A 46,986-nucleotide genomic window follows, 5' to 3' on the forward strand; every position below is an offset into this window, starting at 1 on the left:
GCCGTGATTGACACAGCTGTGACGCGACTCGAGGTGTCGCAGAGGCAAGCTGCGGAGGCCTACCGCCTGGCGGAAGCGCACGAGACCAATCCCCGTTCCGTCTGGGGCTACGTGCAAGGACTGACGCGACTCAGTCAGGGCACGCCCTGGCAGGACGGACGATACACGCTCGATCGCGCCGCCAGCCGCCTCCTGACCACGGTTCAGTAACCCTGGTCCTCGCCGCGCGGGTACATCCCCGCCGGCTCCCAACATACACCGCCGTTCACGCGGACCGCCCAGGCCCTCCGCACAGGTCGCCGCGCGCCTCAACGCGCGTCGTCAGCCGTGAGAGGAGGAGCCATGCGCGGAATTCGAACCGGCATCACCGACATCGATGAGTACCTCGAGGCAGGTGTCAGAGCCAAGCAGGACCTCGATGCGGACCGGTGGCGGCGTGAGATCCGTCCGCGCGAGTTGCGGTTGTTTGCCGCACGCGCCCGACACCTCACGTGGTCACGCGCACTCCTGAAAGCGGTCGTCGAGGAACTCTATCCCGACGATCTCTTTGCGGATCTCGTCGGCACGCTCGATTGCATCCCGCGGCGCCAGTGGCCGTGGGTGCTCGCGAGCGCCGTCGCGCTGCGCCAGAGTTGGCGGCGCGACGGCCTGACACGCCTGGCGCAGTCGCTGCGTGTCTCGCTGCCGCCGAGCGGCTCGGATCCACACGGCAGTTCCGTCCACCCGTCCCGACCATCACCGCCCCGAGTCTATGGCTCGCCTCGGCGCCGTCAAGGCGCGCCGCGTTGCGGCGCCCCCGCGAAGCGGGGCTTACGGCCTTGACGGCGTCCTCGGCGAAGCCATGTCTTGGCCGCTACGTGATGGTCGGGAATCTATCAGCACGTTTTCCGAAAGGAGCACCCACGATGCGTCAACTGTCGATCACGCCCAGCGTCACGGTCACGATCGGCCGCCACACGCGCCAGTACTTCGCCTTCGTCACCACCGCTCCGGCCGAACTCGACACGCCGGCGACGGTCACGCTGCACACAGGTCCATTCGCGGATCTTGCGGGATTCGTTGCGGATCCGTTCATTCACGACGTCACGCAGACGAGCGGTCCAGCCCGACTGGTGCTCGTCGACGCGATGGAGCTCGCCTGGCAACGAGCGAAGTATCGCGGCCAGCAGCACCACCTGCTGCGAGCCGACCCAGGCCTCGTTGCCTTGAACACCCTGCAGCACTGGCTGTGGCAGCGCCTGAAAGGGGCGGCCCTCAGCGCGGTGACCGCATGACTCGCTCAACCCCCACGTCAGCGTTAACCGCTCGCCCGAGTGGCGGGCTTTTCAGGAGGTCACATCATGGTGGTCAAGATCATCGCGAACGACAAGGGTCAGCCGGCCGGCAAACTCGCCGATGCCGAGCTGCACTTCTCCGACGGCGTCTTCGACGGTTTGAAGCTGATCGGCTTCTCCGTGTGGGAACGCCGCGGCGGCGGTGGCCGGAACGTCACGTTCCCGGCGCGCCAGTACTCCGTCAACGGTGAGCGGCGCAGCTTCGCGCTGTTGCGACCCATCTCCGAAGCGAACGCACAGGAGCGTATTCGCGACCTGGTGCTGCAGGCGTACGCCGAGTACGAGGACCAGACCAGAGACGAAGTCGCCTGACGCTTGACGACTGCTCCCGGGTGCCGCCTTGTGCGGCGCCCGGGAAATCAAGCATCGCTTTTCGCACGGGGTGGCACATGAATCCGAACGATCTCCCGACGCTCCTGACGGTGGATGAGACGGCCTCGCTGCTTCGCACCAGTCGCAAGGCCGTTTACGCCATGGCCGAACGCGCGCAGTTGCCGGGCGTGACGCGAATCGGCCGACGCTGCCTCATTCGCTCGGCCGATTTGCTAGACTGGTTAGACCAGAAGTCCACGTCATCGCGAGGAGGGGGAACGCGATGAGTGTGACTGTTCGACCGTACAAAAGGGGCGGCTGGGAGGTGGACATTGTCTTCCGGCTGCCAAACGGCACGCGGCACCGTGAGCGGAGCAAGGCTCCAGTAGGCTCGAAATCGGCCGCGCAACGCTGGGGTGACGACCGCGAACGGTACCTGCTGATTCACGGCCTCGCCAAGAAAGAGCAGGAGGTGCCCACACTGAGAGAATTCGCGCCGCGGTTTCTTGATGAACATGCGCGTGCGAATCAGCAGAAGCTCGGAGGCATTGCGCACAAGGACAGTATCCTGCGCAATCACCTCCTGCCCACGTTAGGGGCGAAGTCGCTGGACGCGATCACCGCGGAGGACGTGCAGCGGTTGAAGCGTCGTCTTGAGGACCGGGCGCCAAAGACGGTCAATAACGTGCTGACCGTGCTGAGTACGCTGTTGAAGAAGGCGGTCGAGTGGGGCGTCATCCCTTACGTGCCCTGCACGATCCGGCTGCTGAAGACGAGTCAGGGCTCTGTCGAATTCTACGACTTCGATGACTACGAGCGCCTGATCGCGGCGGCGCGCGCGCTCGACTCCACGACCTTGGCGTGCGTGCTGCTCGGCGGAGATGCCGGCTTGCGATCCGGCGAGATGCGGGCGTTAAGGTGGCGTGACGTCAATCAGGAGGCGAAACAGCTTTGTGTGGAGCGCAACGATTGGCGAGGCCACGTGTCCACCACGAAAGGAGGACGGCTCCGACACGTGCCGATGACGGCCAGACTGGCGGCCGCGTTGCGCGAACACCGCCATTTGCGCGCGCCGCTGGTGCTGACGGGACGGGACGACGGCCGTCTATCGGAAAGCGCGGTTGTCGTGCGGGTGCAGCGCGCAGCGCACCGAGCGGCATTGCAGAACACCGGTCCGCACATTCTGCGGCACACGTTCTGTTCACATCTCGCCATGCGAGGCGCCCCGGCGCGAGCGATCCAAGAGTTGGCGGGGCATAGAGATCTGGCGACGACCCAGCGCTACATGCACCTGAGCGCGACAACGCTCGATAGTGCCATTCGGCTCCTAGAATCCCGTCCACCCGCCGTCGCGGGTGGAGACATCGTGGAGACGGGTTCCATCGTCGGCGAGAAGTCGTTCTCGTAGAACAAGTTAATTGGTGCGGAAGAAAGGACTCGAACCTTCACGGCCTTGCGGCCGCCAGCCCCTCAAGCTGGTGCGTCTGCCAGTTCCGCCACTTCCGCGAGGGTGGGCGCGTCGTGCGCGTGCCCGAACGCTCAGTATATCACTCAGGACACGCGACCGAGATACGTGTCGAACCATCCCAGGACCTCGCGGATCAAGTCCGGCCGACGCTGGCGCACGTCGTGCGGCGTGTCGAAATAGACATGTCGCTTGTCGGCTGCGGGAGTGCCGATCATCCGGAACAGCGGATCCTGCGAGCTCTCGACCGGAAACGCCGCGTCGTAGCGGCCGTTGATCATCAGCACCGGCTTGGTGATCCGCGGCGCGAAGTCCACCTGGTCGAGGCCACTCGGCGGGTTCGGCCATTGGAAGAATCCGCCGTCGAGCAGCACGACCGCCTTCAGCCGATCTTCGAGCGCCGTGAAGAGCACGCCCCACGCCGCCCCCTGGCTGGCCCCCAGATAGCCGATGCGGTTGGCGTCGATGTCGGGCCGCGATTCGAGGTAGTCGATCGTCCGCGACACGTCTCTCGCCCAGCTCGTGGTGACGTCGCGCTGCAGCGTCGGCCCCGGGTTGACCGGCGCCTTCCTGCCGCGCTCGTAGAAACCCAGATAGATCGGATACGCCACCGCACGGCCGCTCTTGATCACGTAGTCCACGAACGTGAGGTCGCCGAGCTGATCGCTCGACGTCAGCGAGCCGACGCGCGCACTCGGGAAGAACACCACCGCCTGCAGCGGTCGCGGCGCCTGCTTCGGGACGAAGAGGTAGACGATCAACGGCTGCCCGGCGTAGGCCGCGTCGACCGTGATCTTTTCGCGCGTCCAGTCCGGCGAGGGGTCGGCGACTGTCTGGACGGTCGCGTGCACCGGGGTCTTGTCGTAGGCGTACATCGCGCGATACGCGCGGAACACCTCGTCGGAGGCGGGGGTCGCCTTGGCGAGGTCGCGGTGGAACATCGGCCGGGGCGCCGCTGCCTCGGGCGGCACCACACCCTCGTTCCGGACACAGCGGAAGCCGTTCAGCGGCGTACGATCCAGCGGCGACAGCACTTCGGGCCCGTACGAGCTGGCCTGGCGGCCAAGGATGTAGCGCTCGCTGCCGCCGTTGCTGTTTAGATACCACTCGCGCACATTGCCGACCATGTCGAACGTGCCGTACGGGCCGACGCCGGCGTTGGCAGCCGTCGGCGCAAGATGCTCCGAAAGGTTGCTGAACCGGACGAAGTAGCGATCGAGCGCGAACGGCGCGACCTTGTTGCGCTGGATGATCACCGGCAGGCTTTTCTGCGCGAACACGGCGTAGGCGGACGCCTCGTACCAGCTCACGCCTGACACCGGATAGTCGGCCTGGCCGTCGGGATAGCGGCCCGCTTCCCACGTCGACGGCCCGGGCCGTCCGGTGGCGTCGCGGAAGAGCGCCATCGCCTCGCTCCACGGAAGCGTCCGGCCATCGCGGACGATGGGTTCCTTCCAGAAGCGCTCGCTCGCGTAGCCGCCGGCGTCCACGAACGCCTGATAGTCGCGATTGGTGACTTCCACCCGATCGACGTAGAACGGCGGCAGGTCATAGGGCCCGAGCCAGCCGAGAAACGCCGCGAAGTCACCGATCCGTCCGCCGTCGACGGGCAGCATGCCGCGCGGCGCTTTCGCGATCGCGTCGAGCGGAAAGTGCATCTCGTTCGACACGAACGGCGCCGCGGTGTAGTCGGCGACGCCGGGCTTCGACACGTGCCAGCGCAGATAGCCGCTCGGAATCCGGATCTGCCTGAGCGGCGTCGTCCCCAGCCGCAGCCACGGCTCGTCTGGCGCCAGATAGTCCTTGACCTCGACGACGGCCCCCTGCGGATCCGAATCGATCGAGACGATGCGGGTGGCGGCGGCGACGGCGTGGGCCAGGTCGGGATCGCCGGGCAGATCGCGCTCGGCGCGCTGGATGATCGGAAACGCGGCGGTCGATCGTTCATCGGCGGCGAGTTGCGCGATCTGGGGCACGTCCCGCTCGCGGACGGCCGCGCGGCGAACCGATCCTCGATACGCGGTCCAGCCGGCTGCCGATGCGGCGACGAGCGCCGTCAGCGTCACCACGACAGCCGCCGACACCCAGGCAGGCCGCCGCGCCCGAGCACCGGGCTCCCGCTGCAGGTCCTGCAGCGCCGTCGCGAACGCCGCGGCCGACGGGTAGCGATCCGCGGGGGATTTCTGCAGCGCTCTCAGGACCACCTGGAGAAGTGGACCCGGAAGCCGGCTGCCGCCGCTCGCGGCCGGCGCCGGCGTCTGCGCGATCGCGTTGACCACTTCGAGCAGAGTCGGGCGCGCGAAGGGATTCACGCCGGCAATCGCCTCGAAGAGGACGATGCCGAGCGCGAAGATGTCGCTGCTCGCGTCGGCCGGGCGGCCCTCGAGCTGTTCGGGCGACATGTAGGCCGGCGTGCCGGCGGTGACGCTGGCGACGGTATCGAACGCGCCGGCCGTCAGGCGCGACACTGTGGCGTCGCCCGCCGGCCGCAGCGCCGCCAGGCCGAAGTCCAGCACCTTGACGTAGCCGTCGCGCCTGAGCATCACGTTCTCGGGCTTGACGTCCCCATGCACGATTCCTCTCGCGTGCGCGGCGTCGAGACCGCGCGCAATCTGGATCGCGATCTCGACGGCTGCCCGAGGATCGACCGGCCCGTTCGCTTCCCGCGCGCGCAGCGTCATGCCGTCCACGCACTCCATCGCGATGAAGGGAACGTCGCCGGCGGCGGCGACCTCGTAGATGGTGACGATGTGCGGGTGGTTCAGCGCCGAGAGGGCGCGCGCCTCGTTCTGGAAACGCGCCAACCGGTCGGGATCATCGGCGACGTTCGCGGGGAGCAGTTTGACGGCGACCGGGCGCTGCAGCCGTTCGTCGACGGCGCGGTAGACGACACCCATCCCGCCCTCGCCGAGGCGTTCGGCGATGCGGTATCGGTTGCCGATCAGCTGCCCGACTGGCTCGAGCACACAGGTGATGGAGGGCGCTTACTTCTTGACGGGCGTCGACGTGGGAGCCGCGGGATGCTGGGCCGGCGCGGGCGCCGGTACCGAAACCTGGGCAGGGCCCTTCACGCCGCTCAACACCGAACCCGGTCCGCGCTGTCCGTACACGCCCAGCATGATGGCGCCGAGCATGAACAGCGCGCCGAGAATCGTCGTCGCACGCGTCAGGACGGTCGCTCCTGCCCGTGCTCCGAAGGCCGTCTGCGTACTGCCGCCGCCGCCGAATGCGCTCGCCATGTCGCCGCCTTTGCCCTGCTGCATGAGCACCACGAGCAGGAGGAGCAGGCACGCGACGAGATAAAAGGTCACGAGCAGGTAGTAGAGCATAAGCACATAATTATACCGTATGAGGCAGCAGCTTTCGGACGCACTCGCGTGGGGAGACGCGCACGCCAGGTTCGAGCAGGCAGTGAGGGATTTTCCTCCCAGGCTCAGGGGACGCCGCGTCCGCGGCCTCCCGTACTCGGGCTGGGAGATTCTCGAGCACATGCGCCGCACCCAGCACGATATCCTCGACTTCTCGCGGAACGCGAAATACAAGGCGCTGACGTGGCCCGCGGACTACTGGCCCGGTTCGCCCGAGCCGCCGGACGCGAAGGCCTGGGACCGCTCGGTTGCGGCGTTCCGTCGCGACCGCAGAGCACTGCAGCGGATGGCCAGCGACGCCACGCTGAACCTCGCGCGAAAGATCCCGCACGGCGACGGCCAGACCTACGCGCGTGAAATGCTCCTGGTGATCGACCACAACGCCTACCACCTCGGTGAGCTCATCATGCTGCGCCGGCTGCTCGGCGTCTGGAGATAGCGCGAGCGGATTCGGCCGCGCCGCTATCCGGCCGCGGGGCGTGAGCGCTTGACGATTTCGTAGAAGCTGCGTACGTCGAGGCTGGCGCCGCCGACCAGCGCGCCGTCGACATCCTCGAGCGAGGCGAGCTCGCCGATGTTATCGGGCTTGACGCTGCCGCCGTACAGGATGTGGCACTGATCGGCGGCGGCGCCGCCGAACCACTGCCGGAGCCGGGCACGGATATGCGAGTGCGCCTCTCCCGCCTGCGCGGGGGTGGCGTTGCGGCCGGTGCCGATGGCCCACACGGGCTCGTAGGCGACGACGAGGGATGCGATCTGCTCGCCGCCAACGCCGTCGAGTCCCTGCTTGATTTGACGGTCCAGCACGTCGAGCGTCTGACTGGCGTCGCGCTCGTCGAGCGTCTCCCCGATGCAGACGATCGGCGTCAGCTGCGCCGCGAGCGCGGCCGTCAGCTTGCGATTCACCGACACGTCGGTGTCGCCGAAGAGCCGGCGCCGCTCCGAGTGTCCGATGATGACGTACTCGGCGCCGGCCTCTTTCAGCATGGCGGCGCTGATCTCGCCGGTGAACGCCCCCTCGCGTTCCCAGTGCAGGTTCTGTCCGGCGACGCCGAGGCTCGACCCGTGGGCCGCTTCGACGGCGGCGTGCAGGGCGGTGAACGGCGGTGCGATGACGATCTCGACGTCGTGCACCTCCTTCACCATCGGGCGGAATTCCTTGATGAAGGCGACCGCCTCGGCGACGGTCTTGTACATCTTCCAGTTGGCCGCGATGAACGGGGTGCGCATGTGTTGTCGTCCGAGTCTATCGGTCCGGGAGCACGGCGACGCCGGGCAGCGTCCGGCCGCCGAGGAACTCGAGCGAGGCGCCGCCGCCCGTCGAAATGTGGGTGATGCGGTCGCTGACGCCGGCCTTGGCGACGGCCGCGATCGAGTCGCCGCCGCCGATGACGGTCGTGCCGTGCACCGAGGCCATCGCCTTCGCCACCTCGATCGTGCCCGCCGCGAAGGCGTCGATTTCGAACACGCCCATCGGCCCGTTCCAGACGACCGTCTTCGCCGTGGCAATCACCGCACGGTAGACCTCGATCGTCTTCGGGCCGATGTCGAGCCCCATCCGCTCGCCGATTGCCGGGTCGCCGACGGCCAGTGTCTCGGCCGGCACTCCCGCTTCGAGGCGGGCCGCCACGACGTGGTCGACCGGCAGCTCGAAGCGCAGGCCTCTCGCGCGGGCGCGCGTCTCGATGTCCCTGGCCGCGTCGAGCAGATCCGGTTCGACCAGCGATTTGCCGACCGGCAGGCCGCGCGCCTGAAAGAACGTATAGGCCATCGCGCCGCCGACCAGCAGCGCGTCGACGCGCGGAATCAGGTTCTCGATCACCTCGAGCTTGTCCGACACCTTGGCGCCGCCGAGGATCGCCACGAATGGGCGCTCAGGCCGCTCCAGCACCCTCCCGAGGTGTTCGATCTCGGCTGCCATCAGCAGGCCGGCTGCCGACTCCTTCATGTACTTGACGACGCCTTCGGTCGACGCGTGCGCCCGGTGCGCGGATCCGAACGCGTCGTTCACGTAGACATCGGCGAGCTGCGCGAGTTGCTGCGCGAAGGCCGGGTCGTTTTTCTCTTCTTCCGCGTGGAACCGCAGATTTTCGAGCAGCACGACCCCGCCGGCGCTGCCCGCTTCGGCGATCGCGGTGGTCGCCGCCGCGCCGACGCAGTCGGTGGCGAACACGACCGGCCGCTGCAGCAGTTCCGCGACCCGCCGCGCCACCGGCTCGAGCGTGTATTCGGGATTCGCCTTGCCCTTCGGGCGCCCGAGGTGGGAGCAGAGGATCACGGTCGCCGCCCCCTGCTCGAGCGCGTAGCGCACAGTCGGCAGCGACGCGCGGATGCGCGTGTCATCGCCGATCTTCCCGCCCTTGATCGGGACGTTGAAGTCGACGCGGACGAGGACCTTGCGCCCCCGCAGATTCAGATCCTTGACGGAACGTTTTGCCACGATACCTGCCGTTGGTGCGGATGACGAGCGACCGCCGCTGCCGACGCTAGACGCCCTTCTCGATCATCAGGCGGAGGAGATCGACGCAGCGGTTCGAGTAGCCCCATTCGTTGTCGTACCACGACAGGACCTTGACGAAATCGCCGTCCATCACTTTCGTGTAGGGCGAGTCGATCATCGACGAGTGAGGATTGCCGCGGAAGTCGATCGAGACCAGCGGTTCGGTGACGTATTCGAGGATGCCCTTCAGCGGGCCGTCCGCCGCCTTCTTGAACGCGGCGTTGACCTCTTCCGCCGTCGTCTTCTTCTCGAGGATGGCGGCGAGATCGACGACCGAGACGTTGGGGGTCGGGACGCGCATCGCGAAGCCGTCGAGTTTGCCCTTCAGCTCCGGCAGCACTTCCCCGACCGCCAGCGCGGCGCCGGTGGTCGTCGGGATCATCGACAGCGCCGCCGCGCGGGCGCGCCGCAGGTCCTTGTGGGGCAGATCGAGCAGCTGCTGGTCGTTGGTATAGGAATGGATGGTCGTCATCCAGCCCTTCTTGATGCCGAACGTCTCGTGCAGCACCTTCGCCATCGGCGCCAGGCAGTTCGTGGTGCACGAGGCGTTGGAGATGATGTGGTGCGTCTTCGGGTCGTACTTGTCGGCGTTGACGCCCAGCACCAGCGTGATGTCCGGCTGCTTCGCGGGCGCGGTGATGATGACTTTCTTGGCGCCGGCGGCGAGGTGCTTGGCGGCGGCATCACGGTCGGTGAACAGGCCGGTCGACTCGAAGACGATGTCGACGCCGAGATCTTTCCAGGGGAGCTGCGCCGGATCCTTCACCGACAGCACCTGGAAATCGTCGCCGTCGACCGTGATCCGATCGCCGCTCGCTTTGATCGAAGATTTCAGGTTGCCGAGGATCGAATCGTACTTGAGCAGATGCGCGAGTGTGCCCGCGTTCGTCAGATCGTTGACCGCGACGAAATCGATGTCCGCGGCACCGAGCGCGGCGCGCATGATGTTGCGGCCGATGCGGCCGAATCCGTTAATCCCGACCTTCGTTGCCATCGTTGCGAAGCCTCCGAATCCTCGATTCTAGTGCATAATCAGCGTTTCAGACGGTGTATCTCCTATACAGCGTACTCATCGTCACATTCTTTCTGATCATGTCGCCGTACCTGGCGTGGCAGGCGGTGCGCTACCGGAAGTACATCGGTTCGCTCGGCGAGCGGCTGGGATACCTGCCGATCACCTTCAATCTCGACGGCGAGGAATCGATCTGGATCCATGCCGTGTCGGTCGGCGAAGTGCTGACCGCGCGCGCGCTGCTGCCCGAGCTGCGCGAACGCTATCCGCGTCTGCGGCTGTTCCTGTCGACGACCACCATGACCGGCCAGCAGATCGCGCGCAACAGCCTACAGTTCGTCGACGGCGTGTTCTATTTTCCCTTCGATCTCGGGTTCGTCGTCAACCGCACGCTGCGGCTCGTCAAGCCGCGTCTCTTCGTGATGATGGAGACGGAGATCTGGCCGAACCTGCTGCGCGCCTGCGAGCAGCAGGGCGTGCGCACCGTGCTGGTCAACGGCCGCATCTCGTCGCGCTCCTACCCGCGCTACCGGCTGGCGCGGCCGTTTCTGCGGCGTGTCCTCGCCACGGTCAATCGCTTCTGCATGCAGAGCGACGAATCGGCGCGGCGGATCATCGACATGGGCGCCGATCCGGCGCGGGTGGTCGTCACCGGCAGCCTCAAGTTCGACTCGCTGGAAGTGCCGGGCACCTCGACCGCTGCGGATCGCGGCCGCAACCGCGTCCTCCGCTACTTCCGCATCGCTCCCTCGCGTCCGGTCCTCATCGCGGCGAGCACGATGAAGGGAGAAGAGGAGCCGATCTTCGAGTCGTTCCAGCGCATCCGCGCGCGTTTGCCGGAGACGCTGCTCATCATCGCGCCGCGCAAGCCCGAGCGATTCGGCGACGTGGAGCAGTTGGCGCGGCAGGGCGGCTGGAAGGTCGCGCGCCGGACCGAGCTCGCGGTCGACGCCGAACCGCGTCAGGACGTCATCGTGCTCGACTCGATCGGCGAGCTGGCGCAGCTCTACCAGGTCGCGACGGCGGTGTTCGTCGGAGGCTCGCTCGTCGATCAGGGCGGGCACAACATCCTCGAGCCGGCGGTGTTCGGCAAGGCCATCGTGTTCGGACCGTACATGCAGAATTTTGCCGAGATCGCGCGCACGTTCATCGAGCACGACGCGGCGATCCAGATCCGTTCCGGCCGCGAGCTGGAGCAGGCGCTGCACGCCCTGCTCACCGACCCGGTGCGCCGCGCCCGGCTCGGCGCGGCGGCGCGGGCGCTGGTCGAAGCCAACCGCGGCGCGCGGGTCAAGACGATGGCGGCGATCGGCCGCGTTCTGCCGCCGCAGGATTCCGGCAACGTGCGGCCGTTCCGGGTGGTCCACTGATCGCACGCGCCTACGCCGCCGCCGCGCGACTGCGTCGCGGCTTCTACGCCCGGCGCCCCGACCTGCAGCACATGCTCGAACACCCGGTGATCAGTATCGGCAATCTGGCCGCGGGCGGGCGGGCCAAGACGCCGATGGCCGCCTTGGCCGCCGCGGCCCTGCGCGACGCCGGCGAGCGCCCTTCGATCCTCAGCCGCGGCTACGCACGCCGCGTCCACGAAGACGGCGTCGTGGTGGCGCGCGACCCGTCCGGCATCCGCGCCGATCTCGATCGCACAGGCGACGAGCCATCGATGCTGGCGCGGACGCTCGACGGGGTCGCCGTACTGGTGTCGCCCAGCCGCTTCCTGGCCGGCCGGCTGGCCGAGACACAGTTCGGCTGCACGGTGCACCTGCTCGACGACGGCTTTCAGCACTTCGATCTGTATCGCGACGCCGATCTCGTCGTGCTGGCGCCCGACGATCTCGCCCGGCCGGTGACGCTGCCGTCGGGTCACTTGCGCGAGCCGCTCGATGTGCTGGCCGCGGCCGACGCGGTCGTCTGGCTCGAGGCCGGGCCTCGAGACCCGGTCCACCCATCAGGTCTGGAGCAGGTGTCGAAACCCGGCAGACCGGTCTGGCGCGCGCGCCGCCGCCAGGGCGCGCCGACGACCGCCGCGCCGGTGCTGGCCGTCGCCGCGATTGCGTCGCCGGCGGCCTTCTTTCGCGGGCTCCGTGACGGCGGCTGGAACGTGGCCGGCGAGTTGTCGTTCCGCGATCACTATCGGTACACGGCTGGCGACCTCGAACGGATCTGCCGCCAGGCATCCGACGCCGGCGCGGCGCGTATCGTCACCACGGACAAGGATCTGGTACGGCTACTGCCGTTCCGCCCGTGGCCCGTGCCCATCGAGGCGGTACCGCTCTCGATCGCGCTCGACGATCCGGCGTCGTTCACCGACTGGCTGCTGTCGGTGGCGAGACGGACCGGCCGCAGTCCGCGACGGGACGCCAACTGCCGAGGGGACATCGGCGCGGCGGCGCCCACCGGCCACGCATGATCGCGCTCCATCACCGGCTCGAGTATCGCGCGGTCATGACGGCGCGCGGACTGGCGCGGGTGTCGCCGATGCCGCTGGTGCTGGCCGCCGGCACCGCACTCGGCTGGCTGTTCGGCACGTTCGATCGTCCACACCGCCGCCTGGCGCTCAAGAACCTCGCCGCCGCGTTTCCCGGACGCCCGCCCGCCGAACGCGCCGCCATCGCGCGCGACATGTTCGCGCACTTCGGCCGGCTGCTGATGGTGCTGCTGAAGTTCAGCACCATGACCCCGCGCCAGATGCTTGCGCGGGTCGAGTTCGAAGGGGCCGAACGGGTGACCGCGGCGCATGCGCTCAATCGCGGCGTGCTGCTCTTTACCGGCCACTTCGGATTCTGGGAAATCAACGCGCTGGTGCACGCGCTGCGGCTGCATCCGATGGCCGTGATGGCGCGGCCGCTGGACAATCCGCTGCTGCACGACCTGCTCGAGCACGTCCGCGGCCGGACCGGCAACAGCGTGATCTATCGCAAGGGGGCGCTGCGCCGGGTGATGCGGGCGCTCGCCGCGAACCAGGCGGTGGCGCTCCTGATCGATCAGCACATCCACACCGACGCCGTGCCGGTCGATTTCTTCAACCGTCCGGCCGCGACCACGACCGCGCTGGCGGCGCTGGCGCTGCGCACTGGCGCGCCGGTGATTCCGGTCTTCGCGCTGCCGCTGCCCGGCGGACGGCTGCGGATGGTCTACGAGCACGCGGTCGAGCCGCCGCCCGCCGACGATCCCGATGCCATCCGGCAGTTCACGCAACGCTGCACCGACGTGCTCGAGATGTACGTGCGGCGGTACCCGGGGTTGTGGCTCTGGATGCACCGCCGCTGGCGCGACGCCGATCCGGCCATGCGCGGCATGTTTCCGGCGGCGAGCACGGAAGACTGACATGTGTGTGACGACGGCCGCCCGCGGCGGGCCTTTCGTGCCGCCGAATCCCAGCGCGCGATGAAGCCGATCGCGCGTCTGATCGTCCGCGCACCGAACTGGCTCGGCGACGCCGTGATGGCGCTGCCCGCGCTCGACGCGGTGCGGCGCGCCTACGCGGATTGCCGCATCGTGCTGGCGGCGCGCCCGCAGATCGCACCGCTCTTCGAAGAGGACACGCCGGCGGCGCCCGACGAGATCCTGATCGTCAATCGCGCCAGCGAGACGGCCGAGCTGCGCGGCGCCCGCGCCGATGCGATCTTGTTGCTGCCGAACTCCTTCGGCAGCGCCTGGGTGGCGCAGCGCGCCGGGATTGCCGAGCGCTGGGGTTTCAGCGGCGGCTGGCGCGGCTGGATGCTGACGCGGCCGATCCGGCGCCCGCGGGGGCGCCTGCACCACGTCGACTACTACCTGTCGCTGGCGCGAGGCCTCGGCATCGAGGTGCCGCCGGTGCCGCCGCGGCTCACGGCGCGGCCGCCGACGCTCGCCGCGGCCGACCTCCTGCTCCAGCGCGCCGGCCTCGCGCCGGGCACGCGACCGGTCGGATTTGCCCCCGGTGCGGCCTACGGGCACGCCAAGCGCTGGCCGCCGGATCGTGTCGCCGGAGTGATAGCGGCGCTCGCCCGGCAGAACGTCCCCGCGGTGCTGGTCGGTGCGGCCGCCGATCGCGACACCGCGCGTGCGATAGAATCATCGCTGCCCGCGGGCGCGCGGGTGGTGGATCTGGTCGGCCGCACGACGCTTCGTCAGCTCGTCGGGGTCATCGCCCGCTGCAGCGCGTTTGTCTCGAACGATTCGGGCGCGATGCACCTGGCGGCGGCGCTCGGCGTACCGTTGACGGCCATCTTCGGACCGACCGACGAGCGGGTGACGTCGCCGGGCGGACGTGCCGACCTGATCGTGCGCGACGTGTTCTGCCGGCCGTGCCTGCTCCGCGAGTGTCCCATCGATCATCGCTGCATGAAACGGATTGACGTCGACACCGTGTTCCGCTCGGTCACCGGGCACCTCGCATGAGGCGCGCCGTCTTCCTCGACCGCGACGGCACCCTCATCGAAGAGTCGGGCTATCTCGATCGTCTCGAGCGTCTCGTCTTCTATCCCTATTCGGTCGACGCGGTCCGGCTGCTGAACCGCGCCGGCTTCGCCGTGGTCGTCGTCACCAACCAGGCCGGCATCGCGCGCGGCATCGTCGAGGAAGCGTTCGTGGCCGAGGCGCACCGGGCGATCTCCGGGCGGCTCGCGGCCGGTCTCGCGCACGTCGACGCCTACTACCATTGTCCGCACTACCGGACCGGCGTCCGCGCCGAGTACGTGCAGGACTGCGACTGCCGCAAGCCGCGTCCGGGCATGCTGCGCCGCGCCGCCGCCGATCTCGATCTCGACCTGGCGCGCTCGTTCGTGGTCGGCGATCGATGGCACGACGTCGGGGCGGCGAAGGCGGTCGGCGCCCGCGGCGTCCTCGTCCGCACCGGGCTCGGCAGCCGCGAGGAGACGGCCCCGCAAGCGGATCTGCAGGCCGACGCCATCCTTGACACGCTGGCCGACGCGGCCGCGTGGATTCTCGATCAGCCATGACAGCGACAGTCAACGCCTCGCGTCTCCTCGCCCTCGTCGACGCTATTGCCGGGCGCAAGGTCGTCGTCGCCGGCGATCTGCTGGCCGACGAGTTCATCTACGGCGAGATCGCCCGCGTGTCGCGCGAGGCGCCAGTGCTGATTCTCAACTACGACTCGACCGAGGTCGTGCCCGGGGGGGCCGGTAACGCCGCCGCCAACGCCGCCGCGCTCGGCGGGTCGGTGCGCGCGGCCGGTATCGCCGGGCGCGACGAGACCGGGCGGCGGCTGCTCAGCGTGCTCAAACAGCGGAGAGTCGACGTCGGCGCCGTGCTGCGTCCGGCGGCCTATCGCACGCCGACCAAGACGCGCATTCTTGCCGGCGGCATCCACTCCGCCAAGCAGCAGGTCGTGCGTATCGACCGCGCGTCTTCGGCGACGATCGACGCGCGGGCGCGCGCCGCGTTCGAGAGCGCCGTGCTGCGCGCGGTGCGCGACGCCGACGCGCTGATTGTCTCCGACTACGGCAGCGGCCTCGTATCGCCGGCGCTCGTCGCACAGGCCAAGCGGCACACCCCGATCACCGTCGTCGATTCGCGCTATGCGCTGCCGAAGTTCCGCGGCATGACGGCGTGTACCCCGAACGAGTCGGAGGTGGAGCAGGCGCTCGGGCTGAGGATCGGCGACCAGCCGAAGGCGCTCGAGCGGGCCGGACGCACCCTGCTGCACCTGACCCGGGCGAAAGCGGTGCTCGTCACCCGCGGCAGCCGCGGCATGGCGCTGTTCGAGCGGGCGCACCCGACCGTCCACATTCCCATCGTCGGATCCGATCAGATCGCCGACGTCACCGGCGCCGGCGACACGGTGATCGCGACCTTGACCCTGGCGCTGAGCGCCGGCGCCACGTTCGTCGAGGCGGCGCAGCTGGCCAACTGCGCCGGCGGCATCGTGGTCATGAAGCGAGGCACCGCGACGGTGAGCGCGAGCGAGCTCCGGTACCTGATCAGCGGCGGCTCCATCGGCCGTCCCGGCGCCTGACGCGCATGGGACGCGTGGTGTCGCGCGACGAGCTGGTGGCCGCGGCGGCGGCGGAACGGCGTGCCGGCCGCACCATCGCCTTCGCCAACGGCTGCTTCGACCTCCTGCACGTCGGCCACGTTCGCTATCTGCAGGCCGCCGCCGCCGAAGGGGACGTGCTGGTGGTGGCGGTCAACGACGACCAGTCCGTCGGCCGGCTGAAGGGAGCCGGTCGGCCGATCCTGGCCGCGGCCGACCGCGCCGAGCTGGTGGCGGCGCTGCGCGGCGTCGACTACGTCGTGGTCTTCGCCGAACCGACGGTGACGCCGCTCCTGCTCGCGGTCAAGCCCGACGTGCACTGCAAGGGGACCGACTACGCTGCCGACACGGTCCCCGAGCGCGACACCGTCCGCGGCTATGGCGGACGCATCGCCATCGTCGGCGATCCCAAGGATCACTCGACGCGCGATCTGCTGGGCCGCATCCGGGCCTCCGCTCCATGAACATCCTGATCGTCCGCCTCGGATCGCTGGGCGACGTCATCCACGCGATTCCGGCGGCGGCGGCTCTGCGAAGGGCGTTCGCGACCGCCCGCATCGACTGGCTCGTCGACGCTCCTCACCGCGACATCGTCGAACTGGTGACAACGCTCGATCGCGTCGTGGTGCTGCGCGGCGGTACGCTGCCCGCCTGGGCGTCGGCGCGGCGCGAGCTTCGCGCGGCGCGCTACGACGTCGCCCTCGATTTTCAAGGCCTGCTGAAATCGGCGGTCCTGGCGCGCGCCTCGGGCGCGGCGCGGGTCGTCGGCTTCACTCGGCGCGACCTCCGCGAGAAGACCGCGCGCTTCTTCTATACCGCGTCGGCGAATGGCGAGGGGGCGCACGCCATCCTGAAGAACCTGCGTCTGCTGCAGACGCTTGGCATCGAGGACGACGGGATCGAGTTCCCGTTGCGGCCTGTCGAGTCCGCCGCGCTCAGTGCGCTCCGCTCCACGCTGGGAGGCTCGCGCGTTGCTCTGATCAATCCCGGAGCCGCGTGGCCGAACAAGCGGTGGCCGGCCGGGCGTTTCGGGCAGCTCGCCGCGTCGATCCGTGAACGGCATGCGCTCGTGCCCGTGGTCCTCTGGGGTCCGGGAGAAGAAGAACTGGCGGCCGCCGTGGTGGCGGCGTCGGGCGGGGCGGCCGTGCTCGCGCCGCCGACGTCGGTCCGCGATCTCGTCGCCTTCTGCCGCGCCGCCGATCTCTTCGTCGCCGGCGACACCGGACCGTTGCACGTCGCGACGGCCGTTGGCACGCCGACCGTCAGCCTCTACGGCCCGACCGACCCGGCGCGCAACGGTCCGTGGTCTTCGAGTGACGTCTTCGTGTCGCGCGCCGATCGGTGCGGCTGTCCGATCGAACGCAGCTGCCGGCAGGCGCGCTGGTGCCTGGAAGAGATCACCGTGGCGGACGTGGACGCTGCCGTGCAGAGGCGCCTGGCGGTGGGAGAGACGCGTGGCTGACGGGAGGGCCTGGCGCCGTATCGTGGCGGCGATTTCGCGGCGGCGCGTCACCGCCGGGTTCCTGATCGGGGTGCTCGCGGTGTGGCTCGCCGACCCGAGCCGCGGATCGCTGACGCTTGGCGCCGGGGTCGCGACGGCGGGAGAAATGCTCCGCGTGTGGGCCGCCGGGCACCTCGAGAAGGGACGCGAAATCACCGCGTCGGGGCCCTACGCGATCACGCGGCATCCGCTGTACCTCGGCTCGGCGTTCATCGCGGCCGGCATGGCGATCGCGTCGAACCGCCTCCTGGTCGTGCTGATCATCGCCGCCTACCTGACGATCACGATCGGCGCGGCGATCTGGACGGAAGAGGCGCACCTGACGGAGAAGTTCGGCCACCAGTATCCGGCGTATCGCGAAGGGGATCTGCCGCGGGTGGCCCGGCGTTTCAGCCTGACGCGCGTGATCCGCAATCGGGAATACCGCGCGATCGGCGGGCTGGCGCTCGTGCTGGCTGTCCTGGCGTGGAAGGCGGCGCATTGATGGCTGCGAGGGTTTCGCGCGGCATCTGGATCTGGCTCGCGGCGCTCGTGCCTTTTATCGTGCTGTGCACGGCGAACTCCGCGATGTACCGATACGCGGCGTCGGACGAGGCGTTCTACATCCCGGCCGTCCTGCTCGACCTGCAGCCCGCCGCGTTTCCGCGTGACGCTGCGCTGATCGTGTCGCAGGCGCGCCTGACCCTCGTCGACGAAACGATCGCCGGTCTGGCGCGATGGACCGGTGCGGGACTGCCGGCGCTGTTCGCCGTCCTCTACGTGACGACGCTGGTGCTGCTCGCGGCCGCGGTCTGGTTGATCGCTCGGCGGGTGTACCGCACTGTCTGGGGTGCGGTGGCCCTGCTCACGGTGCTGACGCTGCGCCATGCGATCTGGCGCACCGGCACCAACACGCTCGAAGGCTATTTCCACCCGCGTCAGCTCGCCTTCGCGTTCGGCGCGCTCGGGCTGGCGGCGCTCCTCCGCAGGCGTGTGCCGGCTGCCGCCGGCGCGCTGGTGCTCGCCGCGATCGTGCATCCCACCACCGCTCTGTGGTTCGGGATCTGGTTCGGCGCGGCCGCCGCCGTCATGCAGCCGCGGTGGCGTCGACCGCTGGCTGGCGTCTGTGCGGCCGGGCTCATCGCCGGCATGTGGGCCTTGACCGTGGGGCCGCTGGCCGGCCGGGTGGCGCGGATGGATCCCGAGTGGGTCGCCACGCTGGCGTCGAAGGACTACCTCTTTCCACTCGAGTGGCCGCTGACCGCCTGGATGCTGAACCTGCTGTACGTGCCGGTGATCGTCCTGCTGTACCGACGTCGGCGCGCGCTTGGCCTGGTCGATGATCCGGAAACGGGCATGGTCGCCGGTGTGCTCTCGCTGGCACTCGTCTTCGCGGCGATCCTGCCCGCCAATGCCGCCCGCGTGGCGCTGGCCGTGCAGCTGCAGCCGGCGCGTATGTTCTGGATGCTCGACTTCGTCGCGGTGATCTACGTGACGTGGGCGCTCGCCGAGGGGGCAGCCCCGCGCGAGGCGCGGGCGGGGCTGGCCGCCGCGTGTCTGATCGTGCTGTCGATGGCCCGCAGCGTCTACCTGAAGGGGGTGCTCTTTCCCGATCGTCCGCTGGCGTTGATCGACATCCGAGACGACGACTGGGGGCGGGCGATGGCGTGGGCGCGGCAGACGGACCTCGGGTCCGGCTGGCTGGCCGACCCGATGCACGCAGTTCACCATGGCGCGAGCCTCCGCGCGGCGGCGGGCCGCGACGTGCTGGTCGAGGCCGTCAAGGATGCCGCGGTCGGTCTCTACGATCGACGGACGGCGATCCGCACGAGAGACCGCCTGCAGGCGGTGGGGGACTTCGGCAGTCTCAGCGCTGAACGGGCCCGGGCGATTGGCGCTACGTACGATCTCGACTATCTAATCGCCGAGCGCGAGTTCCCGCTACCGGTCGCGTTCGAGAGCGGGGCGGTTCGCGTCTACCGTCTCCGCTGAGAGGCCGCGCGGTTCGGCCGGTGTGCTCAGTCGCGATCGCCGGCCGCGTCTATGGGATGGTTCGACCCGCGCACGAACACGTAGTTGAAGAGCTCCGGGAACTTGGCCGTGTTGAACAGCGGCGAGCGCTTCTTGTGCAGGAGCCGGAATCCGGCCGCCTCGACCTCGGCGATCGCGCCGCGATCGTCGGCCGACGCGCCGTCGAACTCGACGAGCAGCGACTTCAGCCGCGGATCTCTGAGCGTATGGGCCGCGCCGCGGATGATCCTCGCCTCGATCCCGTCGACGTCGATCTTGATATGGGTGGGAAACGGCGCGGGCTGGAACTCGAGGAAGCGGTCGAGCGAGAAGGCGACGCTGCCCTGGCGGAACGAGGGTGTGAACGGCCGCCGCTGCCAGTCCAGCGCGTCACCGAAGTTGTGCAGCGACTCGCCGGCGCGGAAACGGGACAGATAGATGTAGTCGACGCCGTTGGCGTCCGACAACGCCAGCGCCAGGCACTTGATCCGCTCGGACAGCCCGTTGAGGAAGATGTTCTGATTGATGAGCGCGTAGTTCTGCGATTCCGGCTCGAAGGCGACGACGTCGATGCGGCGGCTGGCGGCATAGATCGAGTACAGGCCAATGTTCGCGCCGATGTCGAAGAGCACGTCACCGGCCGCGAACGTGTCGATCCACTCGATGGTTTCCGGTTCCTTCGTCAGGAACGTGCGGGCGCGCCACGACACGGTCCGGTTCGGGCAGAGGAACCAGTAGGGCGCGCCGTCTTTCGCGGCGACCCGGCGGATGCGGCCGAGATGTTTCAGCTGCTGTCGGGGAGTCTTGGCCGCCGAGCGGCGGCGCAGCGCCGCCAGCCAGCGGCGAACCGCGCGATCCGCGCCAGGCCACCGGGCACTCGCGGCCGCCGCTAGATCCGCCCAGCTGCGTCCGGCGGGCTGACTCATGGGATGGCGCCGTCTCTCACGCGAGCCGGCGTCCGAGTTCACGCTCGAGCACGCGGAGCGGCGCCGAGGCTTCGTCGCGAAGCGCGGAGACGGGCAGGTAGAACGTCTGCTCGAGCTGATGGATGCCGGACAGCGCGGCATGCGGCACCTGATCCGTGTAGGCCATCCACGTGCTGCCGGCGGGGAAGCTGCAGGTGAACTGCTCGGACTCGGCCTGGTAGCGCGAGTCGGCCTTCATCCGGTCGTGCAGTTGCAGCATGTAGTGATCGTAGGGGGTGCGCATCGATTTCGTGACGCGGACCGCGTAGAGGGCGGCGCGGCTTCCCCAGAGGGGCGCGCGCAACGACGGCGCGAACCGCCTGGCGATCGCGTCGAATGGTTCGCCGACCCGCCAGACCCGCGGCTGCCCAGCGTGGTTGATGTTGCTGAACACTCTGAGGATCCGGTGTCCGCGCGTCGGTGTCGACGGAAAGGTATCGACGTGCAGGCGCGTGTCGTCGGCCCGCCACGACGACACGCGTCCGGCGACTTCGACCGGACGAAGGCTCGTGCGTCCCTGGCGAAGAGCCGTGCGATAGCGCGGCAGCAGATCGCCGGCCAGGCGCAGGGTGGCGCGGGAAAACCGGGAGAGCAGCTCGCGCAGGGCGTCGAGCTCGGCCCCCTGCGCCTGCGTGCCGCCGACCCGGCCGGTCGCTGGGCTGTAGCTGACGTTCTTCGAGCCGTGGACGGTGTCGGGATTCAGGAAGCCGAGCTCGGCCGGCTGCAGGTCGAAGCGGAGCTTCGGAAGGAACAGGACGTGGCCGCTCTCGAGCGCCGCGATTGCCTGGTCTGCGAGCCCTGGCGCGGGCGGCTCTTCCCAGCGTTGCGCGTCGATCGTGAAGAGGTTCGCCGTCATGCCGGTCGCCAAGTCTATCAGACGAGCGCGAACGGACGGCTCGTGCCGCTGGACACGAATGTGAATGGTGTATAATCGAGAACTTGTTCGGTAGGGCATGAGGCCTGACGGCGGCCCTGTCGCGTGGGGGCGGTTAGCTCAGTTGGTAGAGCACCGGCTTTACACGCCGGCTGTCACAGGTTCGAGTCCTGTACCGCCCATTGAGATCTGGACGGCAGAGATGCACGCCCGCGGGGCGTGGGTCGTGAAGGAAGCGCGACAGCAGCACATACGCAGTAAGGCCAGAAATGGCAGCGGTCCGGTTTGGTGACAGAACCGCACTCGCATCTGCTTCCGCTTCGTTGTCCTTTCGAACGTTCTGGGGTCGTAGTTCAGTTGGTTAGAACGCCGGCCTGTCACGCCGGAGGTCGCGAGTTCGAGCCTCGTCGACCCCGCCATTTACCGCTACATAATTCCGCAATGAATGAGATGACCGCAAAACGTTGCGGTCTCTCGCTCCATCGCTCCTCGTCACGACCCTCTGTGTCGCCCTTTGGCTTGCGTGGCGGGGTGATGAGCAGGGGCCCGCGCCTCAACGCCGGAATCAGCCGGCCGCTCGCCACCGCACCGGCGCCAGGGCGGATCCTTCAATCCGCCCGGGCGACTACTCATTACTTCAACGCTGCATTTTCTCGCGCGCCAATTCGGCTGACGTGAGCGTAACCTCTGGCCACGGGCTTATGATCTGACTCGTCGAATCGGATGGCCTGAAGGGAAGGTTGGGCGCCCGTCAAACCGGAGAGTACTGATGGACCACAGCGGTGTTCGCGAGTTGATTGTCGAGAATCGGCATAGCGGCGAGCGGTTGGCGATGCGGCGTGTAAGGAAAGGCGACGAAGTGTGGCTGGAACTGAAAGGTTCGGTCCCCCCACATCGGCAAGGGCCTCCTCTCCATATTCACGTCGCGGAGGATGAAGAAGGGGTCGTCAGATCCGGCACGCTGTCAGCTGTGCTCAATGGTCGCCGACTCACCGCAGGCTCGGGAGAGCGGGTGTCGTTCCCTCGCGGATCGACCCACCGGTGGTGGAACGATGGGAATGAACCCCTGGTGTTCGAAGGCTATGCGCGGCCCGCAGTGGACTTGGACCGATTTCTTCAAGCGACCTTCGAAGTCGTCAACGCCGGCTCGGCCAGCCGGCCTCCGCTCTTCTACATGGCCCATCTCCTCTTACGGTATCGTCATACGCAGACCCTACTGATCGTGCCGCGGCCGATTCAAGCCGCACTGTTTCGAGTGATCGTCACGATCGGCACCCTGCTTGGGCGCTACCGCGGCGATGGCTGGCCCGGGTGTCCATCTCGTTGCGTTGGTGCGCCGCTCGCTGCCGAAGAAGTCACGTGAGGCGGCGTTCCAAAGCGGTCCGCTGCGTTGGGGTGGATTAGGCGCGCGGAGCGGATATCGTCGGTACCCCACCGCGCGGATCAACATTCCACTCTCGTTTCGCGCCGGGATTTGCAAGGGGGCCAGGGACCCTTGTGACGCCCGCGTCCTTGCCCAGGATGTCGGTGTCGATGTGATTGACCGCGTTCACCTGCGGCAGGGTCTGACGGATCGCCATCGTCAGCAGCAGCGCATCGGGGTCGAAATCGACTTGGGCATCCGCCATCACGGAGTTGATGTCCCAGCCGTGCGCGCGGCGCCACGTCTCGAGATCGGCATACTGCTTCGCGTCGCCTTCGCCATAGCCCTGGAACCGGGCCGGCATGCCCACATAGACGTTGCCATCGGCCTGGTTGCCGGGATTCAGGAACACGATCGCCGACGTGTCGCACTTCGCGACGATATTGTTCGAGATGACGTTGCCCGTCCCGGTGCCGCTTCCCCTGCGATCGGGCCGCGTGATCGCAAAGAGGGCGGAGTTGTCGCAGCGGCCGATCAGATTCTGCGCGATGATCAGCTTGTCGGTGGCATTGTCGAAGATGCCGGATCCGGCACAGCCTCTCTGACCGGGCGTGCCCGGCTCGGCGTTGCGGACGTCCCAAATGACGTTGTTGTCGATCTGGTTGGTTTCAGTGGTCATCTCCACGTGCACGGCAGCGCTGACCGACAGGACGTCGGCAAACACGTTCCGCGTGATCCGGCAGTTCGCATTGCCGACGTCGAGCCAGATCGCATTGGCGTGGCGCATGTGGCGCACCACGTTGCGGCGGAACAGCAGATTGCGGGCGTTGTGGAACTTGGCGCCGGCGGCCTCCCAGCCGCGTTCAGCGTCTGCCCAGCCGCACCACTCAATGAGGTTGTCTTCGATGAGCGTGTTCGCGGTGCCCATACCGCCGAGGCCTTCCACCCCGCAATAGCGGATCGTATTGCGGCGCAGGATGTGCGACGCACCCGCCTGCCGCGAGGTGCCGCTGTTTGAGTCCCTGCCGATCGACAGGCCGCCGCCATTCGCCCATTCGATAGTGTTGTCCTCGAGAATCCAGTGGTCGCCGCCGGCGCAGGAGATCATGCCGAACTGCGGAAACGGATACGCGTTGGCGGCGTGCTGAAACGTCAAGCCCTTGATGCGAATGAAGCCCACGCCACCCTGCGAAGGAACGAACGTGGCCTGACGCGTGGTCACTTCGATGACGTGATCGGCCGGCGCTCCGGCAGCCAGGCGGATCTGAATGGCTCGGCCAGAGGGATCCACCCAGACGCGCGCGTCGGGGGAGCCGCCGACCTCCTGCATGATCGGTCCGCCGCGGCGCCGCGGCGGCAGTCCGTTTTGCGGCTGGGCCGGAGCGGTGAAGTCGGGGAAGGGCTGGAGCCGCGGCGCGGCCAGTTCGCGCTGCTGCTCCACCGGCTCCAGCGGCGTGCCGTCGACGAACACCAGTCCACGCCGGCGCAGAAACGGCCCCATGTCGACCACGCGCGGATCGAGCCACGACCAGCTGCCCATGATGCTGGGCAGGGCAAACGGCTGGTACCCCTCGGGGAACATCGCGCCGTTGAACTCGTACCGCCAGCTGATGACAGGCGCCTCGGCCGGTCCACCGCCCCTCCCTGCGCCGCCGGGACCACCACTCGGAACCGGCGCCTGCATCCAGCCATCCTTCAGGACTTCGGATCCCTTGATGACAACTTTCGCTCCGGGGGCGGCTTCGTAACTGATCATCTGCGACGGGCCCGTCCCCCCACGCGCCGGGCGCACGCACTCCCGATAGGTCCCCGACGCGATCACCACGCGCTCGCCCGGCTGCAGCAACTCGGCGGCCTTGTTGATGGTGCGGAGGGGGCGCGTCTTCGTACCCGGACCGTTGTCGTCGGCCTTTGCATCGCCGTTGTCGACGTAATAGGTCTTCGAGAACGTCAGCGGCTGTTCCCATTCGGCGTATGCCGTGCCGTCCGGCAGGAGCGAGTCGCCTCGCGCCGCAGCGGGACCGCCCTGCGCGCCGAAGACGCTCCGTCCGAAGCTCGCCGCGGCACCCGCGCCTGCGAGACACTCCAGAAAGTGCCGGCGATTCATCGCTACCGCCCCACCAGCGTTCTGACCCGATAGACGCTGGTCACCGCCGTCATGTACAGCGTCTTGCCATCTTCGCCCCACGCACAGTTGGCGGGTGTCTCCGGCGGTGCGATCGTGCCGAGATGGGTGCCGGCCGGTGACAGCACCCAGATGCCTCCGGGGCCGGCGGTGTACACATTCCCCTTCGCATCGACTTTCATGCCGTCTGCCAGGCCGTCGATCTGGCTCGTGAGGTCCGCGAACACGCGCCCGTGGGCGAGCGTGCCGTCCGCGGCGACGTCGTAGCGCATGACGAGGTTTTTCGCCGGGTCCGAGTTGTTGACGTACAGGGTCTTGTAATCCGGAGAGAACGCGAGACCATTGGGACGATTGAGATCGCGCACGACCGCTTGAATGCGGCCGTTCGCGAAGCGATAGACGCCGTTGAACGCGAGTTCCTTGGCCGGATCGTCATCCTGCTTGGCGAGGCCGTAAGGCGGATCGGTGAAGTACAGCGCGCCGTCCTTCGCGAACACCAGGTCGTTCGGGCTATTGAAGCGCTTGCCTTCGAACCTGGAGACCACCGGTGTCAGCGTGTGATCGGGCGCGACGCGCGCGATCTGCCGCGCGCCATGCTGCACCATCCAGACCGACCCGTCCGGCGCCTGGGCCATGCCGTTGGACCCGATGAAGGCGTCGGGCGGCGCATTCGACACGCCACCCGCGTTTTCAATGACTACCTTGACCTGGCCGGCGGGCGTCACTGAGCGGACGACGTTGCCCTGCACGTCGCTGAACCAGAGGGTGCCGTCTGGCCGCCAGAGCGGACCTTCGGTGAACTTGAAGCCCCCCGCGACCTTCTCGATGACGGTGCCCGGCGCGACGAGCGCGTCGAGCGCCGGGTCGAGACGCTCGACCTTGCCGACACCGCCGGGCGCCGCGGCGAGTACAGCGGCGAGGGCAATCCCACATGAGCTGTGTTTCAGTGCCACCGTTACACCTCGTCGTAGAGCACGACCGGATAATCCTTGGTCGTGGTCATCGTTTTCTCGACCGGCGGCCACACGCGCTGGTGGGCTGCCGATGCGATCCACGTCTGTCGCAGCTCCTCGCTCTCGAACTCGAGCTCGAAGCGGTAGTTGTGCGCCGGCGGTACGCTGCCCTGGATCACCGCGCGGCGCTTGAGCATCTTCACGCGGATGTAGCCCTCGTGCTTCACCGCTTCGGGAACGAACTGGTTGTGAAAGAGGTCGAGCATCTCGCGCTCGCGCGCGGGAGCGATGTCCATCTCCACGTAAAGCCGGATGTGCTTCGTCTGGGCTACGGCGCGTACGGGGGCGGCGAACTGCGCGCCCCAGGCCCCGGCCACGCCGGCGAGCAGGGTCTTCAGGATTCCACGTCGTTCCACGGCAGTCTCCTTGGTTGAACGCGTTTACGCTTCGGCGAAGACAAGCTGTCGGGGATCGACAACGGCCCAGCAACCCGCGCCGATGAGGAAGAGGACCCCCATCACGTAGAGCGGCAGATCCCAGCTCGCGAACCAGGCCACCGAATAGGCGACGATCAGCGGATTGAGCATGGCGATCAGGTTGCCGATCGAATTCATCGCGCCGCCCACGACGCCCACGTGGTCGCCGCCAATGTCCATGACCGTGCCCCACGCCGCGCCCAGGGTGAACATCGTCAAACCTGTCGCCACTGCGATCATCAGGGCGGCGAGCACCGGCGACGGCGCCTTCGCGGCTGCGATGAGGCACACGCCGACGAGGACGTACGCGATCCCGCCTAGTCCGCACCGGCCGACCCGGAGGCCGTAGCGGCTGCACAAACGATCGGTCAGCCAGCCGCCGAGCAGATCACCAGGCATGCTCACGAGCAGCGGCAGGCCGGCGAAGAGCGCCATGCCCGAGATGTTGAAGCCGTGCCGCTGGAGCAGATACGACGGCAGCCACGTGATGCAGAAGTAGAAGATCATGCAGTTTGGGATGTACATGATGCTGAGCGCGATCACGGTCCGGCTGCGGATCAGCATTCGCCAGTAGGTCCAGCCGCTGCCGTGGTCGGCGACGGAGCGGCGGTTGGCGACGATGAGCGCCAGCTCGGAGGGGCTGACCGACGGGTGCTCGGACGGATCGTTGCGGAACCAGGAGAGCCACGCCGCCACCCAGACGACACCGACGAGACCGAAGGTCACGAACACGCCGCGCCACGACATGACGCTCAGCAGGCCCGGCCACGCGCCCAGCAGGCCGCCGCCGACGATGAAGGCGGGCGTCAACCCGGCGATCATGTGCGCGCCGCAGAAGAAGATCCCCTGCACGCGGCCCCGCTCGGGTTGCGGAATCCACCGCGAGAACGTGCGCGCCACGGCCGGCCACGCGCCCGCTTCGCCCGCGCCGAACAGAAAACGGATCGCGAGCATGGTGACGTAGTTCACGGCCGCCGCCGTCCCTATCGTCATCACCGACCACCAGATGACGATGCGCGCGAGGACGGCGCGCGTGCCGATGCGATCCGCCCACCGTCCCGTGGGGATCTCGAAGAGTCCGTAGGCGAGCTGGAACGCCGTGAACACCCAGCCCATCTCGACGGTCGTCAGGCCGAGATCGCGTTGAATGGCGGGGGCCAGTGTGCCGATGGCCGTGCGATCGAGGTAGGTCACCATCGCCAGGGCGGACGCAAGCGCGACGACGCGGTAGCGGGCGGTCGACGTCGCCTCGATCGTCCGGGACGACACCCTAGAGGCCTCTTCCGCGACCGGGGCCGCCGAGGCGCTGCGGCGGCGTGGCGAGAAGATCGTTCTTCTTGGTCATGTCGCGCGCGACGCCGACGACGAGGAATTCGAGCGGCGTCGTCCCGGTGTTGGCGAAGGCCTTGGTTTCGCCCACGCGCACCGGGATGGCGTCGCCGCTCTTGATCGACGCCGTCTCGTTGCCGATCGTGGCGGTGCCCTCGCCGTTCATCACGTAGTAGAAACCGCCGATGCCAGGTTCAGAGCCGGCGCCGACCGAGGATCCGGGTGGGAGCAACAGATGATCGACGTAGGCCCACGTCGTGGAGAAGACCGACGGACCGAGCGCCCGCCGGTATTGCACCGTTCCCGTGCCCCCCTGGAAATTCGCGATCGGCTGGGTCCGCGACGGATCGAGCTGCATGCTGATGAACTGCGGCACCGGATCGAGCGGCGCGCCGACGCGGGTGTCGCCGAGATCGAAGTTGTCGTAGATGCCGTGGAACGACGCGACGTTGATGTTCAGCCACTGCACCGGCGTGTCGGTCGCGTTGTAAATGGCGTGCGCGTGCCCCATCCGCGCCGGCGCGCCGGCAGGGCCTTTCAGGGTCGAGGTGCGTCCGTCGACCGTGAACTGCGCCTCGCCGTCGAGGATGACGAACATCTCCTCGCAGTAGTTGTGGAAGTGCTGCCCGATTCCTGATTTCGGCTCGATGACGCCGCGGTGAAGGAACTGCAGGTTCGCATCGATGGCCTCGGTGTTGAACAGAGGGAAGAAGTCCACCTTGCCTGGACCGCCGTGCACCGCGGGCGACGATCGGTAGCGCGCTGGGTCGGTATGCGCGATCCGTTCGGCGAGGGCCAGCCGCGGCGGGTTGGCAGCCGGCGGCGCTGCCGGCGCACCGGCGCGACCCTGCCCCGAGACGAGCACGCCTGCCGAGAGGCTCAGCAGGCCGAACAGACCGAGGCGAGGACGCTGGCGCATGGACGTTCTCCTATCGAGTCTCGTCTTGATGGGGCAGGCCGGCTGAAAGCGCTTACACTTCGAACGTGCCGCAGGTTATACGACTCCCGGCATGTGTTCAAGGGACGGGAATCGAGGATCGCGTGAGCGCACAGCTGAATCGGCGGCAAGTCGTGATGAAGCGTGGGTGGATGATTGCCTGCGGTGTCTTCCTGGCGTCCGCGGTATCGATCGGCCAGCGGAATGGAGCCGTCTCGAGTGAGGATGGTCCCGAGCTGTTGCATCCGATGTTCCAGGACCATGCGGTGCTGCAGCGGGATCGGCCGATCGCCGTGTATGGACAGACCGCCGCCGGCGCCGCCGTGACGGTGTCCCTCGGAGAGGTTCGCGGCGAAGCGCGCGCTGGCGCCGACGGACGTTGGCGCGCGGCTCTGCCGGCGATGGCGGCGGGCGGTCCGTACACTCTGACCGCGACGGCGAACGGCGAGACCCGCAGCGCGACCGATGTGCTCATCGGCGATGTCTTCTTCTGCGCCGGCCAGTCGAACATGGCGTTCGCCCAGCGCCAGGCGGACGGGGCGGCGGAAGACGCCCGTACGGCAGCCGACGCGCAGATCCGCCACCTCACGGTCCCGCCGGACGCCAGCGTCACGCCGCGTCAGACCTTCGCTCGCAGCGTGCACTGGGCGGTCGCCAGTCCGGAAACCGTCGGGAGCTTTTCTGCCGCCTGCTACTACTTCGGGCGCGAGCTGAACCAGACCGCGCATGTGCCGATTGGCCTCGTCAACGCGTCGTATGGCGGCGCGCGGCTGCGGACCTTCATGAGCGAAGACGCGCTGCGGAACCTTGCGATCGAGAGCGACGCCCTCGACCTCCTGGATCTGTACCGCACGGATCCGGCGGCGGCGATGCGCCAGTGGGGCGCGCACTGGGAAGCGGCGTGGGAGAAGGGAAGGCCTGATGGCGGCCGGCCCTGGCTGCCGGCGTACGACGATGGCTCGTGGAAGACCGCGCCGACGGCGCTCGGCCCATGGGCACTGTGGAACGGCACCAATCCGGACGGCTTCATCGGCCAGGTCTGGATGCGCGCGGCCGTCACGCTCACCGCAGACCAGGCGGCGAAGGCCGCTGCGTCACTCGACCTCGGGTCGCTCAATCAGGAAGACGAGACGTGGCTGAACGGCCGGTATCTCGGCGCCTCCTCGTTTGCGGGACGCACGCGATATTCAATCGGACCAGGCCTGCTGCAGGCTGGCGTCAACGTCATTGCCACCAACATCTATTGCGGCTGGCGTGATTGCGGGATGCGCGGCGCCGCCGGGGATCGCGCCATTCGGTTCGCCGATGGCGCGAGCGTGCCGATCGCAGGTCCGTGGAAGTATCAAGAAGTCCCGGACGGCTGGATTGGGCCGCAGCTCCCGTGGGGATCGGTCCACGGTATCACCCTGGACCACAACGGCATGATCCTGCCCGTTGGCCCGTACACCTTCCGTGGCGCGGTGTGGTACCAGGGGGAGTCAGACGCGAACTTTGCCAGCACCTACACGCGGGCGTTGCTGGCGATGATGGCGGAGTGGCGACGGCAGTTCGACGATCCCGATCTGCCCGTCCTCCTGGTGCAGTTGCCCGGCTACGGCCCCGTTCCAGCGCAGCCAACCGCCGCGCCGTGGGCTGACTTGCGAGAAGCGCAGCGGCGGGCTGTGCTCGAGGACACGCGAACGGCCATCGCGGTGACACTGGACATCGGCGATCCGGTCAACCTCCATCCGACCAACAAACGCGAGGTCGGACGTCGGCTGGCGATCGCCGCGCGGCACCTGATTTATGGCGAGCACATCTCGCCGTCTGGGCCCGTCGTCGCGGGCGCCGCTCGACGCGGATCGACTGTGCTCGTCTCGTTCCGCGATGTGACGGGCTCGCTGACGCTGCGGGGCGCCGGCCCCAGCGGATTCGAGCTGTGCGGTGCGGCGCAGAAGTCGTGCCGTTGGGCGGACGCTCGCGTCGATGCATCCGGATCGGCAATCGCCCTCGCTCGGGCCGGCAACGCTACGCGTGTGCGCTACGCGTGGGGCGGTTCGCCAGCGTGCCCGCTCGTCGACGGCTCTGGGCGGCCGGCGGGACCGTTCGAAGTTCCCGTTCGCTGAACGGCCCGAGGAGGCTCTCAACCCAGGAGAATCTTCCGGGCCTCTCCTTCAGGATCGTTGACGGTGCCACACGTCGCGTCGAAGACCATCGTCGGGCACCCATCGGGTGTGAACGGCGTCCAGGGAAGACCCGGCTGGCTGGGATTCCCCGTACGCGCGAAGTTCGCCCAGGCCGTCGCCACCCGTGTGGCCAGCGCCTGCGCTTCAGGACCGTTGCCCGTGCCTTGCGCGCATCGCGCCGTATTGTCGAAGCAGAAGGCGAGCTCGGCCGTGTGCCACGCGCCGGCATCCTCGAGCATCGGCGACTGCCAGGTGAAGTAGTAGGTGAACACCGGCGCGCCCTGCTGTTCGTGCTTCATCGTGGCCATGCGCGTGACGTTGTTGCGCATGCCGAGGCCGTTCAGCCCCGCGCCGCTGCACATATATGAGAGCGTTCGAATGCTCTTGTGCGGGTACGCTTTCTTCAGTGCCGCCACCAGCGCGGCGGCCTTCGACTCCCCATAGCTCTTGTTCAGCGTGGCCAGCCATTCCGACTCGGTGGGTCGCGACGACATGCGGTTGCCTTCTTCGCTCACCGAGCCGATCAGCATCGGCACCTGCTTCGAGATCTCGGGCGCGCCCTCGAAGAAGGCGCGCATGGTGACGACGCGGCCGTCGACGGTCGGGCCAAATCCGACGCGGGGCGCCGTGCCGCGATCGGGGATCGGCCCTGTCCCCGCAGACAGCGGAGGGTTCATCTTCGCGACCACGGCATTGCCGACTTCGTTCAGCCTGGCCCATTCCACCTTCTGCAGCGCGGCGATGTCCTTGACGCCGAGCTCCGCAGTGATCCGACGGGCGAGATCTCGCGACTGCTCGAGGCTCGGCGGATTGCCGCCGCCGCCGGATTGCGCGGACGCCGTGTGGATCAGCCCCTTTGCCGACGGCATGCCGAGCAGCGTCGTGACCTTCGAGCCGCCGCCCGACTGGCCGTAGATCATCACGCGGTCCGGGTCGCCTCCGAAGTTCGCGATGTTGTCGCGTACCCAACGCAGCGCCGCCACCAGGTCGGTCATGCCGACGTTGGCCGACTCGGCGTAGGCCGGGCCGCCGAGTTCAGACATGTCGAGGAAGCCGAGCGCGTTGAGGCGATGGTTGACGGTCACCGAGACGACGTCGTGATGACGCGCCATCTGCGCGCCATCCTGCGAGGCCAGCTCGTAGGCCGACCCGAACGTGTAGCCGCCGCCATGGATGTAGAACATGACCGGGCGCCTGGCGGTGAGGCTCGACGTCCAGATGTTCACCTTGAGCATGTCCTCGCTCTGCCAGCCGTCCGTCCACTGGAAGAGGAACGTCTGTTCGCTCACCCAGTCGTGCAGCCGTTGGGGGCAGTTGGCGCCGTAGATCAACGCCGGGTACTCGCCGTCCCAGGGAGTGGGAGGCTTCGCCGGCAACCACCGATTCTCGCCGCCGGTCGGGGCGCCGTACGGGACGCCCTTGAAGGTGAGCACGCCGTCCTCGACGTAGCCGCGCACCTTGCCATACTGCGTGGTCGCGACGGCCGAGCGGGGCGTGCTGCACGTGCTCGCGGCAACCGCGACCTGCCCGCCTCTCGTCTTGGCGAACGCACCATAGGGAGCGATCACGGCCCCGACTCCGGCGGCGGTGGAGAGCCGCAGCAGGTCGCGGCGGTTCAGTTCCGGGCCATTCGAGCGTGATGACTTGGGCATCGGGTCTCCTTCAAGCGAAGCGCGTCTGGCGCGGCCGGGCGCAATGTAAGCGCTTCACGATACTGATCGCGATTTCCCTGGGACGTTATCGGACGGTGACCGCGAGCCGGGCCACCGTGTGGGACCTCGCCGGCAGCTCGAAGGTCATACGACCGCCCGGCGCCGGCGGCGCGAGCGGCTGTGGCGCGACGCGGTTCGGCTGATCGACGGTGTTGAATGCTTTCAGATCCTGCCCGGTGATGGTCTCGCAGCCGAGGACGCGCGTCGGCGTGACGTCTTCCCACTCCAGCGCGACCTGGCGCGCCGCCTCGAGGTCGCGGTTCAGCATCAGCACGCACGCCTGGCCGTTCGCCTCGTCCAGCGTCGCCACGACGTCGACGAACGGAACGTCGGCGTTGCGCGCGAAGTCGGACTGCAGCCCGGCCGCTTTGATCGGATAGGTCTCCGACTCAACACGCAGATCGAATACCTGGCCGCGCGCGTAGCGAAGCGCCCACGCGTAGGGATAGTACGTGCTCTGGCGCAGCACGCCGTTCTCGTGCGCCACGAGCGGTGCGATGACATTGACGAGCTGTGCGAGACAGGCGACGTGCACCCTATCCGAGTTGCGCAGCAGCGTGTTCAGGAAGCCGCCGACGAGCAGCGCGTCCTCGAGGTTGTAGACCTCTTCGAGCAGGTGCGGGGCGATGGCGCGGCGGCCGTCGGTCGCCTGCCGATCGCGCGCGCGATACCAAACGTTCCACTCGTCGAACGACAGCCAGAGGCGCTTGCTCGATTTCTGCAGCCCCTGGACGTAGTCGCAGACGGCGGCGATTTCGTGAATGTGCCGATCCATGTCGAGATTCATGGCCAGGTATCGCGCCGAGCTGTTCCCGCTCGTCGCCGGCGTGTTGCCGTAATAGGCGTGCAAGGAAATGCCGTCGACCTGGTCGTAGCATTCCTCCAGCACCTCGCGATCCCAGGTCAGGTACGTCGGCATCGCGGTCCCGCTCGATCCGCAGGCGATCAGTCGCAGGTCGGGAGAGACGACCCGCATCTGCTTCGCGACGTCACGCGCCTTCCGTCCGTACTCGCGCGACTGCAGCTGGCCGATCTGCCACGGGCCGTCCATTTCGTTGCCGAGACACCAGTAGTGCACGTTATGCGGCTGCTCGTAGCCATGCGCACGTCGCAGGTCGCTCCATTTCGTGCCGCGCTCGAGATTGCAGTACTCGACGTAAGCCACGGCCATCTCGGCCGACCCGGTGCCGAAGTTAAGCCCGAGCAGGGGCTCGGTCCCGGTCAGCCGGCACCACTCGATGAAATCGTTGGTGCCGAACTGGTTGGTCTCCGTCGAGTTCCAGGCGCGGTCGAGCACGCTCGGACGCTGCGCCCTCGGTCCGACGCCGTCGAGCCAGTTGTATCCCGAGATGAAGTTGCCGCCGGGATAGCGAACGATCGGGACTCCGAGCTCCTTGATTTCGCGCGCGACGTCGGTGCGAAAGCCCTTCGCATCCGAGAGCCGCGACCCGGGCTCGTAGATACCGGTGTAGATTGCCCGACCCAGATGCTCCAGGAACGAGCCCAGCAGACGCCGATCCAAATCGGCGCGATCGCGCGATCGGCGTATGGCGACGCGGACCGGGCCGCGCGCGATTTGCGCGTAGCCGATCGCACGCAGCCAGGGTGCGGCCGCGAGCAGCGCACCGGTCTTGCCGAGGCCGCCGAGAAACTCGCGGCGGTCCCTTCTCACTTGAACAAGCGCGGGGCGAAGTCGTTGAGGGCTCGCCGCCAGCTCAGCCACTCGTGCGCCGTGCCAGGCGATTCGAAGTAGACGTTGTGGAGGCCAGCTGTGGTCAGCGCGTCGCTGAACGCCTTGGTGCCGGGGCCTTCCACCGAGCCGACGCTGAGGAACAGCACCTTGATCTTGCTGTTGAAGGCGGCCGGATCGGCGAATGTGCCGCCGCAGATGGTCTTCATGTCCGGTGCATCGTTGCCGCGCCCGAACCCGCCGCAATTGCCGCTGAAGCCGCCGATGTAGGCAAACTTGTCCAGGTTCGTCAACGTCGTCGCGAAGGTCTGCGCGCCGCCCATCGAGAGCCCGGCCATGGCGCGATTCTCCTTGCCGGGACGGACGCGATAGGTGCGCTCGATCATCGGCACCAGATCGGTGAACATCATCTCGGTGTAGGTGGGCCGGCCGAGCGGCCCGCCCGGGCCGCGGCCGGCGGCGCCGGGGCCAGCCCCGCGACCGCCAGGCGCCGGCGGCGGAGGGGTGCCGCGCGCGGGCGGCGGTGGCGGCGGAGCATCGGAGGGCGGCGGCACCTGACCACGCGCGCCGAAGATCGCCGCGCTCTCTCCGGGTTTCACCGCGTTCAGGTTGTCCATCACGACGATCATCGGCTTCGCGTGTCCCGCCGCGATGAGGTTGTCCATGATCAGATCGACGTGTCCCTGCCGGTACCAGCCGGTTTCATCCTCGCCCCAGCCGTGCAGCAGGTACAGCACCGGATAGCTGTTGCGGGCCTTGCTGTCGTAGTCGGGCGGCGTGTAGACGTAGGCGCGCCGCCACTGGTGGGTGACCGTCGAGTAGTAGTGCTGCTGCGCCACGCGGCCGTGCGGCACGTCCTGGGCGGCGTAGAAGTCGGCGTCGGACGCGGGGATCTCGATGCCGCTGTTCCACCAGCCCGAGCCGAAGAACGTCATCGTCGACGGGTCCGCGACCACCGCGCCGTCGATCTGCACGGTGTAGTAGTGAAAGCCCTCGACCAGCGGCGTGGTCGTCACGTCCCAGATGCCGTCGGGCCCCTTCTGCATGTCGAATCCCGAGCCGACGCGGATACGGACTCTCTCGGCATTCGGTGCGATGACGCGGAAGGTCGCGCGCTTGTCCGGATAGACACACGGGTACTTCGCCTCGGCGATGTTCAACGACGACGGCTTGCATTCCGGCGGCGTCTGCGCCCAGCTCACCTGGGCAGCCGAGACGGCGCACAACGCCACAACGACGATGACGGACTTCATGGCTTCTCCTCGCTGACCGGGCCTGGCCGCACCATGGCGGCCGTCTGTAAACGCTTACATGCTGGCGGCGGTGAGCGTATCCGAAGCCGGGGACGGTATCAAGCGCGACACGACGACGCACGTGAGATGATGATTTTTCATGAGCCTGGAGCGCGTCGCCCGCCGGGCCCGGGTGTCGACGGCAACCGTTTCCCGCGTGTTGAACAACACCGGGGCCGTCAGGAGCTCGACGCGCGCACGCGTGATGAAGGCCATCGAGGCCTTCAAGTACAGTCCCAACCTTCATGCGCGGAGTCTCGCCGGCGGCAAGAGCCGCAGCATCGGGGTCATCGTCTCCAACATCGACAATCCGTTCTTTCTCGACGTCTACCGCGCGGTCGAATCCCGGGCCCACGACGCCGGCTACGAAGTCATCATGGCCCACACCGACTACACGTCGGAGCGCCTGGTCACCAGCATCCGGCTGATGATCGGGCGCCGGGTCGCAGGGCTGGCCGCGATCGTGTCCGAGATGGACTCGAAGCTGATCGCGGAACTCAGCGCCCAGCGGATTCCCGTCGTGTTCTACGACGTCGGCACGCCGCGGCCGAACATCACCAACATCCGCGTCGACTACGCGAGCGCCATGTCGAAGCTGACCGCCTACCTCCACAGCCTCGGTCATCGGCGCCTCGGGTTTCTGGCGCACCACGCGACCCTCGGCCCGGTCAACGAGCGGTTGAAGTCGGTACTGGCAGCGGCTGGCCGCCACCGGGGGGTGCAGGTCGCCACCGCGGCCGACGTGGACACGCTCGAAGGCGGACGTCGTGCGGCGCGGGCGCTGCTCGATGCCCATCCGCGGGTGACGGCCGTCGTCTGCGTCAACGACCTGATGGCGGTTGGCGCGTTACGCGAGCTGCGGACCATGGGCCGCCGCGTGCCCGAGGATGTCTCGGTGACGGGGTTCGACAACATCACGCTCGCGCAGTTCTGCCAGCCGGCGCTCACCACCGTGCACATTCCACGTGACACCATCGGCCAGACCGTCTGTGATTTCCTGATGAACCGCGACCAGGCACCCCTGCCGCACGAGTTCGTCATCGATCCCGAGCTGGTGCTCCGGGAATCCACGGGGCCGGCGCCCAGCTCGCGGAAGTAGCCGCCTTCCATCACACGTGTAAGCGCGTACATCATTATTCCGTCATACAATGCTCGCGCTATGACGCCTTACCTGTCGTCGAGAACGATCCTGGTCGCCGCCGCTCTTGCCGCGCTCGCGCCAGCGGCACCCCAGGACGCGGCGCTGAAGGATCTGATGCCGAAGGGCATGGTGATCGGCGTCGCCATCAACGAGCGGCAGTTCGACGGGACGGACGCCGCCGCGCTCGACATCATCACGAAGCAGTTCAATCAGATCAGTCCGGAGAACGTGCTGAAGTTCCAGCCGACGCAGCCAGCCGCTGACCGCTACACGTTCGACGCGGCGGATCGCTACGTGCAGTTCGGCCTCGACCGCCACATGCAGGTGGTCGGGCACAATCTCGTCTGGCATTCACAGACGGGCGCCTGGGTCTTCCAGGGCGCGGATGGCAAGCCCGCCGATCGCGACACGTTGCTCGCGCGCATGCGCGATCACATCCGCACGGTCGTCGGACGCTACAAAGGCAAGATTCACGGCTGGGATGTCGTCAACGAGGCGATCGACGAGGATGGGACCCTGCGCAAGTCGCCGTGGCAGATCGGCATTGGCGACGACTACGTGGCCAAGGCATTCGAGTTCGCGCACGAGGCGGATCCGGACGCCGAGTTGTATTACAACGATTTCAACCTCGAGAAGCCAGCCAAGCGCGTCGGCGTGATCAAGCTGGTGCGGGATCTCCAGGCCCGCAAGCTGCGCATCGACGGCATCGGCAACCAGGCGCACTGGCGCCTCGACACGCCGACCATCGACGAGATTGACACGGCGCTCGTGGAACTGCACGCGACCGGCCTGAAGGTGATGTACAGCGAGCTCGACATCAACCTGCTGCCGAACACGCCGCGCGGCGCCGACCCGGCCGAGGCCAACCCTTACGCCAACGGCTTGCCCGACGCGGTACAACAGCAGCTCGCGAAACGCTACGCCGATGTGTTCGGGGTGTTTCTGAAACACCGCGACGCCGTGACGCGCGTCACCTTCTGGGGGCTGAGTGACGCCGATTCCTGGCTGAACCGCGGCCGCATGAACTATCCGCTGTTGTGGGATCGCCAGCGTCAGCCCAAGCCGGCGTTCGCTGCCGTCGTCGACGCACTCAGAAACGTCAAGTGAGAACGGGTCGACACCTCGCCGGCGCGTGTCTCGTCGGTGCCTTCGCTGCGGGTGCCGTCGTCGCCGCCGTGCAATCGCCTTCGTCACCGCGGCTGTCCGGCGACGCGCCGCCGCCCGCGTCGACGTTCAGCCTGTGGTATCGCGCACCCGCCTCCGATCATCCGCTGCTGCCGCTGGATGCCCCGCGGCAGGCTCGTCAGGCCGGCACCGCCGAGTGGGTCCGGGCCCTTCCGGTGGGAAATGGTCGTCTTGGCGCGATGGTGTTCGGCGGCGTCGTGCACGAGCGGCTGCAACTGAACGAAGACACCCTCTGGGCGGGGCGGCCGTACGACCCCGTGAATCCGGAGGCACAAGACACGCTTCCTGAAGTGAGGCGGTTGCTCGCCGATCGCAAGTATCCAGAGGCGGCGAAGCTCGTCGGCGAGAAGGTGATGTCGAAGCCGCTCGCGCAGATGCCGTACGAGACGCTCGGCGACCTCGCGCTGACATTTCCACAGGTCGACTCGGCGGAAAACTACGGGCGCGATCTCGACCTCGCGACGGCAACCGCCCACGTGTCCTATACCAGTGGCGGCGTGACATTCTCGCGGGAAGTGTTCGCCAGCGCGCCCGACCAGGTCATCGTCGTGCGGCTGACGGCCAGCCGTCCGAGGCAGATTTCCTTCGAGGCGCGCCTGCAGACTCCACAGCGCGCTGCGGTGGAGGTGACCGCTGACGGCGATCTCGTCATGCGCGGCGTCAACGGCGATGGTTCCGCCGCCACCGCCGACGGTCGCCCCATGACCGGCGCCCTGCGTTTTGAAGCGCGGGTCCGTGTCCTCCCGACCGGGGGAACCCGCCGCGCCACCGGTGATGCGCTGATGGTGCGGGACGCCGACGCGGTCACTCTGCTGATCGCGGCGGCAACCAGTTACCGAACCTATGAAGACGTGACCGCCGATCCCGCGACGCGTGTGGCGGCTGCGCTCGATCCAGCCTCGCACAAGAGCATCGACACGCTGCGCGCCGCGCACGTTCAGGATTACCAGCAACTATTCAATCGCGTCACACTCAATCTTGGCGCCTCGAAGCGGCAGCCAACCGACGAGCGCGTCGCCACGTTCGGTGACGGGAACGATCCCGGTCTTGCCGCGCTTTATTTCCAGTACGGCCGCTATTTGCTGATTGCCAGTTCCCGGCCTGGTTCGCAGCCCGCCAACCTGCAGGGCCTCTGGAACGAGAGCATGTCGCCCCCGTGGGGCAGCAAGTACACCATCAACATCAACACCGAGATGAACTACTGGCCGGCGCTCTCGACGAACCTGGCCGAGACGCTTGATCCGCTGACGGCGATGGTGTCGGATCTGTCGGTGACCGGCGCGCGCACCGCGCACGAGATGTACGGCGCCGGCGGGTGGGTGGCGCACCACAACACGGACCTATGGCGCGCCACCGGACCAATCGACGGGCCGCAGTACGGAATGTGGCCAACCGGCGGCGCGTGGCTGACGCTGCCGCTCTGGGAGCGCTACGCCTACACGGGCGACCCCGCGTATTTGCGGCGTATCTATCCGCTGATCAAGGGTGCGGCGCAGTTCTTCGTCGACACGCTCGTCGAGGAGCCGGTGCACCACTGGCTCGTGACCTCGCCTTCGCTGTCGCCCGAGAATCCACACCCGTTCGGCACATCGCTGACGATGGGCCCGACGATGGACGGGGAGATCCTGCGCGAGCTGTTCGGGAACGCGATCGAAGCCGCCCGCGCCCTCGGGACCGATGGCGATTTGCAGGAGAGGTGGAGCACGACTCGCGGGAGGCTGGCGCCGCTGCAGGTCGGGAGCGCCGGCCAGCTGCAGGAATGGCTCGACGACTGGGACATGCAAGCACCCGAGATCCACCACCGGCACGTCTCGCACCTGTTCGGCCTGTTTCCCGGCCATGACATCGACTTGAGGCGCACGCCCGAGCTCGCCGCCGCCGTCAAACGATCGCTCGAGATTCGCGGCGATCAGGCGACCGGCTGGGCGACCGCATGGCGCATCAACCTCTGGGCCAGGCTCGCCGACGGCGATCACGCCTACGACATTCTCAAGTTCCTGCTCGGACCCGAGCGCACCTACCCCAACATGTTCGACGCGCACCCGCCCTTTCAGATCGACGGCAACTTCGGTGGCACGTCGGCGATCGCCGAAATGCTGCTGCAGAGCGACAAGGGGGAGATCCGCCTGTTGCCGGCACTCCCCGCGGCGTGGCCGGACGGTCAGGTCATCGGGTTGAGAGCGCCAGGCGGCTTCGAGATCGGCCTGGCCTGGAAGCACGGGGCGCTCGAACGCGCGACGGTCCGTTCGCTGCTTGGACAACCCCTGCGCGTACGTCGCGGCACGACGCTCCGCACGTTCGAGACGACGGCCGGTGCCACGCTGGCGATGGTCGGCGATGACTTGCGCACGCCGGCGCAGGCAGGAGGCCGCCCGGAATGAAGGTGGCCATCACCGCCGCGCTGCTTGCGCTGCTCCCGGCGTCTCCGCAGTCTCCACGACCAACCGTGGGAGTCGCCATCCTCCAGATCGACACCGATCGCCGGATCGGCGCGATCGATCCGAAGATCTATGGCCAGTTCCTCGAGCACATCAACCACTCCGTCGAGGATGGTCTTTTCGCCGAGCAGATCCAGGGTGCCGGGTTCGAAGGGCGCGATTTCGAGACGTACTGGACGGCCTTTGGCGGCCCGGACGCCGTGCGCGTCGTCAACGCGCCGTTCGAGCACGGGACGAAGAGCGTGCGACTCACCGGCGGGCCGCGGCCCTCGGGAGTCCGGCAACAGCGAGTGTTCCTGGAGTCCGGTCGGCGGTATGACGGGTCCGTCTGGATCAGGATTGAGTCCGGCGCGCCGCGCCTGTCATTGCGCATGCTCGCGGCAGACGCCAGCGTGCTGGCGGATCTTCCCCTGCCGGCGCGCGGATCGGTGTGGCAGGAGGTCCCGTTTTCCTTCGCGAGCTCGCGCACCGACCGCGACGCGACCGTCGAGATTGCTACGTCCGGGCGCGGCGTGGCGCTCGTCGATTTCGTGTCGCTGATGCGCGCCGACGTGCGCAAGAGCGGCATGCTGCGCCCCGACTTGCTCGAGGCGCTCCGTGGGCTGGCGCCCGCATTCATCCGCTGGCCCGGCGGGTCGTTCGCCTCGACCTACAAGTGGCAGGACGGCATCGGGCCACTGGCTTCGCGCGTCTATCACCCGAACGAAATATGGGGCGGTTACTCGGACTACTACGGCTTTGGCACCGACGAGTACCTGGAGCTGACCCGCCAGCTCGGGACCGACCCGTTGATCGTGCTGCCGGCGCCCGACGAAAGCCCGGCGTCGGTCGAGTACGCGATGAACTGGGTGCACTACGTCAACGACCCGCCGACGACCACATGGGGACAGACGCGCGCGCGCAATGGACATCCCGATCCGTACCACGTCCGCTACTTCCAGATCGACAACGAGCCGATGAACAGCGGCTTGTCGCCCGAGCGCTACGCGGCCATCGTCAATCTCTACGGCGGCCGGTTGCGGCAGGTCGCACCCGACGCGGTGATCATCGCCTGCGGTCAGAAGCGCTCGAACGACATGGCGTGGAGTGAAAAAGTCATCGATCTTGCCGGTGGCAATTTCGACGTCCTCGGCGTCCACAACTACGAGTACGAAAGTGACCTTTTCGAATCCGGCGTACGGCGCATACGGGACTACCTCGTCAAGCTGCGGGACTACGTGCGCGCGTCAGCGCATCCCGGGGTCAAGCTCGCGGTCCTCGAATGGAATCTGAGCCGGACGTACGACTGGCGCGCCGGCCTGCACGCCGCCGGCAGCCTCATCATGTACGAGTCCCTGACGCCGGAACTGGCGATGACGACTCCGGCGCTGTTGATGCGGAACACGACGGATGATCCGACCTGGACGGCGTTCATCTATCACGACCACGTGTCATGGTTTCCGGGCGCCGGATACGTGGTCGAAAAGCTGTTCCGTGAGCATTTCGCCGAGACGTTCCTCGCGTCAACGTCAGGCACGTTCCGAGACATCCCCGAGCGTGCGACCTTCTTCGCCGATATCTCGCAGATGAAGCCAGAGGCGTGGCAACCAGGAACAGTGGATGCCATCGCCACCTTGTCGGCCGACGGCCGGCGCATCGTCGTCAAGGCGGTGAACTACAGCGGCAGCGCCAACACGCTGCTCGTGCATTTGCAAGGCTCGCGGGTCCCGGTAAACGCGACGGTCAAGGTCTACACAATCACCGCCGGCCTGCGCGACGCAGCATCGCTGGAGCAGCCCGACCGGATACGGCCCGTCGAGCGCAGCATCGAGTATCGTCCCGACCTGGCGCTCGATCTCGAGCCGTATACGGTCGCGGTCGTGGAGATTGCGGGCAGGTAACCGCAGCAAAGGACACAGGACATGACGGACGCCAGAACTTCACATCGAGGCGTCGCCGCGCTGGCGATGGCCGTCGCGGCCACGGGCGGCTTCCTTACGGTTGCCGCCCAGGTCAAGACGAACGTGCCAGATCCCGTGCCGGGCGCGCGCCCGGCTATTGTCGAGCGCATCAAAATCCATGGAAAGGCGCTCGAAGGGAATCTCGAAGGAGATGCCGTCGATCGCGACGCGATCGTCTTCCTGCCCCCGAGCTACAACCAGGACCGCACGCGGCGGTACCCGGTGGTCTATGCGCTGCACGGCTACTCGATCGGAGCGGAGCAGTGGAGCCAGGAAATCCATGTGCCGCAGACGATCGAAGGGGCGTTCGCGAAAGGGGCGCACGAGGTAATCGTCGTGCTGCCCGACTCGAAAACGGTGCACAACGGCTCGATGTATTCGAGTTCGGTGACGACCGGCGATTTCGAGAACTACGTCGCGCGCGACGTGGTTGCGTACATGGATGCACACTATCGAACCATGGCGACGCGCGAGAGCCGCGGCCTCGTCGGGCACTCGATGGGCGGCTACGGCGCCACACGGATCGGCATGAAACACGCGGACGTATTCGGCAGCCTCTACATCATGAGCCCGTGCTGCCTGTCGGCGCGCGCCAGCGGCGGGGGCCGCGGCGCTCCGGCGCCGAACGCCGCCGCCAACGACGAGGCGCTGGCCGCAGTCAAGACCCCAGCCGATTCGGCGAAGCTGCCGTTCGGGCTCCGGGCGCAACTGGCTTCGGCCGCCGCCTGGTCGCCGAACCCGAAGAACCCGCCGCTGTACCTCGATTTGCCGATTGGCGAGCAGGCGCCTGCGGTCCTGGCGAAATGGGCCGCCAACGCGCCGTTGGCGTTCGTCGACCAGTACGTCCTCGAGTTGAAGCGCTATCGCGCCATCGCGATGGACGTCGGCGACCAGGACGGATTGCGCGTCGACGCCGGCAGACTGCACGATGTGTTCGATCAGTACGGGATCGCGAACAGCTTCGAGATCTATCCAGGGACGCACACCAGCGACGTCGCGGCCCGCTTCCAGGAGCATGTGATGCCGTTCTTCAGCCGGACGCTGTCGTTCGAGGCGGTCAAGCGGTGACGCGATTCGGTCTCGCGACCGCCGCGATGCTGCTCGCGATCGCACCCGCGCTCGCGCTGGACGGTCAGCCCGCCATGCATGATCCGTCGACGGTCATCGAGGCGGGCGGCAAGTTCTACGTCTACGCGACGGGCAACGGACTGCCCGCATTCCAGTCGGATGACGGCTGGACGTGGCATCGAGCCGGCTCGGTGATGCCGTCCGTTCCTGGCGGCAAGCCTGGGCCAGACGTCATCGCGCGCGGCGGCAACAACTCGTGGGCGCCAGACATCATTCGCGCCGGTGACAAGTACTTTCTCTATTACGCCGCGCCCGGAACCCAGCCCAAGGCGGCTGTGGGGCTGCTCGTGGGGCGCACGCTCGATCCCGCATCGCCGGACTACAAATGGGAGGACGGCGGTCCCGTCGTCTGGTCGGACGGCATCGAGGACAGCAACGCGATCGATCCCGGTGTGATGCGGGATCCGACGAACGGCACGATGTGGCTCACCTACGGCTCGTACTTCGGCTACATCCGGCTCGTCGAGCTGGATCCGAAAACCGGCAAGCGCCTGCGTCCCGAAGCCAAGCCGGTGAACATCGCCATCAACTCCGAAGCGTCGGTGATGATCTTCCGCGAGGGCTGGTACTACCTGCTCGTAACGCACGGATCATGCTGCGCCGGCGGCAACTCCAGCTACAACATCCGCATGGGCCGGGCCAGAAAAGTGACCGGCCCGTTCCTCGACAACATGGGCATCGACATGCTGCAGGGCGGCGGCAAGCTGTTCGCGGGATCGAGCGGCCGTCACATCGGTGTCGGGCATTTCGGGCTGCTGGATCTCGGCGATGGTGTGCAGAAGTTCTCCTGCCATTACGAATCGGATCTCGATCGCGGTGGTATCAGCGTGCTCGACATTCGCCCGTTGCTGTGGCGCGACGGGTGGCCGGTTGCCGGCGACAACGTCACGAGCGGCACCTATGAGATCGAGTCGGCGCGCACGGGAACGGCGCTGGAGATGGCGGTCCAGGGTGTGCCCGTCGGCGGCGCTCGTGGGCGTGGCGGAGCCGGCCGCGGCGGGCCACCGGCCGGACGCGGCGCGCCACCGCCCGGATCCGCGGATGCGCCGCCGCCAGCACCTCCTCCCCCCGTTCCGAACCAGGACGCGGCGCAGGTTGGCACCGCTTGGCCAGCCGGCCCCGTCAACGCCCGAATGGGGCCGTACATGCTGCAGGCGCAGCAGAAATGGTCCATCACGGCGGTCGACAATGCCGGTGGTTATCCGGGGTCGCCCTATTTCAAGATCACCATCGCAGGTACTGAGCGTGCGCTCTCAGCCACCGCGGATGCGGAGCTCACCGTCGTCCCCGCGTTTGGTGGCGGACCCGATCAACTCTGGCGCATCGATCAGCTGACCGACGGTACCTATCGGCTGATGCCGAAAGCTGTGCCGAACGCGAAAGAGCCGCTGGCGCTCGCGGCGGTGGGCAGCAGCATGCCAACGCTCGAAAAATTCAACGCGGGGAGCGATCGCCAGCGATGGCTGCTCAAGACACCATGATCAACTGTTCGCGCGCGTGGGTGCCTGCGCTCGGCGCACTGGCGATTGCCCTTGGAGCGGTGCATGTCGCAGGGCAGCAGCCGCCGGACGCCAAGCGAGCTCCGGCGCCGACGTTGACCACGCCGTCGACGACAGTCAAGCCGGTCGATGCCGCCGGGTTTCTGCAGCGGTGGGTCCTGCTCGAGCCCATCAAGGTGTCGGGACAACTCACCGACAGCGCAGTGCGCGCGGCCGTCGACAAACAGTACTTCCCGGACCAGCTCAGCGTCGTTCCACACGGCGGGGAAACCGTCACGGTGGCTGAGGAACGACTCGCGTGGCATGCGGTAGACACGACGAACTACAACGTGAACCTCTACCACTTCGCCTATGCGCTCAACAAACCGACCTCGAACGTCCTGTTCTGGGCGGTGACACGGATCGACGTTCCGCACGAGATGCGCGACGTTCGCCTGGCGATAGGCTCCAACGCCGCGTCGATCTGGTGGCTCAATGGCGAAGAGGTCATCGGCATCTACGGCGATCGCCAGACGGTCATCGACGATGGCGTTTCGAAGAAGGTGACGCTGACCCAAGGTCTGAATACCATACGCGCCGCGGTGATCAACGCCGGCGGCGCGACGGATTTTTGCGCGCGGTTCATCGACGCGGACGACAAGCCGCTGACGGGAATTCGCGTCCGCCTGGGCCGCGAGTAGAGGCAGGCATCCTTTCGAACGCGAGGGTTCCCTGGCGGCGGTCGGCGGAGTCGGAGCTTCATCCGATACAGACGTTCTTGCGCCAACCCGCGCATCCCAGTAGTGACAGTCGGCGGCTCGCTCAGGTGGCCCGTCTGACGGTGTCGCTCAGCGGGTGATTCCCAAAACAGCGCCGGTCGATCGCTACCGCGGCGTACACGAACAGCACGAACTCGATCGGTGCGCGATAACGTGTTGTCGGGAAATAGACGGCGTGCACCACGGCAAACGTGGCGACCACGGCCCACAGTATGGCGTCGCCGCGGAACTCGCGGCGCCGGATCCAGACGCCGACCAGTGCGAACGCGGCCACCGGCACGTACGAGAGGGTATAGGCGACGCGATCGACGGCCGGGCGGGGCCGGCTGTTCGCGACCGTGAACTGGCCTTTCGCGTCCAGGTGAAAGACGGCCGCCGCCCTGGGATCGCGCGACGGCGTCAGCATCGGCGAGAAGAAGTACCAGATGTTGCGCAGCTTCAGCGCGAGCGTTCCCAGTGGATTGGCCGCCACGTGGGCGAACGCCAGGCGGGTGTACGCCGCGTCTTCTGCGCGTTCACGCGCGGGTGACGCCGGGCCGGCGATGCCACCGCGACGATCCAGCACCGACGCGGCATAGTCTTCCAGGATGTCGGGCCCGTACTCCGGCACGATCCCCGCCGTCTGATCGCAGTTGGAGATGAACAGATTCAGGCCGCTGCGAGTCGGCAGCAGCGCGCCGTTCAGGGCATGGTTGCGGACCATATAGGGTGCGACGACGAGGACGGCGGTCGCGGCAAACGCCGCGGCGGCGCGCCAGCCGCGATCGCGCCACAGAAGGGCAGTGCCCAGGAAGACGAGCGGCAGCGCCATCGCCCGCGTCAGCATCACGAAGCCGAGCCAGGCGCCGGCTCCCGCGCTGCGTCGAGCCGTATCGGCCGTCAGGAACGCGCCGGCGAACCCGACGAGCAGCGCCGCCGTAAGCGTCGTGTCGCTCAGATCGACGGCATAGCGAATCAGCAGCGGATAGGCGGCGTACAGCGACGCGGCGATGACGCCGGCGCGCCACCGGCCGGTGAGCGCCGCGGTCAGCCGATAGAGCAGGACGGCGCCGACGGCGGCGACTCCGCATTGAATCACCCGCACGAGCCCTGCATGGTTGCCGACCAACAAGCGCGCGCCAGCCAGGAACAGCGGGTAGAGCGGCTCGTAGGCCGTGGTCGTCACTCCGTCGAGGCTCAGCGATCCGTTCGTGAGCAGACTGCTGGCGAGCGCCCACTGGTAATTCTCCGGCGCGGGCCGCGCATACAGGAGATACAGGGCGCGGGGCACGAACGCCGCCGCAAACAGCGCCGCGTACATCGCGCCAGGGCGGGATCGATGCTGGAGAGAGACTGTCACCGATGCCCCGACGTGCGGGACTACGCCGCCCGGGAGATGCCGAGTCCGCTGCCCGTTCGACGCGAGAGCCTCGCGTGCAGGCGCACTCGCAGGGCCGTCCATTCGCTGGTGACGAGCCCGCGGACGCGCGCCAGCCGCGTGCGGCCGGCCGGTGCGCGAAACAGGCTGCGACGGCCGACCGCGATGACTCGGCCCAGCAGATCGCCCGCGTCGAACGGC

General features: G+C 67.7%; 42 protein-coding genes and 3 tRNA genes. 27 read left to right on the forward strand and 18 right to left on the reverse strand.

The window, feature by feature from the left end; translation table 11 throughout:
* The 5 genes from VGI12_18290 to VGI12_18310 form a co-directional block, all read left to right on the forward strand.
* Positions 1–210: hypothetical protein (locus VGI12_18290; protein ID HEY2434629.1), on the forward strand; the 210-nt coding region annotated here is incomplete at its 5' end.
* Positions 211–342: 132 nt separating this feature from the next.
* The gene (locus VGI12_18295; GenBank protein ID HEY2434630.1) at positions 343–822 is read left to right on the forward strand and encodes a hypothetical protein; all 480 of its coding nucleotides are present in this window, start codon (positions 343–345) and stop codon (positions 820–822) included.
* Positions 823–905: 83 nt separating this feature from the next.
* On the forward strand, positions 906–1,274 hold the full coding sequence (locus VGI12_18300; protein HEY2434631.1) for a hypothetical protein: 369 nt from the start codon (positions 906–908) through the stop codon (positions 1,272–1,274).
* Positions 1,275–1,340: 66 nt separating this feature from the next.
* A complete protein-coding gene (locus VGI12_18305; GenBank protein ID HEY2434632.1) occupies positions 1,341–1,646 on the forward strand; it encodes a hypothetical protein in 306 nt (101 codons plus the stop codon).
* A 325-nt stretch (positions 1,647–1,971) separates the two neighbouring features.
* The gene (locus VGI12_18310; GenBank protein HEY2434633.1) at positions 1,972–3,054 is read left to right on the forward strand and encodes a tyrosine-type recombinase/integrase; all 1,083 of its coding nucleotides are present in this window, start codon (positions 1,972–1,974) and stop codon (positions 3,052–3,054) included.
* An 11-nt stretch (positions 3,055–3,065) separates the two neighbouring features.
* Here the strand turns inward: VGI12_18310 and VGI12_18315 are convergent.
* The 3 genes from VGI12_18315 to secG all read right to left on the reverse strand — a co-directional run bounded on the left by VGI12_18315 (position 3,066) and on the right by secG (position 6,440).
* Positions 3,066–3,152 (reverse strand) — tRNA-Leu (locus tag VGI12_18315).
* A 45-nt stretch (positions 3,153–3,197) separates the two neighbouring features.
* Positions 3,198–6,077, reverse strand: coding sequence for a protein kinase (locus VGI12_18320; GenBank protein ID HEY2434634.1), 2,880 nt, complete (start codon positions 6,075–6,077; stop codon positions 3,198–3,200).
* An 18-nt stretch (positions 6,078–6,095) separates the two neighbouring features.
* The gene (gene secG / locus VGI12_18325) at positions 6,096–6,440 is read right to left on the reverse strand and encodes a preprotein translocase subunit SecG (GenBank protein HEY2434635.1); all 345 of its coding nucleotides are present in this window, start codon (positions 6,438–6,440) and stop codon (positions 6,096–6,098) included.
* Between the two features lie 19 nt (positions 6,441–6,459).
* Between secG and VGI12_18330 the strand changes: the two genes are divergently transcribed.
* Positions 6,460–6,918 (forward strand): DinB family protein, encoded by a 459-nt coding sequence (locus tag VGI12_18330; protein ID HEY2434636.1) that lies wholly within the window; start codon positions 6,460–6,462, stop codon positions 6,916–6,918.
* Positions 6,919–6,941: 23 nt separating this feature from the next.
* Here the strand turns inward: VGI12_18330 and tpiA are convergent, their stop codons facing one another.
* Genes tpiA through gap form a run of 3 tightly spaced genes read right to left on the reverse strand, consistent with a single transcriptional unit; the run spans position 6,942 to position 9,973 of the window.
* The gene (gene tpiA / locus VGI12_18335; protein HEY2434637.1) at positions 6,942–7,709 is read right to left on the reverse strand and encodes a triose-phosphate isomerase; all 768 of its coding nucleotides are present in this window, start codon (positions 7,707–7,709) and stop codon (positions 6,942–6,944) included.
* A 16-nt stretch (positions 7,710–7,725) separates the two neighbouring features.
* Positions 7,726–8,919, reverse strand: coding sequence for a phosphoglycerate kinase (locus tag VGI12_18340; protein HEY2434638.1), 1,194 nt, complete (start codon positions 8,917–8,919; stop codon positions 7,726–7,728).
* 46 nt (positions 8,920–8,965) lie between these two features.
* Complete coding sequence (gene gap, locus VGI12_18345) at positions 8,966–9,973, reverse strand: type I glyceraldehyde-3-phosphate dehydrogenase (protein ID HEY2434639.1); 1,008 nt, start codon at positions 9,971–9,973, stop codon at positions 8,966–8,968.
* A gap of 53 nt (positions 9,974–10,026) precedes the next feature.
* Between gap and VGI12_18350 the strand changes: the two genes are divergently transcribed.
* The 10 genes from VGI12_18350 to VGI12_18395 are packed head-to-tail and all read left to right on the forward strand — an operon-like array spanning position 10,027 to position 19,440.
* Positions 10,027–11,361, forward strand: coding sequence for a 3-deoxy-D-manno-octulosonic acid transferase (locus tag VGI12_18350; GenBank protein ID HEY2434640.1), 1,335 nt, complete (start codon positions 10,027–10,029; stop codon positions 11,359–11,361).
* A complete protein-coding gene (lpxK, locus tag VGI12_18355; GenBank protein ID HEY2434641.1) occupies positions 11,361–12,401 on the forward strand; it encodes a tetraacyldisaccharide 4'-kinase in 1,041 nt (346 codons plus the stop codon). The genes VGI12_18350 and lpxK overlap by 1 nt, the downstream gene beginning before the upstream one ends.
* The gene (locus VGI12_18360; protein ID HEY2434642.1) at positions 12,398–13,318 is read left to right on the forward strand and encodes a lysophospholipid acyltransferase family protein; all 921 of its coding nucleotides are present in this window, start codon (positions 12,398–12,400) and stop codon (positions 13,316–13,318) included. The genes lpxK and VGI12_18360 overlap by 4 nt, the downstream gene beginning before the upstream one ends.
* Positions 13,319–13,378: 60 nt before the next feature.
* A complete protein-coding gene (waaF, locus tag VGI12_18365) occupies positions 13,379–14,374 on the forward strand; it encodes a lipopolysaccharide heptosyltransferase II (GenBank protein ID HEY2434643.1) in 996 nt (331 codons plus the stop codon).
* Complete coding sequence (locus VGI12_18370) at positions 14,371–14,934, forward strand: HAD family hydrolase (GenBank protein ID HEY2434644.1); 564 nt, start codon at positions 14,371–14,373, stop codon at positions 14,932–14,934. The genes waaF and VGI12_18370 overlap by 4 nt, the downstream gene beginning before the upstream one ends.
* Complete coding sequence (locus VGI12_18375; protein HEY2434645.1) at positions 14,931–15,950, forward strand: PfkB family carbohydrate kinase; 1,020 nt, start codon at positions 14,931–14,933, stop codon at positions 15,948–15,950. The genes VGI12_18370 and VGI12_18375 overlap by 4 nt, the downstream gene beginning before the upstream one ends.
* A 5-nt stretch (positions 15,951–15,955) precedes the next feature.
* A complete protein-coding gene (locus tag VGI12_18380) occupies positions 15,956–16,432 on the forward strand; it encodes an adenylyltransferase/cytidyltransferase family protein (GenBank protein ID HEY2434646.1) in 477 nt (158 codons plus the stop codon).
* Positions 16,429–17,430, forward strand: a complete 1,002-nt coding sequence (locus tag VGI12_18385; GenBank protein ID HEY2434647.1) for a glycosyltransferase family 9 protein — start codon at positions 16,429–16,431, stop codon at positions 17,428–17,430. Before VGI12_18380 ends, VGI12_18385 begins: the two co-directional genes overlap by 4 nt.
* On the forward strand, positions 17,423–17,953 hold the full coding sequence (locus tag VGI12_18390; protein HEY2434648.1) for a methyltransferase: 531 nt from the start codon (positions 17,423–17,425) through the stop codon (positions 17,951–17,953). Before VGI12_18385 ends, VGI12_18390 begins: the two co-directional genes overlap by 8 nt.
* On the forward strand, positions 17,953–19,440 hold the full coding sequence (locus VGI12_18395; GenBank protein ID HEY2434649.1) for a hypothetical protein: 1,488 nt from the start codon (positions 17,953–17,955) through the stop codon (positions 19,438–19,440). Before VGI12_18390 ends, VGI12_18395 begins: the two co-directional genes overlap by 1 nt.
* Before the next feature lie 26 nt (positions 19,441–19,466).
* On the opposite strand, the gene VGI12_18400 is transcribed toward VGI12_18395, so the two are convergent.
* Positions 19,467–20,384: an FkbM family methyltransferase gene (locus tag VGI12_18400; protein HEY2434650.1), complete on the reverse strand. Its 918-nt coding sequence runs from the start codon at positions 20,382–20,384 to the stop codon at positions 19,467–19,469.
* Positions 20,385–20,400: 16 nt separating this feature from the next.
* Entirely contained in the window at positions 20,401–21,279 is an 879-nt protein-coding gene (locus VGI12_18405; protein HEY2434651.1) for a Kdo hydroxylase family protein, read from the reverse strand.
* 127 nt (positions 21,280–21,406) lie between these two features.
* Here VGI12_18405 and VGI12_18410 point away from each other — a divergent pair.
* The 3 genes from VGI12_18410 to VGI12_18420 all read left to right on the forward strand — a co-directional run bounded on the left by VGI12_18410 (position 21,407) and on the right by VGI12_18420 (position 22,660).
* Positions 21,407–21,479, forward strand: a tRNA-Val gene (locus VGI12_18410).
* 160 nt (positions 21,480–21,639) lie between these two features.
* Positions 21,640–21,716: transfer RNA gene (locus VGI12_18415), tRNA-Asp, on the forward strand.
* 350 nt (positions 21,717–22,066) lie between these two features.
* Positions 22,067–22,660, forward strand: coding sequence for a cupin domain-containing protein (locus VGI12_18420; protein ID HEY2434652.1), 594 nt, complete (start codon positions 22,067–22,069; stop codon positions 22,658–22,660).
* 37 nt (positions 22,661–22,697) lie between these two features.
* On the opposite strand, the gene VGI12_18425 is transcribed toward VGI12_18420, so the two are convergent.
* The 5 genes from VGI12_18425 to VGI12_18445 all read right to left on the reverse strand — a co-directional run bounded on the left by VGI12_18425 (position 22,698) and on the right by VGI12_18445 (position 28,462).
* Positions 22,698–24,161 (reverse strand): right-handed parallel beta-helix repeat-containing protein, encoded by a 1,464-nt coding sequence (locus VGI12_18425; protein ID HEY2434653.1) that lies wholly within the window; start codon positions 24,159–24,161, stop codon positions 22,698–22,700.
* Positions 24,162–24,769: 608 nt separating this feature from the next.
* On the reverse strand, positions 24,770–25,840 hold the full coding sequence (locus VGI12_18430; protein ID HEY2434654.1) for an SMP-30/gluconolactonase/LRE family protein: 1,071 nt from the start codon (positions 25,838–25,840) through the stop codon (positions 24,770–24,772).
* Positions 25,741–26,154: a hypothetical protein gene (locus VGI12_18435; GenBank protein HEY2434655.1), complete on the reverse strand. Its 414-nt coding sequence runs from the start codon at positions 26,152–26,154 to the stop codon at positions 25,741–25,743. Before VGI12_18435 ends, VGI12_18430 begins: the two co-directional genes overlap by 100 nt.
* A 24-nt stretch (positions 26,155–26,178) precedes the next feature.
* Positions 26,179–27,483, reverse strand: a complete 1,305-nt coding sequence (locus VGI12_18440) for an MFS transporter (protein HEY2434656.1) — start codon at positions 27,481–27,483, stop codon at positions 26,179–26,181.
* A gap of 1 nt (position 27,484) precedes the next feature.
* On the reverse strand, positions 27,485–28,462 hold the full coding sequence (locus tag VGI12_18445) for a cupin domain-containing protein (GenBank protein HEY2434657.1): 978 nt from the start codon (positions 28,460–28,462) through the stop codon (positions 27,485–27,487).
* Between the two features lie 122 nt (positions 28,463–28,584).
* Here VGI12_18445 and VGI12_18450 point away from each other — a divergent pair, with 122 nt between their 5' ends.
* A complete protein-coding gene (locus VGI12_18450) occupies positions 28,585–30,585 on the forward strand; it encodes a sialate O-acetylesterase (GenBank protein ID HEY2434658.1) in 2,001 nt (666 codons plus the stop codon).
* 17 nt (positions 30,586–30,602) lie between these two features.
* Here the strand turns inward: VGI12_18450 and VGI12_18455 are convergent, their stop codons facing one another.
* From VGI12_18455 to VGI12_18465, 3 genes are all read right to left on the reverse strand, one after another.
* Positions 30,603–32,297, reverse strand: a complete 1,695-nt coding sequence (locus tag VGI12_18455) for a carboxylesterase family protein (protein ID HEY2434659.1) — start codon at positions 32,295–32,297, stop codon at positions 30,603–30,605.
* Between the two features lie 85 nt (positions 32,298–32,382).
* Positions 32,383–34,029, reverse strand: a complete 1,647-nt coding sequence (locus tag VGI12_18460; protein ID HEY2434660.1) for an alpha-L-arabinofuranosidase C-terminal domain-containing protein — start codon at positions 34,027–34,029, stop codon at positions 32,383–32,385.
* Positions 34,026–35,300, reverse strand: a complete 1,275-nt coding sequence (locus VGI12_18465) for an alpha/beta hydrolase-fold protein (protein ID HEY2434661.1) — start codon at positions 35,298–35,300, stop codon at positions 34,026–34,028. The genes VGI12_18460 and VGI12_18465 overlap by 4 nt, the downstream gene beginning before the upstream one ends.
* A 139-nt stretch (positions 35,301–35,439) precedes the next feature.
* Between VGI12_18465 and VGI12_18470 the strand changes: the two genes are divergently transcribed.
* Genes VGI12_18470 through VGI12_18500 form a run of 7 tightly spaced genes read left to right on the forward strand, consistent with a single transcriptional unit; the run spans position 35,440 to position 45,350 of the window.
* Positions 35,440–36,438 (forward strand): LacI family DNA-binding transcriptional regulator, encoded by a 999-nt coding sequence (locus VGI12_18470; GenBank protein HEY2434662.1) that lies wholly within the window; start codon positions 35,440–35,442, stop codon positions 36,436–36,438.
* Positions 36,439–36,498: 60 nt separating this feature from the next.
* On the forward strand, positions 36,499–37,587 hold the full coding sequence (locus tag VGI12_18475; GenBank protein HEY2434663.1) for an endo-1,4-beta-xylanase: 1,089 nt from the start codon (positions 36,499–36,501) through the stop codon (positions 37,585–37,587).
* The gene (locus VGI12_18480) at positions 37,584–40,046 is read left to right on the forward strand and encodes a glycoside hydrolase family 95 protein (GenBank protein HEY2434664.1); all 2,463 of its coding nucleotides are present in this window, start codon (positions 37,584–37,586) and stop codon (positions 40,044–40,046) included. Before VGI12_18475 ends, VGI12_18480 begins: the two co-directional genes overlap by 4 nt.
* The gene (locus VGI12_18485; GenBank protein HEY2434665.1) at positions 40,043–41,983 is read left to right on the forward strand and encodes a hypothetical protein; all 1,941 of its coding nucleotides are present in this window, start codon (positions 40,043–40,045) and stop codon (positions 41,981–41,983) included. The genes VGI12_18480 and VGI12_18485 overlap by 4 nt, the downstream gene beginning before the upstream one ends.
* Before the next feature lie 21 nt (positions 41,984–42,004).
* The gene (locus VGI12_18490; protein HEY2434666.1) at positions 42,005–43,111 is read left to right on the forward strand and encodes an alpha/beta fold hydrolase; all 1,107 of its coding nucleotides are present in this window, start codon (positions 42,005–42,007) and stop codon (positions 43,109–43,111) included.
* On the forward strand, positions 43,108–44,652 hold the full coding sequence (locus VGI12_18495; GenBank protein HEY2434667.1) for a family 43 glycosylhydrolase: 1,545 nt from the start codon (positions 43,108–43,110) through the stop codon (positions 44,650–44,652). Before VGI12_18490 ends, VGI12_18495 begins: the two co-directional genes overlap by 4 nt.
* A complete protein-coding gene (locus VGI12_18500) occupies positions 44,649–45,350 on the forward strand; it encodes a hypothetical protein (GenBank protein HEY2434668.1) in 702 nt (233 codons plus the stop codon). Before VGI12_18495 ends, VGI12_18500 begins: the two co-directional genes overlap by 4 nt.
* 121 nt (positions 45,351–45,471) lie before the next feature.
* Here VGI12_18500 and VGI12_18505 read toward each other — a convergent pair whose 3' ends face one another.
* Together VGI12_18505 and VGI12_18510 are read right to left on the reverse strand one after the other, a co-directional pair.
* Positions 45,472–46,767: a glycosyltransferase family 39 protein gene (locus VGI12_18505; GenBank protein HEY2434669.1), complete on the reverse strand. Its 1,296-nt coding sequence runs from the start codon at positions 46,765–46,767 to the stop codon at positions 45,472–45,474.
* A gap of 20 nt (positions 46,768–46,787) precedes the next feature.
* Positions 46,788–46,986, reverse strand: a 199-nt coding sequence (locus VGI12_18510; protein HEY2434670.1) for a hypothetical protein, incomplete at its 5' end; no start/stop codon positions are given.

The sequence above is a fragment of the Vicinamibacterales bacterium genome (genome assembly GCA_036496585.1).
Classification (GTDB): Bacteria; Acidobacteriota; Vicinamibacteria; order Vicinamibacterales; family 2-12-FULL-66-21; genus JAICSD01.

Coding starts and splice junctions, on each gene's coding strand:
- VGI12_18295 (HEY2434630.1), top strand. CDS start 343: ATGCGCGGAATTCGAACCGGCATCACCGACATCGATGAGTACCTCGAG.
- VGI12_18300 (HEY2434631.1), top strand. CDS start 906: ATGCGTCAACTGTCGATCACGCCCAGCGTCACGGTCACGATCGGCCGC.
- VGI12_18305 (HEY2434632.1), top strand. CDS start 1,341: ATGGTGGTCAAGATCATCGCGAACGACAAGGGTCAGCCGGCCGGCAAA.
- secG (HEY2434635.1), bottom strand. CDS start 6,440: ATGCTCTACTACCTGCTCGTGACCTTTTATCTCGTCGCGTGCCTGCTC.
- VGI12_18330 (HEY2434636.1), top strand. CDS start 6,460: ATGAGGCAGCAGCTTTCGGACGCACTCGCGTGGGGAGACGCGCACGCC.
- tpiA (HEY2434637.1), bottom strand. CDS start 7,709: ATGCGCACCCCGTTCATCGCGGCCAACTGGAAGATGTACAAGACCGTC.
- gap (HEY2434639.1), bottom strand. CDS start 9,973: ATGGCAACGAAGGTCGGGATTAACGGATTCGGCCGCATCGGCCGCAAC.
- VGI12_18360 (HEY2434642.1), top strand. CDS start 12,398: ATGATCGCGCTCCATCACCGGCTCGAGTATCGCGCGGTCATGACGGCG.
- waaF (HEY2434643.1), top strand. CDS start 13,379: ATGAAGCCGATCGCGCGTCTGATCGTCCGCGCACCGAACTGGCTCGGC.
- VGI12_18370 (HEY2434644.1), top strand. CDS start 14,371: ATGAGGCGCGCCGTCTTCCTCGACCGCGACGGCACCCTCATCGAAGAG.
- VGI12_18375 (HEY2434645.1), top strand. CDS start 14,931: ATGACAGCGACAGTCAACGCCTCGCGTCTCCTCGCCCTCGTCGACGCT.
- VGI12_18380 (HEY2434646.1), top strand. CDS start 15,956: ATGGGACGCGTGGTGTCGCGCGACGAGCTGGTGGCCGCGGCGGCGGCG.
- VGI12_18385 (HEY2434647.1), top strand. CDS start 16,429: ATGAACATCCTGATCGTCCGCCTCGGATCGCTGGGCGACGTCATCCAC.
- VGI12_18395 (HEY2434649.1), top strand. CDS start 17,953: ATGGCTGCGAGGGTTTCGCGCGGCATCTGGATCTGGCTCGCGGCGCTC.
- VGI12_18400 (HEY2434650.1), bottom strand. CDS start 20,384: ATGAGTCAGCCCGCCGGACGCAGCTGGGCGGATCTAGCGGCGGCCGCG.
- VGI12_18405 (HEY2434651.1), bottom strand. CDS start 21,279: ATGACGGCGAACCTCTTCACGATCGACGCGCAACGCTGGGAAGAGCCG.
- VGI12_18420 (HEY2434652.1), top strand. CDS start 22,067: ATGGACCACAGCGGTGTTCGCGAGTTGATTGTCGAGAATCGGCATAGC.
- VGI12_18425 (HEY2434653.1), bottom strand. CDS start 24,161: ATGGGGCCGTTTCTGCGCCGGCGTGGACTGGTGTTCGTCGACGGCACG.
- VGI12_18445 (HEY2434657.1), bottom strand. CDS start 28,462: ATGCGCCAGCGTCCTCGCCTCGGTCTGTTCGGCCTGCTGAGCCTCTCG.
- VGI12_18455 (HEY2434659.1), bottom strand. CDS start 32,297: ATGCCCAAGTCATCACGCTCGAATGGCCCGGAACTGAACCGCCGCGAC.
- VGI12_18465 (HEY2434661.1), bottom strand. CDS start 35,300: ATGAAGTCCGTCATCGTCGTTGTGGCGTTGTGCGCCGTCTCGGCTGCC.
- VGI12_18470 (HEY2434662.1), top strand. CDS start 35,440: ATGAGCCTGGAGCGCGTCGCCCGCCGGGCCCGGGTGTCGACGGCAACC.
- VGI12_18475 (HEY2434663.1), top strand. CDS start 36,499: ATGACGCCTTACCTGTCGTCGAGAACGATCCTGGTCGCCGCCGCTCTT.
- VGI12_18485 (HEY2434665.1), top strand. CDS start 40,043: ATGAAGGTGGCCATCACCGCCGCGCTGCTTGCGCTGCTCCCGGCGTCT.
- VGI12_18490 (HEY2434666.1), top strand. CDS start 42,005: ATGACGGACGCCAGAACTTCACATCGAGGCGTCGCCGCGCTGGCGATG.
- VGI12_18500 (HEY2434668.1), top strand. CDS start 44,649: ATGATCAACTGTTCGCGCGCGTGGGTGCCTGCGCTCGGCGCACTGGCG.